Source organism: Bradyrhizobium sp. Ses1 (assembly GCF_059512365.1).
Genome location: NZ_JCAMOQ010000005.1, coordinates 1 through 56,345, shown reverse-complemented (window position 1 = coordinate 56,345; position 56,345 = coordinate 1). Strand labels below are relative to the sequence as shown.

At 63.3% G+C, this 56,345-nt stretch carries 52 protein-coding genes and 2 pseudogenes (1 of these 54 running past the window's edge); 27 read left to right on the top strand and 27 right to left on the bottom strand.

The features are described 5' to 3' along the window. From AC5ZG5_RS08580 to AC5ZG5_RS08570, 3 genes and pseudogenes are all read right to left on the bottom strand, one after another. Positions 1–382, bottom strand: the 5' portion of a protein-coding gene (locus AC5ZG5_RS08580; protein WP_456642322.1) for a tetratricopeptide repeat protein. The gene continues 719 nt to the left of window position 1, outside the view; the window shows 382 of its 1,101 coding nt (coding positions 1–382); the start codon lies at positions 380–382; the stop codon falls past the left edge of the window. Between the two features lie 35 nt (positions 383–417). Next, complete coding sequence (locus AC5ZG5_RS08575) at positions 418–714, bottom strand: hypothetical protein (RefSeq protein ID WP_456642321.1); 297 nt, start codon at positions 712–714, stop codon at positions 418–420. Positions 715–1,049: 335 nt separating this feature from the next. Further along, a pseudogene (locus AC5ZG5_RS08570) lies at positions 1,050–1,617 on the bottom strand (class I SAM-dependent methyltransferase). A 252-nt stretch (positions 1,618–1,869) separates the two neighbouring features. On the opposite strand from AC5ZG5_RS08570, the gene AC5ZG5_RS08565 reads away from it, so the two are divergent. After that, on the top strand, positions 1,870–3,081 hold the full coding sequence (locus AC5ZG5_RS08565) for an ABC transporter substrate-binding protein (RefSeq protein WP_456642320.1): 1,212 nt from the start codon (positions 1,870–1,872) through the stop codon (positions 3,079–3,081). A 121-nt stretch (positions 3,082–3,202) separates the two neighbouring features. Here the strand turns inward: AC5ZG5_RS08565 and AC5ZG5_RS08560 are convergent, their stop codons facing one another. Next, positions 3,203–3,913 carry a TetR/AcrR family transcriptional regulator gene (locus AC5ZG5_RS08560; protein ID WP_207231053.1) on the bottom strand — a complete coding sequence of 237 codons (711 nt, stop codon included), beginning with the start codon at positions 3,911–3,913 and terminating at the stop codon, positions 3,203–3,205. Between the two features lie 217 nt (positions 3,914–4,130). Between AC5ZG5_RS08560 and AC5ZG5_RS08555 the strand changes: the two genes are divergently transcribed. Together AC5ZG5_RS08555 and AC5ZG5_RS08550 are read left to right on the top strand one after the other, a co-directional pair. After that, entirely contained in the window at positions 4,131–5,372 is a 1,242-nt protein-coding gene (locus AC5ZG5_RS08555) for an efflux RND transporter periplasmic adaptor subunit (protein ID WP_456642319.1), read from the top strand. 57 nt (positions 5,373–5,429) lie between these two features. Further along, positions 5,430–8,636 (top strand): efflux RND transporter permease subunit, encoded by a 3,207-nt coding sequence (locus AC5ZG5_RS08550; RefSeq protein ID WP_456642318.1) that lies wholly within the window; start codon positions 5,430–5,432, stop codon positions 8,634–8,636. Positions 8,637–9,530: 894 nt separating this feature from the next. Here AC5ZG5_RS08550 and AC5ZG5_RS08545 read toward each other — a convergent pair. After that, a complete protein-coding gene (locus tag AC5ZG5_RS08545) occupies positions 9,531–10,304 on the bottom strand; it encodes a gamma-glutamyl-gamma-aminobutyrate hydrolase family protein (RefSeq protein ID WP_456642317.1) in 774 nt (257 codons plus the stop codon). Positions 10,305–10,574: 270 nt separating this feature from the next. On the opposite strand from AC5ZG5_RS08545, the gene AC5ZG5_RS08540 reads away from it, so the two are divergent. Continuing rightward, positions 10,575–11,714 (top strand): AI-2E family transporter, encoded by a 1,140-nt coding sequence (locus AC5ZG5_RS08540; protein WP_456642316.1) that lies wholly within the window; start codon positions 10,575–10,577, stop codon positions 11,712–11,714. A gap of 6 nt (positions 11,715–11,720) precedes the next feature. Here AC5ZG5_RS08540 and AC5ZG5_RS08535 read toward each other — a convergent pair whose 3' ends face one another. From AC5ZG5_RS08535 to AC5ZG5_RS08510, 6 genes are all read right to left on the bottom strand, one after another. Beyond that, on the bottom strand, positions 11,721–12,017 hold the full coding sequence (locus AC5ZG5_RS08535) for an antibiotic biosynthesis monooxygenase family protein (protein ID WP_028162832.1): 297 nt from the start codon (positions 12,015–12,017) through the stop codon (positions 11,721–11,723). A gap of 97 nt (positions 12,018–12,114) precedes the next feature. Continuing rightward, entirely contained in the window at positions 12,115–12,351 is a 237-nt protein-coding gene (locus AC5ZG5_RS08530) for a hypothetical protein (protein ID WP_028162833.1), read from the bottom strand. A gap of 60 nt (positions 12,352–12,411) precedes the next feature. After that, the gene (locus tag AC5ZG5_RS08525; protein WP_456642315.1) at positions 12,412–13,629 is read right to left on the bottom strand and encodes a GGDEF domain-containing protein; all 1,218 of its coding nucleotides are present in this window, start codon (positions 13,627–13,629) and stop codon (positions 12,412–12,414) included. 233 nt (positions 13,630–13,862) lie between these two features. Then, the gene (rpsI, locus tag AC5ZG5_RS08520; RefSeq protein ID WP_028162835.1) at positions 13,863–14,339 is read right to left on the bottom strand and encodes a 30S ribosomal protein S9; all 477 of its coding nucleotides are present in this window, start codon (positions 14,337–14,339) and stop codon (positions 13,863–13,865) included. Between the two features lies 1 nt (position 14,340). Further along, positions 14,341–14,805 carry a 50S ribosomal protein L13 gene (gene rplM, locus AC5ZG5_RS08515; protein ID WP_028162836.1) on the bottom strand — a complete coding sequence of 155 codons (465 nt, stop codon included), beginning with the start codon at positions 14,803–14,805 and terminating at the stop codon, positions 14,341–14,343. A gap of 158 nt (positions 14,806–14,963) precedes the next feature. Next, positions 14,964–15,392, bottom strand: coding sequence for a PaaI family thioesterase (locus tag AC5ZG5_RS08510; RefSeq protein WP_130228815.1), 429 nt, complete (start codon positions 15,390–15,392; stop codon positions 14,964–14,966). Between the two features lie 87 nt (positions 15,393–15,479). Between AC5ZG5_RS08510 and AC5ZG5_RS08505 the strand changes: the two genes are divergently transcribed. The 8 genes from AC5ZG5_RS08505 to nadC all read left to right on the top strand — a co-directional run bounded on the left by AC5ZG5_RS08505 (position 15,480) and on the right by nadC (position 23,464). After that, complete coding sequence (locus tag AC5ZG5_RS08505) at positions 15,480–16,301, top strand: enoyl-CoA hydratase (protein WP_456642314.1); 822 nt, start codon at positions 15,480–15,482, stop codon at positions 16,299–16,301. Positions 16,302–16,411: 110 nt separating this feature from the next. Then, positions 16,412–16,996: a CoA-binding protein gene (locus tag AC5ZG5_RS08500; RefSeq protein WP_028162839.1), complete on the top strand. Its 585-nt coding sequence runs from the start codon at positions 16,412–16,414 to the stop codon at positions 16,994–16,996. A 150-nt stretch (positions 16,997–17,146) separates the two neighbouring features. Further along, positions 17,147–18,427, top strand: a complete 1,281-nt coding sequence (locus tag AC5ZG5_RS08495; RefSeq protein WP_028162840.1) for an O-acetylhomoserine aminocarboxypropyltransferase — start codon at positions 17,147–17,149, stop codon at positions 18,425–18,427. Positions 18,428–18,639: 212 nt separating this feature from the next. After that, positions 18,640–19,062, top strand: coding sequence for a hypothetical protein (locus AC5ZG5_RS08490; RefSeq protein WP_456642313.1), 423 nt, complete (start codon positions 18,640–18,642; stop codon positions 19,060–19,062). Between the two features lie 18 nt (positions 19,063–19,080). After that, a complete protein-coding gene (locus AC5ZG5_RS08485) occupies positions 19,081–20,031 on the top strand; it encodes an NUDIX hydrolase (protein ID WP_130228810.1) in 951 nt (316 codons plus the stop codon). Positions 20,032–20,085: 54 nt separating this feature from the next. Beyond that, the gene (gene nadA, locus AC5ZG5_RS08480; protein WP_456642312.1) at positions 20,086–21,072 is read left to right on the top strand and encodes a quinolinate synthase NadA; all 987 of its coding nucleotides are present in this window, start codon (positions 20,086–20,088) and stop codon (positions 21,070–21,072) included. Then, entirely contained in the window at positions 21,069–22,619 is a 1,551-nt protein-coding gene (locus AC5ZG5_RS08475) for an L-aspartate oxidase (protein ID WP_456642311.1), read from the top strand. The genes nadA and AC5ZG5_RS08475 overlap by 4 nt, the downstream gene beginning before the upstream one ends. Next, positions 22,616–23,464, top strand: a complete 849-nt coding sequence (gene nadC, locus AC5ZG5_RS08470) for a carboxylating nicotinate-nucleotide diphosphorylase (protein ID WP_456642310.1) — start codon at positions 22,616–22,618, stop codon at positions 23,462–23,464. The genes AC5ZG5_RS08475 and nadC overlap by 4 nt, the downstream gene beginning before the upstream one ends. 31 nt (positions 23,465–23,495) lie before the next feature. On the opposite strand, the gene AC5ZG5_RS08465 is transcribed toward nadC, so the two are convergent. The 3 genes from AC5ZG5_RS08465 to AC5ZG5_RS08455 form a co-directional block, all read right to left on the bottom strand. Further along, complete coding sequence (locus tag AC5ZG5_RS08465) at positions 23,496–25,364, bottom strand: DMP19 family protein (RefSeq protein ID WP_456642309.1); 1,869 nt, start codon at positions 25,362–25,364, stop codon at positions 23,496–23,498. A 194-nt stretch (positions 25,365–25,558) separates the two neighbouring features. Further along, a complete protein-coding gene (locus AC5ZG5_RS08460; protein WP_456642308.1) occupies positions 25,559–26,374 on the bottom strand; it encodes an FTR1 family iron permease in 816 nt (271 codons plus the stop codon). A 149-nt stretch (positions 26,375–26,523) separates the two neighbouring features. Continuing rightward, on the bottom strand, positions 26,524–27,618 hold the full coding sequence (locus tag AC5ZG5_RS08455; RefSeq protein ID WP_456642307.1) for a COX15/CtaA family protein: 1,095 nt from the start codon (positions 27,616–27,618) through the stop codon (positions 26,524–26,526). A 94-nt stretch (positions 27,619–27,712) separates the two neighbouring features. On the opposite strand from AC5ZG5_RS08455, the gene AC5ZG5_RS08450 reads away from it, so the two are divergent. After that, positions 27,713–27,922 (top strand): DUF2842 domain-containing protein, encoded by a 210-nt coding sequence (locus tag AC5ZG5_RS08450; RefSeq protein WP_028162849.1) that lies wholly within the window; start codon positions 27,713–27,715, stop codon positions 27,920–27,922. 87 nt (positions 27,923–28,009) lie between these two features. On the opposite strand, the gene AC5ZG5_RS08445 is transcribed toward AC5ZG5_RS08450, so the two are convergent. Continuing rightward, positions 28,010–29,050 carry a polysaccharide deacetylase family protein gene (locus AC5ZG5_RS08445; protein ID WP_456642306.1) on the bottom strand — a complete coding sequence of 347 codons (1,041 nt, stop codon included), beginning with the start codon at positions 29,048–29,050 and terminating at the stop codon, positions 28,010–28,012. 125 nt (positions 29,051–29,175) lie between these two features. On the opposite strand from AC5ZG5_RS08445, the gene AC5ZG5_RS08440 reads away from it, so the two are divergent. Then, positions 29,176–30,360: a GNAT family N-acetyltransferase gene (locus tag AC5ZG5_RS08440; protein WP_456642305.1), complete on the top strand. Its 1,185-nt coding sequence runs from the start codon at positions 29,176–29,178 to the stop codon at positions 30,358–30,360. Between the two features lie 130 nt (positions 30,361–30,490). Here the strand turns inward: AC5ZG5_RS08440 and AC5ZG5_RS08435 are convergent, their stop codons facing one another. Further along, on the bottom strand, positions 30,491–31,453 hold the full coding sequence (locus AC5ZG5_RS08435; RefSeq protein ID WP_456642304.1) for a LysR family transcriptional regulator: 963 nt from the start codon (positions 31,451–31,453) through the stop codon (positions 30,491–30,493). A gap of 108 nt (positions 31,454–31,561) precedes the next feature. On the opposite strand from AC5ZG5_RS08435, the gene AC5ZG5_RS08430 reads away from it, so the two are divergent. Beyond that, a complete protein-coding gene (locus AC5ZG5_RS08430; protein ID WP_456642303.1) occupies positions 31,562–32,554 on the top strand; it encodes a Bug family tripartite tricarboxylate transporter substrate binding protein in 993 nt (330 codons plus the stop codon). 272 nt (positions 32,555–32,826) lie between these two features. Here the strand turns inward: AC5ZG5_RS08430 and AC5ZG5_RS08425 are convergent, their stop codons facing one another. Next, the gene (locus AC5ZG5_RS08425; RefSeq protein ID WP_456642302.1) at positions 32,827–35,058 is read right to left on the bottom strand and encodes a GumC family protein; all 2,232 of its coding nucleotides are present in this window, start codon (positions 35,056–35,058) and stop codon (positions 32,827–32,829) included. A 281-nt stretch (positions 35,059–35,339) separates the two neighbouring features. Here AC5ZG5_RS08425 and AC5ZG5_RS08420 point away from each other — a divergent pair, with 281 nt between their 5' ends. From AC5ZG5_RS08420 to AC5ZG5_RS08410, 3 genes are all read left to right on the top strand, one after another. Beyond that, complete coding sequence (locus AC5ZG5_RS08420; protein WP_456642301.1) at positions 35,340–36,470, top strand: glycosyltransferase family 4 protein; 1,131 nt, start codon at positions 35,340–35,342, stop codon at positions 36,468–36,470. Between the two features lie 167 nt (positions 36,471–36,637). After that, complete coding sequence (locus AC5ZG5_RS08415) at positions 36,638–38,176, top strand: undecaprenyl-phosphate glucose phosphotransferase (protein ID WP_456642300.1); 1,539 nt, start codon at positions 36,638–36,640, stop codon at positions 38,174–38,176. A 30-nt stretch (positions 38,177–38,206) separates the two neighbouring features. Beyond that, positions 38,207–39,475, top strand: coding sequence for an O-antigen ligase family protein (locus tag AC5ZG5_RS08410; RefSeq protein WP_130228421.1), 1,269 nt, complete (start codon positions 38,207–38,209; stop codon positions 39,473–39,475). Here AC5ZG5_RS08410 and AC5ZG5_RS08405 read toward each other — a convergent pair. Continuing rightward, positions 39,444–39,935, bottom strand: a complete 492-nt coding sequence (locus AC5ZG5_RS08405) for a MarR family winged helix-turn-helix transcriptional regulator (protein WP_456642379.1) — start codon at positions 39,933–39,935, stop codon at positions 39,444–39,446. The two genes, AC5ZG5_RS08410 and AC5ZG5_RS08405, sit on opposite strands and share 32 nt — an antisense overlap. 123 nt (positions 39,936–40,058) lie before the next feature. Between AC5ZG5_RS08405 and AC5ZG5_RS08400 the strand changes: the two genes are divergently transcribed. Next, complete coding sequence (locus AC5ZG5_RS08400; RefSeq protein WP_496165439.1) at positions 40,059–41,255, top strand: FAD-dependent oxidoreductase; 1,197 nt, start codon at positions 40,059–40,061, stop codon at positions 41,253–41,255. Between the two features lie 130 nt (positions 41,256–41,385). Here AC5ZG5_RS08400 and AC5ZG5_RS08395 read toward each other — a convergent pair whose 3' ends face one another. The 3 genes from AC5ZG5_RS08395 to AC5ZG5_RS08385 all read right to left on the bottom strand — a co-directional run bounded on the left by AC5ZG5_RS08395 (position 41,386) and on the right by AC5ZG5_RS08385 (position 44,088). Continuing rightward, positions 41,386–42,558 carry a saccharopine dehydrogenase family protein gene (locus AC5ZG5_RS08395; protein ID WP_456642298.1) on the bottom strand — a complete coding sequence of 391 codons (1,173 nt, stop codon included), beginning with the start codon at positions 42,556–42,558 and terminating at the stop codon, positions 41,386–41,388. A 132-nt stretch (positions 42,559–42,690) separates the two neighbouring features. Beyond that, positions 42,691–43,476: a DUF169 domain-containing protein gene (locus AC5ZG5_RS08390; protein WP_130228417.1), complete on the bottom strand. Its 786-nt coding sequence runs from the start codon at positions 43,474–43,476 to the stop codon at positions 42,691–42,693. Between the two features lie 72 nt (positions 43,477–43,548). Next, positions 43,549–44,088: a DUF488 domain-containing protein gene (locus AC5ZG5_RS08385; protein WP_456642297.1), complete on the bottom strand. Its 540-nt coding sequence runs from the start codon at positions 44,086–44,088 to the stop codon at positions 43,549–43,551. 103 nt (positions 44,089–44,191) lie between these two features. Here AC5ZG5_RS08385 and AC5ZG5_RS08380 point away from each other — a divergent pair, with 103 nt between their 5' ends. Further along, positions 44,192–44,407, top strand: coding sequence for a hypervirulence associated TUDOR domain-containing protein (locus AC5ZG5_RS08380; RefSeq protein WP_130228416.1), 216 nt, complete (start codon positions 44,192–44,194; stop codon positions 44,405–44,407). A 12-nt stretch (positions 44,408–44,419) separates the two neighbouring features. Here the strand turns inward: AC5ZG5_RS08380 and AC5ZG5_RS08375 are convergent. Beyond that, positions 44,420–44,625 (bottom strand): annotated as a pseudogene (locus tag AC5ZG5_RS08375) (transposase); the annotation flags it as partial. Positions 44,626–45,332: 707 nt separating this feature from the next. Here AC5ZG5_RS08375 and AC5ZG5_RS08370 point away from each other — a divergent pair. After that, complete coding sequence (locus AC5ZG5_RS08370) at positions 45,333–45,821, top strand: phasin family protein (RefSeq protein ID WP_456642296.1); 489 nt, start codon at positions 45,333–45,335, stop codon at positions 45,819–45,821. Positions 45,822–47,123: 1,302 nt separating this feature from the next. Here the strand turns inward: AC5ZG5_RS08370 and AC5ZG5_RS08365 are convergent. Then, positions 47,124–47,924, bottom strand: coding sequence for a YdcF family protein (locus tag AC5ZG5_RS08365; protein WP_456642295.1), 801 nt, complete (start codon positions 47,922–47,924; stop codon positions 47,124–47,126). 221 nt (positions 47,925–48,145) lie between these two features. Between AC5ZG5_RS08365 and AC5ZG5_RS08360 the strand changes: the two genes are divergently transcribed. Both AC5ZG5_RS08360 and AC5ZG5_RS08355 read left to right on the top strand, forming a co-directional pair. After that, on the top strand, positions 48,146–49,087 hold the full coding sequence (locus tag AC5ZG5_RS08360) for an acetamidase/formamidase family protein (protein ID WP_456642294.1): 942 nt from the start codon (positions 48,146–48,148) through the stop codon (positions 49,085–49,087). Between the two features lie 202 nt (positions 49,088–49,289). Further along, a complete protein-coding gene (locus AC5ZG5_RS08355; protein WP_456642293.1) occupies positions 49,290–51,119 on the top strand; it encodes an AMP-binding protein in 1,830 nt (609 codons plus the stop codon). Positions 51,120–51,223: 104 nt separating this feature from the next. On the opposite strand, the gene AC5ZG5_RS08350 is transcribed toward AC5ZG5_RS08355, so the two are convergent. Beyond that, the gene (locus tag AC5ZG5_RS08350; protein WP_245287224.1) at positions 51,224–51,628 is read right to left on the bottom strand and encodes a GrlR family regulatory protein; all 405 of its coding nucleotides are present in this window, start codon (positions 51,626–51,628) and stop codon (positions 51,224–51,226) included. 220 nt (positions 51,629–51,848) lie between these two features. Here AC5ZG5_RS08350 and AC5ZG5_RS08345 point away from each other — a divergent pair, with 220 nt between their 5' ends. Both AC5ZG5_RS08345 and AC5ZG5_RS08340 read left to right on the top strand, forming a co-directional pair. After that, on the top strand, positions 51,849–52,046 hold the full coding sequence (locus AC5ZG5_RS08345; protein WP_027580595.1) for a hypothetical protein: 198 nt from the start codon (positions 51,849–51,851) through the stop codon (positions 52,044–52,046). A 76-nt stretch (positions 52,047–52,122) separates the two neighbouring features. Beyond that, a complete protein-coding gene (locus AC5ZG5_RS08340) occupies positions 52,123–52,593 on the top strand; it encodes a GcrA family cell cycle regulator (RefSeq protein WP_456642292.1) in 471 nt (156 codons plus the stop codon). Here the strand turns inward: AC5ZG5_RS08340 and AC5ZG5_RS08335 are convergent. The 3 genes from AC5ZG5_RS08335 to AC5ZG5_RS08325 form a co-directional block, all read right to left on the bottom strand. Then, entirely contained in the window at positions 52,590–53,558 is a 969-nt protein-coding gene (locus AC5ZG5_RS08335; RefSeq protein ID WP_456642291.1) for an SDR family oxidoreductase, read from the bottom strand. The two genes, AC5ZG5_RS08340 and AC5ZG5_RS08335, sit on opposite strands and share 4 nt — an antisense overlap. A 140-nt stretch (positions 53,559–53,698) precedes the next feature. Further along, positions 53,699–53,905, bottom strand: coding sequence for a hypothetical protein (locus AC5ZG5_RS08330; RefSeq protein WP_456642290.1), 207 nt, complete (start codon positions 53,903–53,905; stop codon positions 53,699–53,701). 77 nt (positions 53,906–53,982) lie between these two features. Continuing rightward, on the bottom strand, positions 53,983–54,114 hold the full coding sequence (locus tag AC5ZG5_RS08325; protein WP_456642289.1) for a hypothetical protein: 132 nt from the start codon (positions 54,112–54,114) through the stop codon (positions 53,983–53,985). 94 nt (positions 54,115–54,208) lie between these two features. Here AC5ZG5_RS08325 and AC5ZG5_RS08320 point away from each other — a divergent pair, with 94 nt between their 5' ends. Both AC5ZG5_RS08320 and AC5ZG5_RS08315 read left to right on the top strand, forming a co-directional pair. Then, positions 54,209–55,429 (top strand): helix-turn-helix domain-containing protein, encoded by a 1,221-nt coding sequence (locus tag AC5ZG5_RS08320; protein WP_456642288.1) that lies wholly within the window; start codon positions 54,209–54,211, stop codon positions 55,427–55,429. Positions 55,430–55,462: 33 nt separating this feature from the next. Continuing rightward, positions 55,463–56,107: a Vgb family protein gene (locus AC5ZG5_RS08315; protein ID WP_028162871.1), complete on the top strand. Its 645-nt coding sequence runs from the start codon at positions 55,463–55,465 to the stop codon at positions 56,105–56,107. Positions 56,108–56,345: the final 238 nt, after the last annotated feature.

Sequence of the window (56,345 nt, the reverse complement as noted above, 5' to 3'; positions counted from 1 at the left end):
ACGCCCGGTTCACGTCCGCTATCGCCCGATCGTAGTCTTGCCGCTGGTTGTAGATGCGCGACCTGTTGAGCAGTGAGCCGGCGGCTTTCGGTTCGAGCCGGATCGCCTCGTTGTAGTCGTTCAAAGCGCGGTCGACGCGATCGGCGACGCTTGTCCACGACCAGGAATAGCCACGCGCATGATACAAGCTGGACAGATCTTGGTCATCGTAGTCGCCGCTTTCGATCGCGCGGGTACAGGCGGCGATGGTCGTTTCAGCGGTTTCCTTCGATCCGTGCAAGCAGTCCTGTCGATCGTCCGCTGCCGCGGGCCGGATGACGGCAGCGGTCGTTGCGAGTGTCAACGCAACCAGCCAGAGATGCGCGGAAATCGCCAAGCGCATATCGTTCCTCCCCACGATGCGCCAGCGTTCGAGCTCTAACCCGCAGACTGCTTTTCGAGAGCCGCCGCGATCCTCTCCAGCAATGCGTTCGTGCGTTGGGTTTCTACAACCTGCTGTTCGAAGAGATCGACCCAACTCGCTCCGGATGATGCACGCCCATTCCTGCGCGAAAACCACAGCCAAACGCCGATCAGCGCCAGGAACGGCAACCAGGACACGATCAGACTCACCGGCGTACCGCCGCGTGCTGTGAGCGTAAACCAGGCGAAGAAAGCTCCAACGAGAACGATCCACACAGCGGCGGGCAGAAACCAAGAGCGAAGCTTGGTCATTCCAGGCACGGCAGTTCCCTTTGGTTGATCTAGGGATACAGACGCTATCATTGGTTGATTGACCTTTCCATGCCTCCCCTCTGCAGCCGTCGCAATGTGGTTAGCCGTTTCTTTGCGAAGTGCCCTCAGCCACCATGAAAAGCTCGGCGCAAGCTAGCCCATGGCAGCGCACGTCGCTGGCTTGTCGGGCGCCCTCAAGTTTCGTCTACCGGACGTGAGGTCTCCTTGTGGCCCAACTCGGACCTCTGGTGAGATCCGCTATCGCGCCGCTATCAGGCGTACAACGGACATCATACGCACCCTGATCTTCGGAGCCGGATTTATGAGTACGTGCCCTAAGGAACGACACCTCGGCAGGCCCACGCGACGTTCGCAAACGATCTCGGACCGTCGGGCCGGCCGGCCTCGTAGGCATCGTGCACGGCGGCGCTGGTGCGGCCGCGCTCGGCAGCGTCGAGCGTTGCCATGTATTTGCCGAGCGGCCCTTCGCCTGGGCAATCGGCGCCCAGTAGTCGTCGAAGCTGAGGTAATCCATGCGGATCATCAGCTGCCGGCTTCGGGAACGAAGTGAAGCACGAGCAGCGCCAAGGCGCGGTCGAACGTGTCGCTTTCGAAGGGCAGCGCGCAGGCATCGGCTTGCCGGATATCTATCCGCGAATCGGTGTTGCGGCGGATGGCATCCTCGACAAAGACCGGCGAATAGTCGATCGCGGCAATCTCGCTGAGGCCGGCGGCCCTGGCGAGCGCGAAAGTCAGGCTACCAGTCCCGCAGCCGACGTCGAGGATCTTTTCGCCGTCGGCGACCCCCGCGAAACCAATGAATAGGGGCGCGAGCCTTTGGCTCCAACGGCCCATGAGCTGTTCATAGTCAGCGGCGTTGCCGACGTTGAATTCTGAGGCCATCGAAACCTCCTCGGCAAATGCAAATCCCCGAGCGGATGGTTGCCAAGGCGCCAAAGCACCGCACTGCAGGAACAGCCGCTCGCGACACGCTTCATTCAATCCCCCTCACTTGTGTTGCTCAGCGGATCGGTCGCATCAAACAGCGGGACTGATGGCGCTTGTGTGGATTGCTCCCGCTTTCCCTTGACGGATGACTTGCAGAACTGCGAGTGACAACGCAAACTGCAGCAAAATAAAAAAGGGAGTGAAAAGATGAAACGGCGCACATTTCTCGCTGGCCTTGGTGCCACGGTCTTCTCGCCGGCGATTGTCCGCGCCGCCGGAGATACGCCGTTAAAGTTCGGTGTCCTGACGGACATGAATGGACTGTTCGCAGATAATAGCGGTAAGGGATCGGTGGCGGCCGCCCAATTGGCGATCGAGGAGTGTGGCGGCAGCGTCCTGGGCAAACCCATCGAGCTGATTTCGGCCGATCACCAGAACAAGCCCGACCTCGGCGGAAATATTGCGCGCCAATGGTACGATCAGGATGGCGTCGACGTCATCCTCGACGTGCCGGTGTCATCAGTCTGCATTGCGGTCCAGAACTTCGCCAAGGATCGAAACAAGATGTTCATCACATCCGCGGGCGGCTCCGCGGATCTGAGTGGAAAGCTATGTTCTCCTAATTTCATCCAATGGACATACAATACCTACGCACTCGCGAACGTAGCCGGGAAAGCGTTGCTGAAGCGTGGAGCCGACACGTGGTTCTTTGTTGTTGCTGACTACACTTTCGGCCATGCGCTCGAGCGCGATGTTACGGAAGTCGTGACCAAGGGCGGCGGGAAGTCACTGGGGCATGCGCCGCATCCGATCAATACGGCGGATTTCAGTTCGGTCCTTCTGACGGCCAAGTCTTCGGGCGCGAAAGTCATCGCACTCGCGAACGCCGGCGCGGACACTCAGAACGGCATCAAGCAGGCGGAAGAATTCGGCCTCACCAGTGGCGGCCAGCGGATGATCGCCCTCTTGATTGACGTCAATGACATCCAAAGCATTGGCCTGAAGAGCGCGCAGGGCCTGCTTGCGACCATCGGCTTCTATTGGAACATGGATGACCGGACGCGCGAATTCGCAAAGCGCTATGCCGCCAAGATGGGAAAGCCGCCGAGCATGATGCAGGCGGGCGTGTATTCGTCCGCGTTGAACTACATCAAATCGGTCCAGGCCGCGAACACCAAGGATCCTGCCGCCGTGGTCAAGGATTTGCAGGGCCGCACCTTCAATGATGCCTTCGCGCGAAACGGCAAGCTTCGCGCCGACAACCTGATGGTGCACGACATGTACCTCGCCGAGGTCAAGAAGGCGAGCGAGGTGTCCGACCCGTCCGATGTCTTCAGGATACTCGCGACCGTCGAAGGCAAGGACGCATTTCCGCCGCTCTCGAGCAGCGCTTGCCCGATGGTAACGGCGCAGAAGTAATTCGGGCAGCCGCGCAAGCTGTGCTGCAGAATCGTCAAGGTCTACCGCAATCTTTCGCGGTGGACCTTGTTCGTATGGATTACGTTCCGCGGCCCGCCGCAATCTGATCGTGGGCGATAGATCAGGCCTCGCGCGACCGATCAGCGGCGAGCGCGGCCGAGCTGTGATCGTCACTCTTTGTCATCGGCCACGCACGCATGGCCAGCCGGCCAATTTCAGACAATTTCGTCCGCGTAGCCCCATCGCGCGCTTGCACCGCAAGCCCGCGTGCGACCGCGCTGTAGTAGGCGGCCAGCATTTCGCAATCGACATCTCGGGCTACGTCGCCATCCATCACGCCTTTTCGGATGCGTGCAGCCATCGCGCCTTCAGAAAAAGCGCGATGCTCGGCCATCATGTCGCGAATGTTCTTCATTCCCGGTGCGCAATGCGTGCCCGCAAGCGAGATCATGCAGCCGAGCGGATGATCGCCGCGGGTGAACTCTTCTGCGGTCGCCTCGAACAGGCGAGCGAACGCGGTCCTGGTGTCGATTGAAGGATCGTTGAGAATGGAAAAGAACCATTGGCCGGACCATTCGAGAAAGGAATGCGTGGCTTCGCAATAGAGATCTTCCTTGCTGCCGAACGAGTTGTAGAAGCTCGACGCACTGATCCCCATCGCGGCGATGAGGTCGTTGAACGACGTGCCCTCATAGCCGCGCTCCCAGAACAGCTTCATCGCCTCCTGCAGCGCGGCGTCACGGTCGAATACGGCCGGCCGGCCCCGGCCGCGCTTCTCGTCCTGAGCGTTCTTTGCCTGAATTTTCTTCCCTTGATTTATTTTTGGTGTCATCACTCCAAAAATCCTTAAACAGCGCCTCCCCAAGTTTATATCTCGCGAAGCATATTGGAGTTCCCCCTCCAAATTTCAACCCCGAACACAACTTATCCGCTTCCGAAATAACTGCCTGGCGAGACCTCCTCCCGAAACCTGGACTGGCCGGTGTGATTCGGCAGGCCGGCAGAGCTTCGGCCGAACTGCCGGCATGGCAAGGACTGATGGTAGCCTCATGGATCAGATCAGCGATCATTCGAACATTGAACGAGAACCGCTGAAGCCGCCGGCTCCGCGCCGGCGGACATGGAGAACGGCCGCAATCGCTGCAATAGCGGTGCTTGCCGCGCTCCTTGTTTACCTGGGCTTCGCGCCTCGCAACGCAGACCAGGCGGCCGCGTCAGCGCCTCCCCTGCCGGTGACGGTGAGCCAGCCCTTGCAGCGTGAGGTCGATACCAGGGTCGGTTTCCTCGGACAGTTCTCCGCTATCGACCGCGTTGAATTGCGAGCCCAGGTGGGTGGCACCCTGACCGAGATTCATTTCAAGGATGGCCAGATCGTCCACAAGGGCGACCTGCTGTTCGTGATCGACCCGCGGCCCTACGAGATCAGGTTGGCGCAGGCGCAAGCCGCGCTTGAGACCGCAATGGCCCGCGTGGCGCTTGCCAGCAACCAGCTTTCGCGCGCGCAATCGCTCAAGCGCAACGAGTTCGCAACGCAGGAGACGGTCGACCAGCGCACCAACGACCAGGATGCGTCGCGGGCCGCGGTCGAAGACGCCAAGGCGCGGGTGCGGGATGCGCAACTCGACCTTGAATACTGCCGCGTACGGGCGCCGTTCACCGGGCGCATCGGCGCGCGCCAGGTTTCGATCGGAAGCCTGGTCGCGGGCAGCCGTGCCGCAACCAGTCCGACCACGCTGCTCACGACGCTGGTCTCGCTCGATCCTCTTTATCTCGATTTCGACATGAGCGAATCGGATTTCCTGACGTTCTCGCGCGAGCGCGCCCGCGTTGGCGGTCCGCTCGCCAACAAGGTCGCGATCAGCCTCAGCGACGAGAACAGTTTCATCCGCGAGGGCACGCTGGACTTCATCGACAATGCGCTCGATCGCTCCAGCGGCACCATCCATGCCCGCGCCACCGTACCGAACCCGGATCTGTTCCTGGCGCCGGGCCAGTTCGCACGGCTGCGGGTTGCGATCGCTCCGCCGACGCAGGTTTATCTGTTGCCGGACGCCGCTGTCATGCTCGACCAGTCGCAGCGGCTGGTCATGACCGTCGGTCCTGATGCGACCGTGAAACCAAAGATCGTAACCACCGGCGATCTTCGCGGCGGATTGCGCGTGATCCGGTCGGGCCTCGAAGCGAGCGACCGCGTCGTCATCGACGGCCTGGTACGCGCCATTCCCGGCACCAAGGTGGCGCCGCAGGACGGCGTCATCCACTACGACGCTGCCGCCGACGGCCAAGGTTGACGGCCAAGGTTAACGGCAAAGGCTAAAAACCAGGACCGAGAAGACAGGAGCTTCCCCGTGACCCACAGCTTCATCGACCGGCCGATTTTTGCGACTGTCCTCTCCGTCTTCCTGACGCTGATCGGCCTCGGCGCGCTCGCCATCCTGCCGATTGCGCAATATCCGGAGATCGTGCCGCCGACGGTCCAGATCACCACCACTTATCCCGGCGCATCTGCCGAGACGGTATCGCGCACAGTGGCGACGCCGCTCGAGCAGCAGATCAACGGCGTCGAGAACATGATCTACATGAGCAGTCAGTCCACTGGCGACGGCAAGCTCACCGTCACCGTGACGTTTCGCATCGGGACCGACCTCAACGTCGCGCAGATGCTCACGCAGAACCGCGTCCAGGATGCGCTTCCCCGGCTGCCGGAGGACGTCCAGCGGCTCGGCGTTCAGGTGCGCAAGTCGACGCCAAACATCCTGCTCGCGGTGCATCTTTATTCGCCCGACTCGTCGCGGGACCTGCTCTACACATCGAACTACGCGACCTTGCACGTAAAGGACGTGCTGGCGCGGCTGCCGGGCGTCGGCGACGTGCAGATGCAAGGTGGACGCGAATACGCCATGCGCATCTGGCTCGATCCCGACAAGGTCGCCGCGCACGACATGAACGCGAGCGAGGTGCTCGCCGCGCTGCGCGCCCAGAATGTCCAGGTTTCGGCGGGCGTGCTGAACCAGCCGCCGGTCGCCTCCAAGCAGGCCTATCAGATCAACGTGCAGACGCTTGGGCGGCTCTCGACACCAGAACAGTTCGCCGCCATCGTCCTGAAGTCGGATAACGAGGGCCGCGTGACGCGGCTGCGCGATGTGGGCCGCGTCGAGATCGGCGCTTCCGATTATGGATCGTCCGCCTACATGGATCGCGAGCCGGGCCTGCCGCTCCTGATCTTCGCCCAGCCGGGCGCCAATTCCCTCGCCGTCGAGCACGAAGTGCTCGATGCGATGGAAAAGCTGGGCAAGGACTTCCCGCCCGGCCTCCAGTACAAGATCATTTACGACCCCACCATTTTCGTTGGCAAATCGGTCGACGAGGTGATCAAGACCATCTTCATCGCGATCCTCCTGGTGGTTGGCGTCGTGTTCCTGTTCCTGCAGAGCTGGCGCGCTGCGATCATTCCGGTGATCGCAATCCCGGTGTCGCTGGTCGGCACTTTCACCTTCCTCTACGCGCTCGGAATATCGCTGAACAACCTGTCGCTGTTCGGCCTCGTGCTCGCGGTCGGCATTGTCGTCGATGACGCCATTGTCGTGGTCGAGAATGTCGAACGCAATCTCGAACGCGGCATGACGCCCGCCCAAGCCGCCCATGTCACAATGGACGAGGTCGGCGGAGCGCTGATCTCGATTGCGCTGACGCTATGCGCGGTGTTCGTGCCCTCCGCCTTCCTGTCGGGTATTACCGGGCAGTTCTTTCGCCAGTTCGCGGTCACGATCGCCGTCTCCACCCTGATCTCGTGCTTTGTCTCGCTGACCCTGAGCCCTGCCCTGTGCGCGGTGTTGTTCAAGGCTCACGAGCACGGCCAGAAGCCGCGCGGCCCATGGATCGCCCGGCTGGTGCAAGCTGGATTTGCGCGGTTCAATCTCGGCTTCGAGTGGCTGTCGACGAGCTACGGACGGCTGACGCGGCGGCTGGTGCAGATCACCGGCGTCGTGCTTGTGGTCTACGCCGGGCTGATCGGCGTGGCCGGCTTTCAATTCGCCCGCGCTCCTACCGGCTTTATTCCGGAGCAAGATCAGGGCTATCTCATCACCGTCGTGCAACTGCCGCCCGGCGCTTCGCTCGAGCGCACGGAGGCGGTGGTCAAGAAGGCGATCGAGATCATCATGACCACGCCCGGTGTCGAGCATGTCGCGCCGTTTGCAGGACTGGATGCAACCACCTTCACCATCGCCTCCAACGCCGGCACGATCTTTTCCGGCCTGCCATCGCTCTATAACCATGATGTGCCTGGCCTGACCGCACCGAGCGTGCTCGCCGATCTGCGCAAGCGCCTCTCGGTGATCCAGGAAGCCTATGTGCTGACGATCCCGCCGCCGCCGGTGCAGGGCATCGGCAATGCTGGCGGCTTCAAGATGATGCTGCAGGATCGCGCCGGTCTCGGCTCGGAGGCGCTGTCGAAAGCGGCACAGGCACTGGTCGCAGCCGCCAACAAGGATCCGAGCTTCTCGGGCGTCTTTACTCTGTTCGGTACGCGCTCGCCTTCGGTTTATGCCGATATCGATCGGGAGAAAGCCGAGAAGGTCGGGCTGACGCCCACCGACGTCTTCAACACCCTGCAAGTCTATCTCGGCTCGCAATATGTCAACGACTTCAACTATCTCGGCCGAACCTACCAAGTCATCGCGCAGGCCGACGGCTCGTTCCGCCAGGATCCGCACGACATCGCGCGGCTGAAGGCGCGCAACGCCTCCGGCGAGATGGTGCCGGTCGGCACGGTGGCGCGGTTGAAATCCGAGAACGCACCCTATCGCGTGCCTCGTTACGATCTATTCCCCGCTGCTGAAGTGATGGGCGTCGCGGCGCCAGGCGTCGCGACCGGCACCGCGTTGCACCGCATGGAGGAACTGGCGCACGAGGTGCTGCCGCCAGGCATCGGCTTTGAATGGACCGAGCTTGCTTTCCAGCAGCAACAGCCGGGGACCTCGTCCTTGCTGGTGTTCGGCGCAGCCGCCTTGTTCGTCTTCCTGGTGCTCGCTGCGCAATATGAGAGCTGGAACCTGCCACTCGCGGTGGTGATGATCGTTCCAATGTGCCTGCTCGCCTCCGTGACAGGACTTTTGATGCGCGGCATGGCGATCGACGTGCTGGCGCAGATCGGCTTCGTCGTGTTGGTCGGACTCGCTGCAAAGAACGCGATCCTGATCGTGGAATTCGCACGGCAAACCGAGGAAGCCGGCGCCACGCCCGGCGAGGCCGCCGTTAGCGCGGCGCGCACGCGGCTGCGGCCGATCTTGATGACGTCGCTGGCGTTCATCTTCGGTGTTGCACCTCTCGTGGTCGCAACCGGGGCGGGTTCGGAAATGCGTCAATCGCTCGGCACGGCGGTCTTCGCGGGAATGCTGGGAGTGACCGCCTTCGGCCTCTTGTTTACGCCAGCCTTTTATACAGTCGTCCGGAAGCTCGGGCGCAAAAAGGCGCTCGCTGCAGCGGAAACAGTTCGGCAAGTCGACGCTGATCGCAACGACCGGGCAAAGGACGTGCCGGCAGCTCGAGCTTAGCTGCTGCAATGCGTCACAACCCGACGGGGCAAATCACCAAAAGTCTGTCCAGTCTTGCTGCGAAAAATATTCCGCTTTCGCCGTCGGGCAAATCAGTGATTTAACTCCGCGTGTCTCACGGCGGATGAGGGGCGGCTCGCGATCGTCACGAACGTTGCGGTGAGATGCGGTGGACGCGGGTGTTGCGACTGACGAGCGTGACATCAGCGGACGGCGAAGTCGTGTGGTCCTGGCGCCCCGACGCTGGCGCTAAGCTCGCGAGCAGCAAGAACTGCTGCGGGCGACGGTGGCAAGAAAGCCCGGTCACCGGGGAGAGCTCGAAGGAAGCCGTAAAACCATCGCGCAGGGAAAGCCGGAGTGTTTTCGGTTGAACCTGTGGTCCTACCCCCGTGCTTTTTGTTGCACGGGACCCACGGGTGCAACCAGCACCCGGCTTTCCCTGCGCCCTCTACGATCTGAGAGGTGGAAAGTGAAGCAAAGCTCGGACGCAAAGCGCCGCGAGAATGCGGACTCACATCCTCACGCTATTTGAAATTTGAATCAGAACCCCACCCCACGTCGTCCGGGCTTGCGCGCCGCGGCGAAGCCTCTTGGCGTAGCCGGGATCCGGGACCCATAACCCCAGGCCGTTGTCGTGTGCTCCGCTGTAACCGCTTGCTCGCGCCACAACACTTTCCTGTGGTTATGGGTCCCCGATCCCGGGCGCAATTGCGCCCTAGGCGGGGACGACAGCGGTGCGAGGTTCATCGGGATCGTAGGATGGGTAGAGCGAAGCGAAACCCATCATCGCGCAACTTGCTCCATCGCGATGGGTTTCGCTTCGCTCTACCCTCCTACGCAATCGCTGTTTGACAATGAATCAGAACCCAATCGCCCTCATGGCGAGCAACGCAGCTACGCCGCCGCGCGCTGCCGTTCGCGCAACGCTGCCCCGAAAGCCTCGAACAACTTCTTGTTGATCGGGTTGCGCTGCGGGTCGTACTCCGCGTGCCACTGCACGCCGAGCGCAAAGGCCGCCGCGTCGGCGATGCGGATTGCCTCGATGGTGCCGTCCTCGGCGACGCCTTCGATCACGACGCGTTCGCCGGGCTCAAGGATGCCCTGCCCGTGCAGCGAATTGACACGGATGGTCTCGCAGCCCAGGAGCTTCGCGAACACGCCGCCCGGTGTGAGCGTCACGTCATGCCGGTCAGCGAACACGACCAGCGGATCCGGATGGATCTCGCCATTCTCCAGCCGCGGCATGCGATGATTGATGCGTCCGGGCAGTTCGCGGATCTCGGGATGCAGCGAGCCGCCAAAGGCGACGTTCATCTCCTGCAGGCCGCGACAGATGCCGAACAGCGGAATGCCGCGCGCGACGCAGGCTTCCGACAACGCCAGCGCAACCTCGTCACGATGGATGTCGTAAGGCTCGTGACTGATATGCGGCTCGCACTTGAAGCGGGTCGGGTGCACATTGGCCCGCGCTCCGGTCAGGACCACGCCGTCGACCACGTCGAGCAAGGCGCCGACGTCGGTAATCTCGGGCGAACCGGCGAACATCAGCGGAACAGCGCCGGCGACATCGGTGATCGCGCGCAGGTTGCGCTCCCCAACCATCTGAACCGTGAAACGATCTTCGATGCGATGGGCGTTTCCGATCACGCCGACCACGGGCCGTCTCATTGCTCAGTATCTCGCGTAGGAATGATCTTCTATGTTTGTCATGGTTCCAGAGAGATAATGCCCCCGACTGGATCATGGATCAACATATTATGCTGGCGGAGCACATTGGCACGAGACGCAGGCGCGGCGGGGTCAAGGGACGAACGCGGCCCCGCAGGCTGGCCCGGGCGGCCTGCCCCTATCCCGTGGGAAGGCCTGCCCGACGGGCAGCGGCAAACCGGCACACGGCTTGATCCCGACGGGATTTTGGCGACAAGGTGAGATCAATCGATGCGCGAAGGAATCAACGTGAGGCTACCCGGCGGCGACCACCTGCAGGCCCGCAACGATCTGGCGTGGGCGATCAGCGTCGGCGGCATCGGCATCGTGCTGTTCGCGGCGCTCTTGGCGCTCGCCTGGCATTACGCGGCGACGCTGTTCCTGATCTTCGCCGGGGTCCTGCTCGGCGTCGCGCTCAACGCCCTCACCAACCTGCTCGGCCACGGAGTTAAGCTGCCCCATGCGCTTCGGCTGACCATCGTCTGCCTGGCGCTGGCGGCGCTATTGTCGGGCGTCGTCTTTCTCGGCGGAGCGACTATCGCCGAGCAGGCCTCCGCGCTCAGCGACACCATCAAGTCGCAACTGGTCAACGTGAAGTCCTTCCTCGAGAGCCACGGCATCGACACCAGCTATCTCGACTTCAGCAACCAAGCCTCCGCACCGACGGACTCGTCGACGCCGACGACCCCGGGCGCCGCGGCGACCCATAGTCTTCCGAGCGCCGGCGCGCTCGCCTCCAGCGGCGGCGCGATTATCAGCCAGACCTTGAAGGTGCTGCTCGGCACTGTCAGCGCGGTCGGCAACTTCTTCATCGTGCTGTTTCTCGGGCTTGCCTTCGCCGCCCAGCCCAGCATCTACCGCGCCGGGCTATTGTTCGTGATGCCGGCCCGGCACCGCGAGCAGGCCACCATCATCGTCGACCGTATCGGGGACACACTGGAGCGCTGGCTGATCGCCCAGATCATCACCATGGGCGCGGTGTTCTTCGTTACCTGGATCGGGCTCTCGATCGTCGGCATCCAGAGCTCGTTCATCCTGGGTATCCAGGCCGGCCTGCTCGCTTTCATTCCGACGGTGGGCGCGATCCTCGCGGGATTGATCGTGGTGCTCGCGAGCCTTGCCTCGGGCTGGATCGCGGCGCTCTCCGCCTTCCTGCTGTTCCTTGGCGTGCACGCCATGGAGAGCTACGTGCTGACCCCGATCATCCAGCGGCAGGCGCTCGATATTCCGCCTGCCACGCTGTTTGCGTTCCAGATCCTGCTCGGGGTGGTGTTCGGCGTCTGGGGGCTCGCGCTTGCGCTCCCCCTGATGGCTATCGCCAAGGTGGTGCTCGACCACTTCAAGGCCGAGGAGCCGCCTGCGGCGGCGTGAGGAGCCTCAGGCCGTCACGACGATCTCGGTATGCTCGACCTCCGGCGGCGCGGCAAAGAACGGCCCGACCAGCGCCCGCCAGGCGGCGAAGTCTTCCGAGCCGCGGAAATCGACGGTGTGGTTCTCCAGCGTCTCCCACTTCGCAACCAGCCGGTAGCGCGAGGGCTTCTCGATCGACTTGTGCAATTCGAACCCCTTGCCGCCCTTGGCGCGCAGAAACAGCGGCCGCGCCTTCTCCACCGCAGCTTCGAAATCCTTCTCGCTGCCGGGCTTGACGTCGATGAGTGCAATTTCGGTGACCATTGGGCTTCTCCCTGGAAAGGGCCCGTCTCTAGCCCAGCTTGTGGAAAAGAAAAAGGCGCCTCGCGGCGCCCTCACCGATACGGGATGTTCCCGTTACCTAATTGAACACGAGCACCGTGCCGAGGACCATCAACGTGATGCCCAGAAACATCAGCATCGGCCAAGGGCTGCGCGGGCGGCCGTAGCGGCCTTGGGCGCGCCGCTCGGCGATCAGCGCGGTCTCGTATTCAGCCGAGCTCGAGAACAGACAGGCGAACCCGCCGCGGGCGGTGGTGGCGGCGGCTTCGAGCGACAGCAGGGCGGATTGGGCATTGTGAAGGCGGGTCGATTCCATGGCCCGGATCATAGGAATCGAATGGTAAATGGAATCCTACCAACATCGCTCAAATCGCTCTCACGCCGCGATCGGCGTCTCGCGCGCCTGCGGTGCGAGACCGGCGGTCTTGCGCCGCCAGTTCTCCAGCGACAGCGGCAACTCTTCCGCGGCCTCGACGCGGTTACGGCCGCCGCGCTTGGCTTGGTAGAGCGCGGTATCGGCGGCCGCCAGCAGCACCTCGAGCTCGGTGCCTGCCGGTCCACCCGCAACGCCGATGCTGACGGTGGTGTCGACCGCCCCCTCGTCGCAGACGATGCCGGAGGCCTGGAAGCACTCGCGCACGCGCTCGGCGGCGAGCACGCCCTCCTCCAGCGAGCACGGCAGCAGCGCCGCGAATTCTTCGCCGCCAATGCGGCCGGAGAGATCGCTGATGCGGAGGTTGTTGACGACGACGGCCGAGAACAATTTCAGGATCTCGTCGCCGGCGGGATGGCCGAAACGGTCGTTGATCGATTTGAAGTGGTCGATGTCGAAGATCATCACCGTCACCGGCCGGCCGGCGCTTGCCTCGCGTTCGATTACCCGCGTGCAGGCCTCGGCAAAGCCACGGCGGTTGAACATGCCGGTCAGAGGATCCATCGAGGCCGCCGTCTTGTGCGCGGTCACCTTGCGGTCCGATACCAGCATGAAGATCACGAAGACGGTGCCGATCGCATAGAGGATGAGTTCGACAGCGAATACCGTCACCCAGGTGCTGTCGCCGAACGCCGCATCATGCGGGCGCAGGAAATTGCCGACCAGGATCGGCAGCAGCAGCACGCAGCCGTGCAGCACGGGCACCGCGAGTGCGGGCCATCGCCTTTGGGTCGCGCGCCGCCGCTCGCTCCACAATTCGGCTGCCGTGAGGCATGCGTAGATCGCGATGATCGCGGCGCCGATGGTCAGCTTCAGCGTGGGCAGCTCAGGCGGCAAGGTCAGCGCGGCGCCGACCCAGGCGATCGCGCCGAGCCCGAGACCGGCGACATTCGGCTTGCGGCCATGAAACACGCGTGCCGCGTTCCACACCATGCCGCAGGCGATGAAGCCCACCGCATTCAGCGCCAGCGAAGCAATTTCGCCCAGCATCGAGCCCGCGATGGTCGATGCCGCGACCGCAGCAGCACCGAGCAGATACGCGCTGCCCCACCACTTCAACGCCGGAATCTTCTCTTGATTGCCGAAGAACAACAACATGGCGCCGAGCATTCCGGCCACCATGGTGGCAAACAGATAAAGCGTCGAAGTATCGAACGACATGAGCCCTGCCTGGTGCGTGCGATGAAAGCGTGTGATGCCACGATCTCAAGGGCGCGATCCGAAAAGGATTGCGCGCCGTTAATGCTGCTCAGGCTATGCGTGGCGCGTTGGCAATCCGTTTGCGTGCACACAAAAGTTTTCGGGAAAAACTGCGACAATTGATGCGCAAAGGCGCAGCAAAAAGGGCGCCTCGCGGCGCCCCTTCGCAATTGGTGCAAATTGCAGTGAAGCGGTTAGCGCTTCGAGAACTGGAACGACTTGCGCGCCTTGGCGCGGCCGTACTTCTTGCGCTCGACCGTGCGCGAGTCGCGGGTCAGGAAGCCGCCCTTCTTCAGGACGCCGCGCAATTCCGGCTCGAAATTGGTCAGCGCCTTGGAGAGACCGTGGCGCACCGCACCGGCCTGGCCGGACAGGCCGCCGCCGGTGACCGTGCAGATCACGTCATACTGGCCGGCGCGGGCGGCGGCGACCAGCGGCTGCTGGATCATCATCCGCAGCACCGGACGGGCGAAATAGACTTCGACGTCTCGGGTGTTGACGGAGATCTTGCCGGAGCCCGGCTTGACCCAGACGCGGGCAACCGCGTCCTTGCGCTTGCCGGTGGCATAAGCGCGGCCGTACTTGTCGATCTTCTTCACATATTTCGGCGCATCGGGAGCCGCCGGCTTCAGCTGCGCAAGCTGATCGAGAGACTGCATGGTATCGGACATCTTATGCGGCCCTCATGTTCTTGCGGTTCTGCGAGGCGAAATCGATTTTCTCGGGGTTTTGCGCTTCATGCGGATGCTCGGCGCCGGGATAGACGCGCAGATTGCCCATCTGCATGCGGCCGAGCGGACCGCGCGGGATCATGCGCTCAATGGCCTTCTCGACCACGCGCTCCGGGAAGCGACCCTCGAGGATCTGCTTCGCGCTGCGCTCCTTGATGCCACCGATATAGCCGGTGTGTTTGTAGTAGACCTTCTGGTCGCGCTTGCGACCGGTCAGCACCACGTGAGCGGCGTTGATGATGATGACGTTGTCGCCGCAATCGACATGCGGCGTGTAGGTGGGCAGGTGCTTGCCGCGCAGGCGCATCGCGACCATGGTGGCGAGCCGGCCGACCACCACACCCTTGGCGTCGATCACGACCCACTTCTTCTGCACCTCGGCGGGCTTGGCCGAAAAGGTTTTCATGTGAGCTGTCCGTGGAAAGGAGTTTTCGGCGCAAGACTGCCGCGCCGGACTGGCGGCTTTCTAGAGAAGCGAACGAAATTCGTCAACGCCAATTGGCGCGATTTATCTTAGTCAAAACAATGGCTTATAAATAAGGTGTAATAATACCTTCAGAAACTCTATTTATTTGGAATGGAATAGGTCGCCGTCACATGCGCAATCGGATCCGCCGAATCGCCCGAAAGCAGGTTGACCTCCCCGACCGCCAGCCGCTTGCCCAGCTTCAGCAGCCTCGCCGCCGCCAGCACGTCCCGCCCCGGCTGCCCCTTGCGGAGGAAATTGATGTTGAGATTGGTGGTGACCGCCAGACCCACCGGGCCGATCGCCGACAGCAGCACCACATACATCGCGAAATCGGCCAGCGCCATCAGCGTCGGGCCCGACACGGTGCCGCCCGGCCGCAGCATCCGCTCGCTGTAGCGCTGGCGCAAGAGACAGGTCTCGCCGTCGGCGCTCTCGATGATGATGTCGTTCCCGCTGAACGCCTGCGGAAACTCCTCGCGGAGGAACCTCTCCACTTCAGCCACGCTCATTTTCGCCAGCGCCATGCCGTCCCCACCCTCGATTCAGTCAGCGTGTTACATTAAGTTGTAGCCAAGCCTTAATTGACAAAAAGCCTTAGTGGAAATCTGGAGATGCCCCAAGCAGCCCGTGCCGTCGCGCCGCAATCGCCGATCCTCCTGCGCGAGCAGGTCGGCAGCATCGCCGTGCTGACGCTCAACCGTCCCGCCGCGCGCAACAGCCTCTCCGAAGGCCTGATCGCCGAGCTGCATGGCGCGCTGAAGGCAATTCATGACGATCCAGTCGTGCGCGGCGTGGTCATTGCCGCCAACGGCCCCGCCTTCTCGGCCGGCCATGACATGAAGGAACTCACCGCGCGCCGCAGCGATGCCGATCGGGGCCGCGCCTATTTCGCAGAGATCATGAATGCCTGCAGCGCGATGATGCAGGCGGTCGTGCGCCTGCCGAAGCCTGTGGTCGCTTCCGTCCAGGGGATTGCGACCGCCGCCGGCTGCCAGCTTGTCGCAAGCTGCGATCTAGCGGTCGCCTCTGAGACTGCGACCTTCGCGACGCCCGGCGTCGATATCGGCCTGTTCTGCTCAACGCCGATGGTGGCGCTGTCGCGCAACGTTCCGCGCAAGCAGGCCATGGAGATGCTGCTGACCGGCGAGCCGATCTCGGCCGCGACCGCGCAGACCATCGGCCTCATCAACCGCGTCGTGCCTGCCGGCACCGAACGCGAGGCCGCGATTGCGCTGGCGCAAAAAGTGGCGCTGAAATCCGCCTACACTGTCAAGCTCGGCAAGGAGGCATTCTACCGCCAGGCCGAGATGACACTCGCGGACGCCTATCGCTACGCCGCCGAGGTGATGACCGAAAACATGATGGCGCGCGACGCCGAGGAAGGTATCGGTGCCTTCATCGAGAAGCGCGAACCGAAATGGCAGGATAGATAGTTTCCCGTCATTGCGAGCGAAGCGAAGCAATCCATCCATCCGCTTGCTGAAGCATGGATTGCTTCGTCGCTTCGCTCCTCGCAATGACGCAGCTGACATAAAGACTAGAGATGAACCACGACAGCTACCCCGATAACTACATCCGCGGCATTCTCAACAGCGTGAAGTCGATTGCGATGGTCGGCGCTTCGCCGGTCAATGTGCGGCCGAGCTATTTCGCCTTTAAATATCTGGCGGAGCGCGGCTACGACATGATCCCGGTCAATCCCGGCCATGTCGGCAAGAGCCTGCTCGGCAAGCCCTTCGTCGCGTCGCTCGCCGACATCGGACGCCCGATCGACATGGTCGACATCTTTCGCAACTCCAGCCACATCATGCCGGTTGTCGAGGAGGCGCTCAGGCTGTCGCCCTTGCCGAAGGTGATCTGGATGCAGCTCGGCGCACGCGACGATGCGGCCGCCGCAAAGGCCGAAGCTGTCGGCATCAAGGTCGTCATGAACCGCTGCCCGAAAATCGAATATGGCCGCCTGTCATCAGAGATTTCCTGGATGGGCGTCAATTCGCGGACGCTCAGCTCCAAGCGTGCGCCGATGCCGACGCAGGGCATGCGGCTGTCGCTGAATCGGATGAGCGTCGGCGGCGGCGAAACCGCCGCATCCGATCGTGCCGCAAAGAACAAGACCGAGACGACGTGACGCAACGGCGAAACAAATGTTTCGACATCGCGTCATAACGAAGCACGCTGTTCCCAACGCGCATACGGCTCGCAACTCGCCTTGACGGCCGTCGTTGCTGCCATCAGCATGCCGCGCATTTCATTTCCGATCCAACACAGGACACTCAGAATGACCGATCGCCTTCCGGGATTTTCGACCCTCGCCGTGCATGCCGGTGCGCAGCCCGATCCCACCACCGGCGCGCGGGCGACGCCGATCTATCAGACGACGTCATTCGTGTTCAACGACGCCGACCATGCGGCCTCATTGTTCGGCCTGCAGTCGTTCGGCAACATCTATACCCGCATCGGCAACCCGACCAATGCGGTGCTGGAGGAGCGCGTCGCCGCACTCGAAGGCGGCACTGCCGCACTCGCGGTCGCATCGGGACACGCCGCGCAGGTCGTGGTGCTGCAGCAGTTGATGAAGCCGGGCGACGAGATCATCGCCGCGCGAAAACTCTATGGCGGCTCGATCAACCAGTTCACCCATGCCTTCAAGAGCTTCGGCTGGAACGTCGCCTGGGCCGATCCGGACGAGATCGAAAGCTTCGAGCGCGCGGTGACGCCGCACACCAAGGCGATCTTCATCGAATCGATCGCAAATCCCTCCGGCAGCATCACCGATATCGAGGCGATCGCCGCGGTGGCGCGCAAGGCCGGCGTGCCGCTGATCGTCGACAACACGCTGGCAACGCCGTATCTGATCAAGCCGATCGACCACGGCGCCGACATCGTCGTGCACTCGCTGACCAAGTTCCTGGGCGGCCACGGCAACTCGCTCGGCGGCATCATCGTCGATGCCGGCACCTTCGACTGGTCGAAGGACAACAAATATCCGATGCTGAGCGAGCCGCGTCCGGAGTATCACGGCATCAAGATCCAGGAGACCTTTGGCAATTTCGCCTTCGCGATCGCCTGCCGCGTGCTCGGCTTGCGCGATCTCGGCCCGGCGCTGTCACCGTTCAACGCCTTCATGATCCTGACCGGCATCGAGACGCTGCCGCTCCGCATGCAGAAGCATTGCGACAACGCCAAAGCGATCGCGGAATTCCTGGCCGGCCATCCCGCGGTGGCGTCGGTGAATTACGCCGGGCTCTCCGGCGACAAGTACAACAATCTCGCGCGCAAATATGCGCCGAAGGGCGCGGGCGCCGTGTTCACCTTCAGCCTCAAGGGCGGCTATGACGCCGGCGTCAATTTGGTGTCGAACCTCAGGTTGTTCTCGCACCTCGCCAATGTCGGCGACACCCGCTCGCTGGTGATCCACCCGGCCTCCACCACCCACAGCCAGCTCGACGACGCCGCGAAGATCAAGTCCGGCGCCGCCCCCGACGTGGTCCGGCTCTCTATCGGCATCGAGGACAAGGACGACCTGATCGCCGACCTCGACCAGGCGCTGCGGGCTTAAGGTCCCCGTGCGGAACGCGCCAAGTTCTCTTCGTCATGCCCGGGCTCGTCCCGGGCATCCACGTTCTTGGAAGTGGCGAACAAGAGGACGTGGATGGCCGGGTCAAGCCTGGCCATGACGGTGAAGGCGCTGGTCTGATGTCGCGAGCCTCTCATTAACGGTCATTCCGCTATAAGATGGCATTCTGTCGCCCTCTCGATTCGGAGACGACGATGCTACGCTCGATATTGTTCTCTTCGATCGCCCTGCTTGCGATTGATGCCGCCGTTGCCGCCGACGGCCCGGTTGCAACCAAGCGCGCGGCCTACCGCGCCGCCCGCCAACTGCCGCCCGGCCTGCCGCGCGCGCACTACAAATACCGAACGTCAGTGACATCAGCCCCCTATATCCGCCGTGGCCGCCAGATCGTCGTAGTCGAACAGGATCCGGACGTGCTGTTCATGCCTGCGGCCGTGATCCCTTACGTGCCATTCGTCAGTGGCGAGCCGATCCTGCCGGGTTCGTCGACCCTGCCCGGCTATTACGGCAATCACTTCTCCTACAGCTATGACGGTCCGTATTATGGGGGCCCCTATCACGGCGGTCCCTACTGGAACCGCCTGCCGTACGCCTGCGGCGTTTACGGCTATTGCTAGCCGCGACAGGACGCCCGCGTGGCAAAGGCATCGCGAAAAGCCGAAACATCGATCGACGCGATCGCCGCCGACCTCGTCGCCGTCCTGGTCGCGGTGACCGAGAGCGAGCCGAAGATCATGACGATCGCGAATGCGACCGCGCTGCCGAGCGGTCCGTTCCAGTTCGGGCACCGCTCGCTGCAGACCGGCCTGCGGGCCTGGGTCGAGGCGCAGACCGGACACCCGCTCGGCTATGTCGAGCAGCTCTATACCTTCGCCGATCACGGACGCACCGGCGACGCCAGAGCGCCGCATCGCATCTCGATCAGCTATCTCGGCCTGACCCGCGAGGACCAAGTCAGAGAAGGCTCGGAGGGCCACTGGTCCGGCTGGTATGAATACTTCCCGTGGGAAGACCATCGCGCCGGCACCCCGCCCCTGATTGCAAAGATCGTGGCGCCGAAGCTGCGGGCCTGGGCCAAATCGGCGGAGAGTACCTCCGTGCAGAAAGCGCGCTGGCAGCGCGCCGCCATCACCTTCGGCCTCGACGACCGCACCTGGAACGAGGAACTGGTGCTGCAGCGCTATGAGCTGCTCTATGAGGCCTCCCTGATCCCCGAAGCAGTTCGTGCCAAGGGCACCGGGGATGCCGTCGTACCCGGCCGCGCCATGATCTCGGATCATCGCCGCATTCTGGCCACCGGCATCGCGCGGCTGCGTGCCAAGATCAAATACCGGCCGGTCGTCTTCGAGCTGATGCCGGCCGAATTCACCCTGCTACAACTGCAACGCAGTGTTGAGGCCCTTGCAGGCCGCACTGTGCACAAACAGAATTTTCGGCGCCTGATCGAGCAGCAGGAACTCGTTGAAGAGACAGGCGCAATGGCCGCCGAGACGGTCGGCCGCCCCGCCAAGCTATTCCGCTTCCGTCACGGCATTGTGGCCGAACGGGCCGTCGCCGGCACCAAGCTCCCGCTCTCACGCTCTTGACTTCCATTATGCTCAGGATAAGTATAATGTGAAATATACTCAAGGGGAGCATAAATGGCTGCAATCTCATCCGGTGCGCTCGCGCGCACCGCGCCGCTCTATGACCGCGTCAAACGGGTGATCCCGGAATTCGAATGGGCGACCTTCGCCGATGATGTCGACGCCATCCTAGAACTCAAGCGCACGCGCAATGCGGTGGTGCTGGCGCACAATTATCAGACGCCGGAAATCTTCCATGGCGTCGCCGACATCGTCGGCGACAGCCTCGCGCTCGCGCGCGAGGCGACCAAGGTCGATGCCGACGTCATCGTGCTCGCCGGCGTGCACTTCATGGCGGAGACGGCAAAGCTGCTCAATCCCGAGAAGACGGTGCTGATCCCCGACCTCAAGGCCGGCTGTTCGCTCGCGGAGTCCATCACGGCGGCCGATGTACGGCTGATGCGCGAGCGCTATCCGGGCGCCCCCATCGTCACCTATGTCAACACCTCGGCCGCGGTGAAGGCGGAGTCCGACATCTGCTGCACCTCAGGCAATGCACTCGCTGTGGTGCAATTGCTCGGCGTCGAGCATGTCATCATGCTGCCGGACGAATATCTGGCGCAGAACATCGCCGCGCAGACCAAGGTGAAGATCACGGCCTGGAAGGGTCATTGCGAAGTGCACGAGCTCTTCAATGCCGAGGATGTGCGGCAGCTTCGCGAGAATCATCCCGGCGTCACCATCCTGGCGCATCCGGAATGTCCGCCCGAGGTGGTGGCTGAGGCCGATTTCTCGGGCTCCACCGCAGCCATGTCCGGCTTTGTCGGCAAGGAGCATCCGGCACGCGTGGTGCTGCTGACGGAATGCTCGATGAGCGACAACGTCGCGGTGCTCCATCCCGACGTCGAGTTCATCCGCCCCTGCAATCTCTGCCCGCACATGAAGCGGATCACGCTGAAGAACATCCGCCACGCGCTCGAGACCAACGAGCACGAGGTCACGATCGATCCTGAGATCGCTGAGCACGCGCGGCGCTCCGTCGAAAGGATGCTGGCGCTATGAGCTTGGATGTTTCGGCCTTGGCCGGGCAACCGGTGATCATTGGCGGCGGCGCCGCTGGATTGATGACGGCCCTGCAGCTTGCGCCCGCACCGGTCGTGCTGCTGTCGAAATCGCCGCTCGGGGCGGAGGCCTCCAGCATGTGGGCGCAAGGCGGGCTCGCAGCGGCGGTCGGTGACGACGACACCCCTGCCCTGCATCTGCAGGACACCATCGCCGCCGGCGCCGACCTTTGCGACGAAGAAGCCGCTAGCCGCATCGTGGATGCCGCGCCCGCTGCCGTCGAGCGTCTCGCGCGGCTCGGCGTCGGCTTTGATCGCAGGCCAGACGGGAGCTGGCAGCTTGGACTCGAAGCCGCGCACAGCCGCAAGCGGATCGTTCACGCCACCGGCGACGGCACCGGGCGCGAGATCATGCGCGCACTGATCGCCGCCGTGCGGCGCTGCCCGTCGATTACGCTGATCGAGGGTTTTGAGGCGCGCCAACTCATCGTCGGGGACAACGCAGTCGAGGGCGTGCTTGCTGCAAACGAGCGTGGCTCGCTCGTCATCCCGACTAACCGCGTCGTGCTGGCGACCGGGGGCATCGGCGGCCTGTTCCAGGACAGCACCAATCCGATGGGCTGTTTCGGCCAGGGGCTGGCGCTCGCCGGCCGTGCCGGCGCCGTCCTCTCCGATCTCGAATTCATCCAGTTTCACCCCACCGCTTTCGACGGGCCGTCGCGACCGATGCCACTGCTGACCGAAGCGATCCGCGGCGATGGCGCGATCCTGATCGACGAGACCGGGCAGCGTTTCATGGCGAACGAACCGGGCGCCGAGCTCGCGCCGCGCGACATCGTGGCGCGCGCGGTCTGGCGCCGCCGCGCCGAGGGACACCGCGTCTTCCTCGATGCACGGCAGCATCCAGGCAAGAATTTCGCGCAGCGCTATCCCGTCATCAGCGCGTTCTGCAAGATGGCCGGTATCGATCCGGCCGACGATCCGATCCCGGTCCGTCCGGCGGCGCATTATCACATGGGCGGCATTGCCGTTGATGGCGAAGGCCGCAGCACGGTGACGGGCTTGTGGGCCTGCGGCGAGGTCAGCCGCACCGGCCTGCACGGCGCCAATCGGCTCGCTAGCAATTCGCTGATGGAAGCCATCGTCTCTGCGCAATGGGTCGCCGAGAGCGTCAATGGCGTGGCTAGCGGTGCCGCTCCTCTGCGCACGCCGACCGCGCTCCCGCCTGCATCAGATCCATCGACGGTGCGGCCGTTCGTCTCGCAGGCCCTCGGCGTGCTTCGTGATCGGCCCTCGATCGAGCGCGCCATTCGCAATCTCTATCCGATGGCCAGGGGGAGCGGCTCCGCCGCCGATCCGGCGCTGGTCGGATTGATGATCGCCGTCGCAGCGTCAAGGCGCGAGGAAAGCCGCGGCGGCCACTACCGCACCGACTTTCCGGACACGTTGCCCAAGGGCGTGCCCTCCACTTTCACCCTCGCAGGTGCACTCAGTATCGCCGGCGAGATCATCGAATCCGAACTGCCGATCAGGAGCGCTCAGTCGTGACACTCAATCCCCTTCTGCCCCTGATGTACGAACCCCTGGTGCGAACCGCGCTGCTTGAGGATCTCGGCCGTGCCGGCGACATCACGGCGGACGCGATCGTGGCCGCCGACCAGCGCGCTTCGCTCGCGTTGCGGGCACGCCAGCCGGGCGTCGTCGCCGGCCTCGATGTGGCGCGCTGCGCCTTTCAAACGATATCACCAGCGATCCGAATCGAGATCGAACGGCCCGATGGCAGCGTCGTCGCGCCCGGCGACACGATCGCGACCATCAACGGCCCGGCGCGCGCGCTGCTGACGGGCGAGCGGACCGCACTCAATTTCCTTTGCCACCTCAGCGGCGTCGCAACGGCAACGGCGTCGCTGGTTACTGCCGTGAAAGGCACGCGCGCGCAGATCGTCTGCACTCGCAAGACCACGCCCGGCCTGCGCGCATTGGAAAAATACGCGGTGCGCGCCGGCGGCGGTAGCAATCACCGCTTCGGCCTCGACGATGCCGTGCTGATCAAGGACAACCACATCGCGCTTGCCGGCAACATCCGCACCGCGATCGAGCGTGCCAAGGCGCATGTCGGCCATCTCGTCAAAGTCGAGGTCGAAGTCGACACGCTGGCGCAGCTCGAAGAAGCTCTGGCGCTCGCGATCGACGCGGTCCTGCTCGACAACATGACGATCGACGATCTCAGGCAGGCCGTGACGATGACGCGCGGCAAGGTTATCACGGAAGCATCGGGCCGCATCACGGCCACCACTGCGCCCGCGATCGCGGCGACCGGCGTCGACCTCATTTCCGTCGGCTGGGTCACGCACTCCTCGGCCGCCCTCGATATCGGGCTGGATTATCTCTAGCGGGTGATGAGGCTGCGTTTCGGGCACTCTGTCAAAGAGCTGCCCGCGCGCCTTCCTTGCGATAGTAGAAAACCTGCCGCGCCCTGACCTCGTTCTCAACAACCCCGATCAGACCGACCAGCTTTTCGGAGGTGCGAACCTGCACAATGTCGGGCGTAACCACGAATACCGTCGCCTCATCGTAGGGATTGGCGCTCATAATCATATGGCGCGTTTCAGCGACGACGTTTGCCCATGCCTTGGCGTGGCGCTCGGACCTCGCGAAATATGAGGTGCATGTCTTGAGCGCCAGATCATAGGTCGCTTCCATGGACGGAATTGCCATCGACGGATATTCCCGATCGAAATAGACCAGCGCTTCGGTCAAATCTGATGTCACCGAGGGGCGGAGCGCTTCCGCGAGCGCCTGCGCGTGGTTGAAGCAGACGTTGTTGAACATCCACGACCGCTGCGCAAAACTTGTTTCTGCGAACGCGGCTGCCGCCTTGGGCACGAAACTGAACCACCAGCGCGCGATCTCGAGTAGCTGGAATCGGACGTTGTATTGCTCCCGCTCGAAATCGCCGGGCGCAAGTACGGCAAGCGCCGCGATGCGATCCGTATCGAGCACGCGCAGGCTGGTCGCCGCAACCGTGGCGGCGGCTCCGAGATTGATCAACAGGGCCGCGGCGCGATCGGGCTCCTCAAGCATCGAATCGTTGAAGGAATCGGCAGCCAGGAACGAATCCCACAGCGCATTGGCCATAATGAGCCGGATCAGGGAATGCTCCTCGGTAGCCGCCAGCAGCGGAGACGAGGCGCGCGGAACGTAGCTCACGAGAGAGGGATTGTGCCCGACATAGGGACAGGTGATCGCCGTGTTGATCCGCTTCGATCCGGCCGTGAAGCTGCCCCAGAAGGCATTGAATGCAGGTGACAAAAAGTTCGCCAATATCGTCTCACGGGACTGCGCTGGCGATGCCGATGTCCTCTCGCCCGCAGCCGATCTCATCCGCTCGCGAATATCACGCGACGTTGCATCGATCAGCGCCCGGCGCATTTCGCCGTCCCCGACGGGTGCAGGATAGGTATCGCGCGTTTCGAAGAAATACTGGCCGCGCAGCGACCCGTTGTCCCGCAGCACGGCGATGCCATGTCCCATCACAAGCATGCGCGAGCCGGCCGACGTACTCAGGGTCCAGGCGATCTGACCATCGCCCACCGGTAGGCCCGCATTCACGCCTTCGAAGGCGATGCGCTCCTGCGCGCAGGTCGCACGCGCTGCCACCTGGATCGGGTCAGAGGCGCTGAAACGCGCTTTGGTCCGCCGCAGATAGTCCTGGCGGGCAACAAGCAGGGAATTGCGCACAATGACCGCTTCGCGCTCGGCCGTGAGCCGATCGTTTGGCAGCGATCGCAGGGCCGGCAGCGTGCGCAGCCAGGCTGCGTTGAGCTTGGTCATGTCGCCGAGCGCAAAAAAGCGTTTGTCGAGCAGTTCGATCGCGGGATCGATTTTCCCAAAACCGCTGCCATCCTGTATGGCTTTTGCCCGACGCGGATCGCCCTCCATGATGGCCATGAACTCGTCGAAGATCGCGACGTAATCCTTTGCGCCCATCGCGACGAGCCCGCGGCGACAATTGTCGAGCGTCTGCTCGCTCATTCCACCGTTATGGGCAAACTGGCCATGGCCGCCGTTGTTGACCTGGGCCAGATAATAGTCGGCGTGATAGCTCCAGAATGCCTCCGCGACGATCTCGCCGGAGACCAGGTGGGCCGGGCCAATCGCCCAATTCACGAAATCGACGACGGTGGCGACCAAATCGCCGTCCTCTGCCACATCGGCGTCGGGGATAAGGATTTCACGTGCAATCACCCCCTGAGGCTCAAGCGCGCGCCGAGCCTCCTCGTTCTCAGTCATCTGCATGCACCGCCCCAAGATGCCCCTCTTCTACAGACACTTCAGCGACGCGGAATCCGCAATACAAACGAGAAAAAAATGTCACATGGTGTTTTGATACCGCGAAAGGTCGGAGCGGCCCCCTTTCGCGGCCATTCGCAGCGCGGCGGAACCGGCGGCGCGCGATCTTCGGGCTGGATCGATGGCGTGTGAGATTATTCAGCTGCTGCGCTGGTCGACGCCTTGCTCTGGCGCGTCAGGCGACTGTTGCGCTGGAACACCGAATAGGTCCCGAGCGCGAACAGGATCACGAGGAGCTGCAGCGACAGCGCTTCCAGCGTCGGGTTCAGGCCGAGATCGGCGATCCAGGACAGGCTCTTCAGTTCCGTGAACGGCAGCAGAGCCTGCTCCTGGAATTCCTGCACGGCCTCGCCGATGAACTTGATCGCCATCACGAACAGGAAAGCCGAGGTCAGGATGAACAACGGCCGCAGCGGAATCTTCTGGGCGATCAGGTTGATGAAATAGAACAGCACCGCAAGCGCAATGGTGGCGGCGCCGAGGCCGGCAAACAGGCCTGCGCTCCAGCCGCCTTCCGTAGTGGCCAGCGCGTTGATGAACAGCACGGTCTCGGCGCCCTCGCGGAACACCGCGAGGAAAGCGAGCGCGCCGACCGCCCACACCGTGTCCTGCGCCAGCGCCGTGTCGGCCTTGTGCGCGAGATATTCTTTCCAGCCCTGCGGGTCCTGCTTCACCATCAGCCAGCCGCTGACATAGAGCATGAGGCTCGCGGCAAAGAGGATGATGACGCCCTCGAGGATGTCGCTGTGCTCGCCCGAATTCAGCACCGCGAACAGCCAGGCCGCGATGATGCTGGCGCCGACCGCAGCCAGCGCGCCGCCATAGAGCGCCCGGATGCGATGACCGGCGCCAACCTTCGACAGGTAGCCGGCGAGCGCGGCGATCACCAGCATCGCCTCTAATCCTTCGCGCAGCAGAATGACGGCGGCCTGAATGAATGCAGACGACATGAGCGAACCCATTCTTCGCTCGTTCTATCGCCAGGGATTATCAAGTAAAGCGATGTCGGGCCGCACGATTTCGTCAACGGCCGGGCTACGCAAAAAACCCGCGCAAAACGGGCACTTCTTGCAGCGCTGATAGATTAGAATAGTTCAACTCAACCGGGTTGACTGACCGGCACGGCAAGCTTTGGCCGTCCCACTTCGCGGCGTCGCGGCAGCAGCCGCTCGACCTGCAGGACCGCCAGCGTGAGCACCACGATCGCCACGGCCTGGTGCATGAGCGCGAGATCGATCGGCACCTGGTTCAAGAGCGTCAGGATCCCGAGCGTCGCCTGTAGCGTGATCGCCGCCACCAGCCACCAGGCGCCGGCGATAGTCTCGCCGCTTGCGCGCGAACGGATAGTGTCGATCGCATGCAGGATCGCCAGCGCCAGTAGCGCGTAAGCAGTCATGCGGTGCTCGAACTGCACCGTCAGCGTATTGTCGAACAGGTTGCGCCACCAGGGCTGCTCGAAGAACAGACGCCCCGCGGATGGAATGAAAGCGCCATCGATCTCTGGCCAGGTGTTGTAGACCTTTCCCGCGCGCAGGCCCGCGACCAGCGCGCCGAAATAGAGCTGCAGGAAGGTCAGCGCCAGCAGCAGCAAAGCGGTGATCTTCAGCCGGAGCGGCGCCGGCTTTGGCGGCCGGGCGGAATGCCGCCGCAGCGTCCAGACGATCGCCGAATAGATCAGCAGCGCCAGTATCAGATGGACAGCGAGGCGATATTGCGAGACCTCGACCTTCTCGGAGAGGCCTGAAGCGACCATCCACCAGCCCACCGCCCCCTGCAACGCGCCGAGCCCGAAGATCAGCCAGAGCCGCCGCTTCAATTCGCCGTCGGTGACGGCGCCGCGCCACAGGAAATAGAGGAACGGCAGCAGATAGGCGATCCCGATCACGCGCCCGAGCAGGCGATGGCTCCATTCCCACCAGTAGATCGTCTCGAACTCAGCGAGCGTCATCCCGGCATTGAGCTCGCGATATTGCGGGATCTTCTTGTAGCCCTCGAAGGCTTCCGCCCATTGCGCCTCGGTCAGCGGCGGCAGCGTGCCGGTGACCGGCTTCCATTCCACGATCGAAAGCCCGGATTCGGTGAGCCGGGTGGCCCCGCCGACCAGCACCATGATCGCGATCAGGGCTGCGACCGAAAGCAGCCACCAGCGAAGGTGAGCATTTTGGGAGGGCTCGGGGGCGGAACGTGCGGTCATCGGTCCTGCTTGATCGGATTGGCGCGCCCCTTATAGTCCGCCTCCTCGCAGGCGCAAGGCGCGCTTTGCCTCACGAGTTATCGATCAACCGGCCATGAATATACGCACCCGCAAGCTGCTTGGAACCATCTTCCTGCTGATGCTGGTGGTGGTGTGGTCGCTGCTCGGCATGACGGTCGCGCAGACGCCTTGGCTCGCCAATTCGGGCTTGCTGCAGGCGATTTTCTATGTCGTGGCCGGGCTCGGCTGGGTGCTGCCGGCGATGCCGATCGTGGCCTGGATGTCGCGGCCCGACCGCGCCTAGAGCTTCGGTTCTGAGAACCGCAGCTCTAGATTCTTGTTTGGCGCGTTTTCTTCACGCGAACCGGTATCCACTTCGCCCGAAGACGCTCTAGATCTGCACGCGCGGCCTCGGAAACATTACGCCTGACAGCAACACCCGCAACATGCGCAGCGAGCGCCGCCGTCCGTCCCAGGACACCCGCGGCAACGCGTGCAGGTTGGTGCGCGCCTGCGCTTCCACGATTCCTCCGATGCTCGACACCGCGCTGTCAAAACCGGCCTCGCCCGCCACCAGCACGTGCTGACGGCGAAAGCTCTCGCGGTCTCCGAACGGATAGGCAAAATGCCTGACCTCGCGGCGGATGCCGGCCTCGAGCACCGCCTTGCCCATCGCCGTCTCGCGCTTTGCATCGACATCGCGCAGGTTCGACAGCGCCGGATAGTTCACGGTCGCGCTGCCGATCGTGACATTGGGATCGGAGGCGAGCATCGTGAGATCGCTCCAGTCCATGGAGGCGCCGCGCGAAAGCGCAGCCAGATCGACGCCGTAGCGCTTGCAGAGATCGTTGATTGCGACGGAGAGATCCGGCAGCGCCAGCGTCCGCATCCATTTCGCCAGGAAGTCGTAGAGCTCGTATTTCTCGGCGACATCGGAAACCGAAAAATGCAATTCCTTGCGCTCGATCACGAGGCTGATGCGGCTCTCCCGCGCGATGATCTTCTTGAGCGCCAGCCACCACGCCTCCCCCAGCCCATCCGGAAACGCACTCGGCAGGTAGATGGCGAAGGGCACGCCATACTTCGACAGCACCGGATAGGCGTTCGTCGCCAGATCCTTGTAGCCGCCGTCGAACGTCAGGCAGGCAAAGCGGCGCGGCAGCGGCAAGGTGACGGCACGGCGGCAGGCTTCGTCGATCGAAACGATATCGTAGTTCCAGCGCCTCAGCGCCCGGATCGTGCGATCCAGGAACCGAGGGGTGATCTCGCGCGAGGCCAGCGGCTGAAACCGGTCCCGACGGCGCGCACGCACGCGCTCGAAGCGCAGGATGGCGCCGGCCCCGCCGGCCTGCCGTTGCCGCAACCGCGCATAGCCAGAGAAGTAAGCGAGCTCCATCTGTGCCCGCTTCAAGAAAGTGATTTCCGACACCACGTCCCGCCCCCCGATCCGGCGGTTCCCAGGCGCCGTCTAATGATTGTTATTACTCTTTGTTGACATTTCCCTGCGAAGGTCGCCCGAGCGGAATTGTAAACAATCGATTAATACCGGACTCGGCAATGACCATGGCTGCCGCGATCGAAGCACGAACGGCGGAGTTGGAAGCGTGGTCGAAAACAAGCCGCGTCGCCGGTGTCGAGATCATTCGCGATCTCGAAGCCGCCGAACCGACATGGCGTGCCTTCGAAAAGCAATTCTGCACGCCGTACCAGCGCTTTGATTTTCTCGCCGCCTGGCAGCGGCAGGTCGGCGCACGCGAGGGCGTCGCCCCATTCATCGTGATCGGCCATGATGACGAACGCCGGCCGTTGTTCGTGCTGCCGCTGACGCTCGAAAGCGCGCTCGGCGTGCGCTGTGCTAAATTCATGGGCGGCAAGCATGCGACCTTCAACATGGCGCTGTGGGACCGCGACTTCGCCGCGGGCGCCACGGCCGCCGATCTCAGGACCATGGTGTCGGCGATCGCGGCACGCGGCGCGGCCGACGTGCTCGCCTTGCAGCAGCAGCCGCTCAACTGGCGCGATCTGCCCAACCCGCTGGCCCTGCTGCGGCACCAATCCTCGGTCAACGACTGTCCCGTGCTCGCCATCGAGCCCGGCGCCGACCGCACCACCCTCATCAGCAATTCGTTCCGGCGGCGATTGAAGGGCAAGGAACGCAAGCTGCAGCAGCTAGCCGGCTATCGCTATCAGATCGCCGCCACGGACGCCGATGTCACACGAGTCCTGAACTGGTTCTTCCGCGTCAAGCCGCAGCGCATGGCCGAACAAAAGCTGCCCAACGTCTTTGCCGAGCCGGGCGTCGAGGATTTCATCCGCTCCGCCTGCCTCACCGGGCTTCCCGGCGGCGGCCGCGTCATCGACATCCACGCGCTCGAATGCGACGACGAGGTGATCGCGATCTTCGCCGGCGTCGCCGACGGCCATCGCTTCTCGATGATGTTCAACACCTACACGATGTCTGCCAGCGCCAAGTTCAGCCCCGGCCTCATCCTGATGCGCAACATCATCGATCACTATGCCGCGCTGAACTACCGCGCCATCGACCTCGGCATCGGCTCGGATGAATACAAGCGGCTGTTCTGCAAGAGCGACGAGCTAATCTTCGACAGCTTCATTCCGCTCTCCTGGCGCGGCAGGCCAGCTGCAAGCGCCATGTCCGGCGTCGTCAGCGCCAAGCGGCTGGTCAAGCGTAATCGCGCGCTGTTCGATCTCGCGCAAAACCTGCGCGGCATGTTCCGCTAGAGCGCGTTTTTGAGCGAAGTGGACACCGGTTCGCGTGAAGAAAACGCGTCAAGACCAGAATCTAGGGCAACGGTTCTGATCCAGTCGGAACCGATGCTCTAGAGCTTCATCTATTACACCGACGTGCAGCTCATTGCGTGTGGGCCGTCGATTTGCCTGCCATCGACTTCGCGACATCGCGAACGCACGCGACGAATATCTCGGCAGCCGGGCTCAACGTGCGGTTCTTCAGCGTTACAATGGCCGCCGACACAGCCGATGCTCGCGGCAGCTTGACCGGAAGTCTCTTCAGCGACAGATCGCGGCCGCTGAACTGCACAATCGAGCTTGGAAGCAAGGTGACGAAGTTCCCGGTCGCAGCGAGCCTGCAGCAAAGGTGAAGCGACAGCGTCGTGACGGGCGTGCGAGGCATGCTCAATCCGCTTTCGCGAAACAGATCAGCCGTGGCGGAGCCTGGAAACGTGTCCGGCGGCGGCAGGATCCAGGCTTCATCGGCAAGATCGGCCAGGCTGACCTTGGAACATCGCGTCCATTTGCTTCGCTGCCCCACAACCACAACCCGTGGGTCAATCAGCACGGGCTCCACCGCCAGATCTTCCTCGGCGAACGGCGTCGGGATCCAACCCAGCAACAGATCGATACTCCGCTCGCGCAGTTCGCTGTAATGCGTCGTGCCAAGCACCATCTGCGCGACATTCAGGCGGATGCCTGGATGGCGCCGCGTGAAGCGATCGATGACTGCTGGAAGCAGGCCAGCCGCAACGCTTTCCGAACTACCGATGCGGAGCTGTCCGATGGTTGGATCGGCAAGAAATTCGAGTTCTTCCAGCCCTTGCATCAGCTCGTCGAAAATCGCTGTGCCGCGCTTGACGAGGGCGCGCCCATACGGCGTGGGCTCGATGCCGTTGCGGCCGCGGTCGAGAAGCCGAAGCCCGAGTGCATGCTCCATGTCCGCGATCGCTCTCGAGACCGCAGGCTGAGAAATCGCCAATTCTGCCGCGGCCTTTGCCATGCTGCCCCGTTGCGCCACGACGAGCAGGATATGGAGATCGCGCAGCTTGATGCGGCGCCGGGCTCGCTCAATGGATTGCATGTCCGATCCTTATCAAAACAGTTATGAAACCCTCACATACTAGCATTGGACGGATATGCCCGCCTCAAGCATCCTCTTGACCCAGTCGTTTCAGACGCGGAGGATCCGATGGCCTGGATAGTGATGACGCGCCGCGAAATGCTGGCAATGTCAGGCGCCGGCATTGCTTTCTCCGCCGCCGGTCTCGTGCCGCACAGCATCGCCGAGCCGAGCCTGAAGACCGCGCATATACTGACAGGCTTTACGCCCGGGCTTCCCGATGCCGTGGCGAGGCTCGTTGCCGATCAGATGAAGGATTATGCGGCGTCGATCGTGGTCGAGACCCGGCCAGGTGCGAGCGGGCGCGTCGCGGTGGAGGCCGTGAAGGCGGCCGCTCCCGATGGATCCGTCCTTCTGCTGGCGCCGCTTGGCTTCTTGACGCTGTTTCCTCACGTCTACAAGACGCTCAGATACGAGCCGCGTGATTTTATTCCGGTCTCGACCGTCGCCTCATTCCCGACATTGCTGACGGTGGGTCCGAAGGTGCCGCGCGAGGTAAAGACGCTGGCTGAATTCATCACATGGTGCCGCGCCAATCCGACGCAGGCGACCTACGGCACGGCGGGTGCTGGATCGACGCTGCACTTCATCGGGGCGATGCTGGGCCGCACTGCGCGGTTCGAGTATCTCCACGTGCCCTATCAAGGCAGGGCCGCGATACAGGATCTCGTGAAAGGCGAGATCGCCTCGGCCATCATGCCGCTCGGCAGTTCCGTTGGCCTGGTCCAGTCCGGAGAGCTTCGTGCGCTGGCGACCACCGGTCCACGCCGCAGCGCGTTTCTTCCCGATGTGCCCACGATGGCCGAAGCCGGTTATCCCTCGCTTCAGGACCTTACATGGTTTGGGTTTTTCGTGCCGGCAAAGACCCCGGCGGTAACAGTCGAAAGGCTCAATGGCTCGATCCAGGCGGCCTTGCGCACCGACGAGGTCAAAGCCGGCATGGCAAAACAGTTCGTCGAGATCGACGCAATTCCCCTCGCCGACTTCGCCCGGCTCATCACATCCGAATCCGAGCGCTGGAAAGCGATCGTGCAGGCAACCGAGTTCACGCCGACCGATTGAAGGTCTCAGCTACCCTCGGGCGTCGTCAGGGCTATCGCATATAACTGTTTGGAGGCTGTGGACGATGCGGGCCTCATGGTTCTCCGAGCGATGCGCAGCATCGTCTCGAGACGCGCCGCAAGCGGCGCTCCTCACCATGAGGGTCTAAGATTCCACCGCGAAATCAGACCTCATCCTGAGGAGCCGCGCAGCGGCGTCTCGAAGGATGGGCTGCGAAGGGATCGCCCACCAAGTTCTATTTCATATGCCACAGCCCTGCGGGCGCCGCTGGTCTACGCTGCGACCACGCGCGGGCCCGGCTCGACGGCGTCCGATGGCTCGCACGGCTTCGTCAGCATCGTCACTTCCGAGAAGCCAACCGCGGCAAGCTGCTCGCGCATCAGGCGGCGGGCATCGTCGGCCATCGAGGCGTCCGGCACCACGACGGCGCGGGCGTGCGCCGTCAACAGATCGGCCGGCAGGTCGGAAGCCGTGCCGGCATCGAGCAGCACGTGGTCGTAGACGCTGAGCAGCGCGTCGATCGCGAGCGTCAGCCGCGGCGACTGCAGTTGCGCGCGATCGAATCCGGGGCGGCCGGCACTGACCAGATTGACCCGCGACAGCCGGTCGCGCGTGATGATCTCCGAAAAGGTCGCCTGTCCCTGCATCAATTCGGCAAGCCCTGGCGCGCCGGGATCGGTCGAGACCGCCGCTATCGTCGGCGACGCCGCGGCAAGGTCGACGACGGCGACCTTGGCTTCGCGCGCCATCAGCCGCGCCAGCGTCAGCGTGGTCAGCGCGATGCTCTCGCTCGAGGCCGTCCCCAGCACCGTAATCTTGCGTGCGTCGGCGCCAGCCCGGCGCAGCTTCTCGGCGAGCTCTTCGATTTCTCCGATGGCAGTGGCGGCTTCAGGCTGCGGCGCGATGGATGCGGCCTCGACCTCGGGCTCGGGCTCCGCTGCCCGCTCCAGCTCCGGTTCCTGCTCGTCGTCGCTCTCGACGGCGGCAGCGCGAACCGGCGCCCGCGCCGTCATCGGCGGCACGACCGGTGCTGCGGCGGCGCGCGGCGCGGTCATGCGCAAGAGCTCGCCGGTCACGACCAGGCCCGAAGAAAGCAACAGCGTCGCCAACGTCGCGATCAGCACGATAGGCAGCTTCTTCGGATAGGCCGGCGTATTGGAGACGGACGCGCGCGAGATGATGCGGCCATCGGACGGTCCTGCGTCAATGTTCTCGCGCGTATTGGCTTCGCGATATTTCGCCAGATAGGACTCAAGCAGGTCGCGCTGCGCCTTGGCTTCGCGCTCCAGCGCGCGGAGCTGGACGTCCTGGCCGTTATAGGACGATGCCTGCTTCTTCAATTGATCGAGGCTCGCGCTCAGCGCCTCGACGCGGCCACCGGCAACGCGCGCGTCATTGTCGAGCGTGCGCGAGATCTTGCCCGCCTCCTCGCGCAACTGCCGATCGAGATCGGCGAGCTGCGCCTTCAATTCCTTGATGCGCGGATGATTGTCGAGCAGCGTCGACGATTGCTCGGCGAGCTGCGCGCGCAGCGTCACCCGCTGCTCGCTCAGGCGGCGGATCAGTTCGGAATTGAGCACTTCGGAAGCTTCGATCGGCTTGCCGCTCTGCAACATCTCGCGGATCAGCCGCGCCTTGGTCTCAGCGTCGGCCTTCAGTGCACGCGCATTATTGAGCTGCGTGTTGAGCTCGCCCATCTGCTGGTTGGACAGCGAGGTATTGTTGGTGCCGACGAACAGGCTCGACTTGGAACGGAAATCCTCGACGCGGGATTCGGCGTCGGCGACTTTCTTCCGCAAATTCTCGATCTCGCCGGCCAGCCACTGGCTCGCCGTTCTCGCCTGCTCCTGCCGCGCATTCTGCTGCAGCACCAGATAGCCTTCGGCGATCGAGTTGGCGACCCGCGCGGCAAGCTCGGGATCGCGCGACTGGAATTCGACGACGACGACGCGCGACTTGTCGACCGCATAAGCCTGCAGCCGGTCATAATAGGCTTCCAGCACGCGCTCTTCCGGCGTCAGCGAGAACGGGTCGCGCCCAATGCCGAACAGCGCCAGCAGCGATTTCAGCGGCGAGAAGCCCTGCAGCACCGGATCGAATTCCGGCCGCTCGGCAAGCTTGTTCTTCTTGATGATCTCGCGCGCGAGGTCCCGCGACAGCAGGAGCTGCACCTGACTGGTGACGGCCTCCGGATCGACGACGTTGCGCTCTTCGTTGCGCTCGCCGCTCGGCCGCAGGAACACGTTCTCGCGCCCGTCGATCAGGATGCGCGCTTCCGACTTGTAGCGCGGCGTCACCATATTGACCGCGGCAAGCGACAGCGTGAACGCCAGCACCGTCGGCACGATGATCCAGCTCCGCTTGCGCATCAGCGCCCGACCGAGCGCAGGCAGGTCGAGATCGCCTACGGGCGACGCGGCAACGGTCGCAGCCGACGCGGGCTTTGCAAGCGCGCGCTGGACCACGGCCCTGTCCTTTCCTGCACGCCAGAACGCAAAACGCATTGTTCACTCCCGCGGGGACGCCACTCAATCTGCTTCGGCCGGCGCGATTACACTCCATTAAGGTTGCCGCTGGGTTAATCGGCCCGCTTGACGAACAGCATGACGCACACGCCCGCGCGTCACGCTTTGTTAACCATGGGCGTCCTTAATCGGCCGCGATATTTTGTCGGGATTCCCAGAATGCGCCGCCTGCGCGCCGCTGTCTTTCGCCTGCTTTCGATGCTTGCGCGCGGCGCCTCAGCCGGCGATCGCATATTCATTAGCGGGCGTGGGCTGTGACCATGGATTCCGACCAGCCGCTCCGCATCCTGCATGTCGTGCGCGCCCCTGTCGGCGGGATCTTTCGTCATATCCTCGACGTCGCCAACGGACAGATCGAGCGTGGCCATCACGTCGGCATCGTCACGGACAGCATCACCGGCGGCGAGCGCGCCGCCACCGCGCTTGCGGAAATCGAGCCGCGCCTGAAACTCGGCGTCCGCCGTGTGGCCATTCGCCGCGAGCCGCGGTTTGCCGATGCGATGGTCTGGGCGCAGATCGCCGGCCTGATATGGAAATGGAAGCCGGACGTGCTGCATGGCCACGGCGCCAAGGCCGGCGCTTACGTCCGCCTGCGGCCGCACTCCAAGCAGACGATTCGCGTCTACACGCCGCATGGCGGCTCGCTGCACTACCCGCTCGATACGCTGAAAGGCAATTTCTACAGCCGGCTCGAGCGCGCGCTGATGAACAGCACCGACCTGTTCCTGTTCGAAAGCGCCTTCGCACGCGACACCTATCAACGCACGGTCGGCACGCCGACCAGCGGCGTGGTGCGCTGCGTGTTCAACGGCGTGACCGCGGAAGAGTTCGATGCGATCGATCGCACTGATGATGCCACCGACATCGTCTATGTCGGCGAGTTCAGGCACATCAAGGGGGCGGACCTCTTGATCGACGCCGTGGCGAAACTGCGCGCCGAAGGCAAGCCGGTGACGCTGACACTGGCCGGCGACGGCGAGGAGTCGGAGAAGCTGAAGGCACAGGTCAAACAGCTTGCGCTTGGCGATGCCGCGCGCTTCATCGGCCATGTCAAAGCGCGCTACGGGTTCTCGAAAGGCAAGCTGCTGGTCGTTCCCTCTCGCGGCGACTCCATGCCCTATGTCGTGATCGAGGCTGCGGCCGCGGGGATCCCGATGGTAGCCGCCAATGTCGGCGGCATCCCCGAGATCTTCGGCCCGCACACGGATGCGCTGTTTGCACCGAGCAATGCTGCTGCCATGGCGGAAGCGATCAGCCGCGCGCTCGACGACCTTGCCGCGACATTGGCGCGCGCAACGGCGCTGCGCGAGCGCATCTTTGCGCATTTCTCGCAGAAGGCGATGGTCGAGGGCGTGCTCGCCGGCTATCGCGACGCGTTTGCCAATCGTTAACCACAAGTTACCCACGTAACCGTTTGTTCCGATTTCTCCCCTAATCCCTGACGCGGGGCAATTCCGCAGCGGCCTTTGCACCCCTATCTGCGGCCGCAAGAGCATGATCCGGAAAAGTGGGCACCGGTTTTCCGAAAAGATCATGCTCAAACAACGGACGTAACGACGTGGAACCGATTAACGCACGCTCGATGCTGGACGCGGCAGCGACCGCCGGTGGCGGCCGTCCGCCGGTCGAACGGCGCCGCCGGCTATCGCCCGCCGCGCTCACCATCACCAATGAAAGGGTCCGCGGCGCCTATTCGCCGGTTGTCATCACCGGCATCGTTCGCCTCGTCGATTTCATCCTGCTGAGCCTGGTCGGCGTCGCGCTTTACCTCTGGTATGTGATGCCGCTCTCCGGCTTCCGCTGGGAATATGTCGCGGCGATCCTTGCCATGACGATATCGGCGGTGGTCTGCTTCCAGGCTGCCGATATCTACGAAATCCAGATGTTCCGCGGACAGTTGCGGCAGACGACGCGCATGATCTCGTCCTGGGCGATCGTGTTCCTGCTGTTCATCGGCGTGTCGTTCCTGGTCAAGCTCGGCGGCGAGATCTCGCGGGTATGGCTGACGGCATTCTTCTTCGCGGGTCTTGCCGCCCTGATCGCCGAGCGGCTGATCCTGCGCGGCCTGGTGCGGCGCTGGGCGCGCGACGGCCGGCTCGACCGCCGCACCGTGATCGTCGGCGCCGACGAGAACGGCGAGCAGCTCGTCGAAGCGCTCAAGGCACAGTCTGACACCGACATCCGCGTGCTCGGCGTATTCGACGACCGCAACGATGATCGCGCGATGGATAGCTGCGCCGGCAGCCCGAAGCTCGGCAAGGTCGACGACATCGTCGAGTTTGCCCGCCGCACCCGCGTCGACCTCGTGCTGTTCGCGCTGCCGATCTCGGCCGAGACCCGCATCCTGCAAATGTTGAAGAAGCTCTGGGTGCTGCCGGTCGATATCCGCCTGTCGACGCACACCAACAAACTGCGTTTCCGTCCCCGCTCCTATTCCTATCTTGGGAAGGTGCCGACGCTCGACGTGTTCGAGGCCCCGATCACCGACTGGGACCTGGTGATGAAATGGCTGTTCGACCGCATCGTCGGCAGCCTGATCCTGCTCGCCGCGCTGCCGGTGATGGGGCTGGTGGCGCTCGCGGTGAAGCTTGACAGTCCGGGCCCGGTGCTGTTCCGCCAGAAGCGCTTCGGCTTCAACAACGAGCGGATCGACGTCTACAAGTTCCGCTCGCTCTATCATCATCAGGCCGATCCCACCGCCTCGAAGGTCGTCACCAAGGACGATCCGCGCGTCACCCGCGTCGGCCGCTTCATCCGCAAGAGCAGCCTCGACGAATTGCCGCAGCTCTTCAACGTCGTGCTGAAAGGTAATCTCTCCCTGGTCGGCCCGCGCCCGCATGCGGTGCAGGGCAAATTGCAGAACCGCCTGTTCGATGAAGCCGTCGACGGTTATTTCGCCCGCCACCGCGTCAAGCCCGGCATCACCGGCTGGGCTCAGATCAACGGCTGGCGCGGTGAGGTCGACACCGACGAGAAGATCCAGAAGCGCGTCGAGTTCGACCTTTATTACATCGAGAACTGGTCGGTTCTGTTCGACCTCTACATCCTCCTGAAGACGCCGTTCTCGCTGCTGACCAAGAACGAGAACGCGTATTGAGGGCCGTCGGTTTGGTTGCGTGAGTTCGCAATGGCGTATGCGACGACAGCCGAGAGTTCATTTCCGCAAGCCGCGCCCGGCGTGCTGGCGCTGCAGCGCGCGATGGTGTGGCTGGCGGGCGCCTCCGGCGCGATCGTCTTCATCGAGCCGAGCCCCTACGAATTGGTCACGCTGACGGCGGTCATCATCTTCTTCGCCACCGGCCTGCGAATGCGGCTTGCCATCATGCCGCTGCTCATGATGCTCGTCGCGCTCAATGTCGGCTACAGCATCGGCGCCATCCCGGTCCTCGACAGGCCGGAGATCGCGACCTGGATCGCGACATCCTGGTACATGGCGGTCACCGTGGTGTTCTTCGCCATGGTTACTTCCGAAGATACCGAGGCGCGCCTCGATATGCTCCGGCGCGGCCTGGTCGTCGGCGGGATGATCGCGTCGCTCGCGGCGATCGGCGGCTATTTCCACCTCGTGCCCGGCGGCTACGACCTCCTGACCCTGTATGAGCGCGCGCGCGGCACCTTCAAGGACCCGAACGTGCTCGGCGCCTTCCTGATCCTGCCGGCGCTGTTCTCATTGCAAAGCGTCGTCTCCGCCCCTCCCGCCAAGGCTTTCCGCAACACCATCGCCTTCGGCATCATGTCGCTCGCGATCCTGCTCGCGTTCTCGCGCGCGGCCTGGGGCGGCCTCGTCATCACCGCGGCCTTCATGCTGGCGTCGATGGTCTTGACCAGCCGCTCGCAGACGGAACGCTCGCGCATCATCGTGATGGCGCTCGTGGCCATCGTCCTCGCGGTCGCGCTGGTCGCGATCCTGTTGTCGTTCGACTCGACCGCGCAGATGTTCAAGCAGCGCGCGAGCTTCGACCAGAGCTATGACGAAGGACGCTTCGGCCGGTTCGGGCGCCACATCCTTGGTGCCGAGATGGCGCTCGATCTGCCCTTCGGCATCGGGCCGCTGCAGTTCCGCAACTACTTCCCCGAAGACACCCACAATTCCTACCTGAACGCGTTCATGTCAGGCGGCTGGATCTCCGGCCTCGTCTATCCGGCGCTGGTCTTCGTTACCGTGATGACGGGCTTCCGCTATGTCTTCCTGCCCGTACCCTGGCAGCGGACTTATCTGGCAATCTTCTCGGCTTTCCTCGGCACCGTCGGCGAGAGCTTCATCATCGACACCGATCACTGGCGGCACTTCTGGATGATGCTTGGGGCGATGTGGGGCATGTATGTCGCTGCGGCGCACTACCGTCCCGCTATCGAGCCGGCACTCACCGCCGAGGCGGACGCCCGCGCTTCTTAGCCGGCTTCTCCTCGGGCGTATCGAGCAGCCCCTTGAGCTTCTCGGTCGCTTCCAGCACGGACTTGTAGCCCTCGTTGGCGAAGCGCAGCAGCAATTGCAGTTCAGCTTCCGAATAGGTGCTCCAGAGCCGGTGCATCGCCTCCTGCATCGGCAGGTAGTAGCGCCCAATCCTGGCAGCGTTCTCGGGCACAGTCACGATATAGACCTTGCGGCGGTCGGTCTCATCACGCTCACGGCGCACGAAGCCGGCCTTCTCCAGGCGGTCGACCACGCCGGTGATGGCGCCGGTGGTGAGCCCGGTGACCTCCGCAAGCCGGCCCGCCGTTACGCGGCCTTCGAGATTGAGGAAGTCGAGGCATTCGAGGTCGGAACCGGAAATTCCCGCCACATTGGCAACGGCTTGCCCGTACAGCACGCCCTGTGCGGAGGACCGCCGCATTGCCTCCTCCAGTTCCTGCATCAACGCCGCGCGCGGCTTCAACCTTGACAAGGCTTCTCCCATCTCTTAGTAAACATATATCTTACAAATTAAGATAATTAATTACTCACATTTCCTAACGCACGCAACCGAACGGAGCAAGCCATGCCGCGCCGTCCCCGCAAGGCCCTGATCATTGGCGGCGGCATCGCCGGCCCCGTCGCTGCGATCTTCCTCAAGCGTGCCGGCTATGACGTCGAAGTCTACGAGGGCTGGCCACATTCGAGCGGCATCGGCGGCGGCCTGCAGATCGCGCCGAACGGCATGCAGGTGATGGCCGAACTCGGCCTCGCCGACGAACTGATCCGTCAGGGCTCGATCGCCGAATCCTTCGATTTTTATTCGCAATCGGGCCGGAAGCTCGGCTCGATCAACCGCGACATGGAGAAGCGCTTCGGGCAGCCGGCGGTGAATCTGCGTCGCGCCACACTGCAGGCGATCCTCTTCAACAAGGCCTGGTGCTCGAACGCCGAGCTCTATTTCGAGAAGCGCCTGGTCAAGATCATCGACCGCCCCGACCAGCCGATCGTCGCCTATTTCGCCGATGGCACGACCGCCGAGGGCGATTTCCTGATCGGTGCCGACGGCGTGCACTCGAAGGTGCGGCGCCATGTGGTGCCGGATGGTCCAGAACCCTTCGACACTGGGCTGATCGGCTTCGGCGGCTTCGTGCCCCACGCCGTGCTCGAAGGCAGATCGATCGGCGGGCGCGTCGAGACCACGTTCGGCCAAAGCGGCTTCTTCGGTTACGGCTTCTGCAGCGCCGATCCCGCCGACGGCGTGATGTGGTGGAGCACGCAGCCCTCGCACGGTGTCGACGCCGCCACGTTCCGTGCCATGGATCAGGCGGCGTTGAAGCAGCATTTAAGCGACTTCCATCAAGGGTGGCACGATCCGATCCCGCGCATCATCGAGGCCGCCGACAACATGGTGGTGACCGACACGCTCGATGTCGCAAGCTTGCCAACCTGGTGGCGCAAGCGCTCGCTCCTCATCGGCGACGCCGCTCATGCCACCAGCCCGCATGCCGGCCAGGGTGCTTCGCTGGCGCTGGAAGACGCGATGCGGCTCGGCAAGCTCATGCTGGCCGGACAGGAACTCGGCATGACCTTCCAGAATTTCGAGCACGAGCGCCGCCCGCGCGCGGAAAAAATCGTCGCGATCGCCCGCCGCAACGGCAACAGCAAGCGCGAATTCAGCGCCGCGGGCGCATGGGTTCGTGATCAAGTGCTCAGCCTGCTGCTGCCGGTGACCTCGCGATGCATGGATTTCATGTACGTCTATGATCCGCGCGCGGCGTAGCTCGTAGGGTGTGGGCAAAGCGAAGCGTGCCACTTTTCTTGCACCGATCGTAGATGGTGGGCACGCTTCCGCCTTCGCTCGTTGAGCTACGGCGGACAAGTCGCTTTGCCCACCCTACGATTCGCGGCTTCTACTTCTCCACCGCGAACGTCAGGCCGGCGTGATCGACCAGCCGCTTGATGAGCTTGTCCTTCATCGCAGCGCCCGGCGTCCAGATCCCGGCGGGAGCATCCGGCGCATCGCGCAGCAGGCAGATCGCGCATTCCGAGATCATCTTCGCTGTCGATCCATAGCCGGGATCGCGGTCGCCCTTCACCGACGCGCGCACCTGACGCCCATCCGGCGCAATCGCGACATAGAGGAGATCGTAGCGGCCGTTCTCGCGTTCTTCCTGCGAAGGCCCCTCACCCGGCTTTGGCGCGTTCGGACCGGTCTTCTCGGCGTTCGCGGCCATCACCAGCTTGGCGTTGGCTTCGCCTTTCTCACCGGCACCGGTCAGCACCATCTCGTCGTAGATGAATTCCTTGCCGTAGGGGAAACCCATCAGCATGTTCGAGCGATGGACGTTGCGCGTGTTGATCAGCGCCATCATGAACGGCGCCGCCCATGACTGCAGGTCTTCCTCGTAGGCCGGCCTGTTGCCTTGCGGTTGTTTGGGGCCTTTGAATCCGGGCGTCAGCGCAAAGGGATCCTTCAGAATGGCCACGAGGCTAAGATCCTTGGCAACAGCATCGAAGGTCGCCTTGGCGCTTGCCGCGGTGCCGCCCGAGAGCGTGCCGCTAAGGTCGCGCACGCGGCCCTTGACGCGCGATGCCGGCGTGCCGAACACGCGTTTCGCCTCCTCCTGTACGAAGAACGCGCCGAGCTCGAACGGCACGGAATCAAAGCCGCAGGAAAACACGATGCGCGCACCGCTCGCCTTCGCCGCAGCCTCGTACTTGTCGATGATCTGCCGCATCCAGATCGGCTCACCGCAGAGATCGAAATAATCGACACCCGCCTCCACGCAAGCGGCGACTAGGTCGTTGCCATAGAGCTGATACGGGCCGACCGTGCTGATCACGGATTTGGTCTGACCAACCATGGCTTTCAGCGACGCGACGTCGCTTGAATCGGCGACGATCAGCGGCGTGTCCGCAGGCGCGCCAATGGCGTCGCGCACCGCAGCGAGCTTGTCCTTGCTGCGCCCGGACATCGCCCATTTCAGGCTGTCGCCCTTGTAATGCTCAGCGAGATATTCGGCGACGAGCTGGCCGGTGAAGCCGGTTGCGCCATAAACGACGATGTCGAACTTCGACGACATAGGATGACTTTCCCTGAAACGAACGATTGCCCCTTCTTGTCATTGCGAGCCAAGCGAAGCAATCCATTTCACCGCTTGTGGGGACATGGATGGCTTCGTCGCTGGCGTTCCTCGCAATGACGGCAGGAGTTCCTATTTCTTCGCATACGACACGCCCATGCCGGCACGCACGTCGGCCTGGATGCCGTAGGGCGCGATCGGATAGCGCAGGCCGTTCTTGGCGAGCTGTTTCATGCCGGCAATCGCCTTGGCGAGATCGGCCGGCGGCAGCGCCATCAGCATCTCCTCATCAGGCACGCCGCCATAGCGCCGCTCGGCAAAGCAAGGCAGCGACAGCGACGGCTCGCGCGTCTTCAGCGCCCGCCCCCAGGAATCCGCACAGGCGGTTTCGCCAACCACGCCCCATTCGAACTTCTTGTAGCCAGTATATTGCAGGCCGTTGATCAGAATGATCATCTGCCCCGGCGTCGCATAAACGAGGCAGATGTCAGGCGGATTGAGCCGGCCGCTCGCGAGCGGGCTTGCCACGAACGCCTTGTACTGGCCATAGGGCACAACATCCAGCGCCTCCTGGCGCCTGCGCGCATCTTCCGCCGTGCCGTGCCAGACGCCGACATAGGATTCGCCCGCCAGCCATTTCTCGTCCTGTGGCGCCAGCCCGATCACGGCGCGGCATTGCGCGCCGACGAGATCGTCGGCAGTGACGCCGACCGTCCAGCCGAGCCGCGAGGCCATGCTCACGATCTGGTCCGTGGTATGGACCGCGGTCGGGCGCCGGATCTTCGGGATCGCCATCATGTCCTCGACCCGCTCGAACAGCTTCAGGCCGATCACGGTCGTCTTCAGCCTGAGCAGGCTGTTGAGATCGGCCACCATCGTGGCCGGATCGAATTGTTCGGGCGGTGTCTGCTGTTGCATGGCGTAGCTCCCGGCTTGTTTTGCCCGATCTTAGCCCGAACGACAGCCGGTTGCGACCCACGTTCCAGGGCGTCACGACGGCGGATAGACCAGTGATGCGCCGTCCTCGCGCGCCGCGGCGGTCATTCTGGCAATTTCAGCGCGCGCCGGTCCCATCAAGTGGAAGACATCTCGTCCATGGTGGAGAAGGTAATCGGCGACGAACCGTCGATGGCAACGCCACCAGACGGCTTCCGAACACATGATCGCGCACCTCCGCTCCAAACTCAATTGCTCCAGTTGCGACAACCCCTTGCGAAACTCGTCAGAGAGCGCGTAGTCCGCATAGTTGTGGAAGCTCTGGTTGATCCAGAAGCCATTGACTTCGGGTGGCACCGCTTTCGATTTTGGTCGTCGGCCGCCGAGTTCCTCGATCCAAATATAGCCGATCTGCCAAACCGAAAGCGCCTCAGGCAGCTTGTCGATATTGAACTGCGGGTTGGCTCGTGACCGCGGGAAGCTACGGATGTCCACGACCATCCCGACTGAACCGACTTTCAGGAGCTCGACGAATTCGACGATGCTGCGCGTCGCGTGACCGACCGTGTAGATGGGATTGACTTCGACCTGCATCATGCAAATGGAGATCGCTCGGCGTTGCTTCACACGATGAAGATAGACCGTTAAAATGCGTTTGGTAGTGGCCTGCACTATTCGCTAAACAAGGAGGCTGCGGATGGCTGAACGATTCAAGGTCGGCGATCGAGTCCGGTGGAACTCGGAAGCCGGGCATGTCAGCGGCACGATCATCCGGGTTCACATCAAGGATTTCAACTACAAAGGCCATACGCATCACGCGAGCCCGGAATCACCGCAGTACGAGATCAAGAGCAGCAAGACAGACCATATTGCCGCTCATAAGGGAGAGGCCCTTACCAAGCTGTCTGAGTAGGCGGCTTAGCCTTGCGCTTATAATCTTGGCCCAGACGCCCGCTCGTCGGAAGCGAACGAAGCGATCGTAACAAGTGGTGTAAGGACCGAAGTCATCCGGCAGGTCGCGCCGCGGCGCCCCGGATCGCAAGACCCAGAAGATAGCATTGAGGACACGACGTCGTTCACCCCTGGCACGCCGCGTGGCTTGTTCGGCGGCAGCGGCTTGAGTCTATTCATGGCCTAATTTGACATGTGTGCACTTGTGGACATACGCGAGACTTAAGCAGTAGTACGCCTTTAGCCATCACCGCACGGTCCTGTGGCATTTATCGGTGATGAGAACGCCGGTTGCGCTCCCGCCCTCCCGGAACCGAGGAGCCGCCATGCAGCAGCGACGCCGTTTCAAACAAACTACATCTTTAGATCAGCGCTTGATCGACGAGGCTCAGCGCTTGCGAAAAGAGGCGCGAGGCACCCCGCACGGCGTCCAGCGCGAACGGCTTATCCGAAGAGCTCGTCAGGCCGAAACCGCCGCGCACATAAACGAGTGGCTCCGGTCACCCGGACTGAGGGCACCCACATAACCCATCCAGTCAGCTGTACGCCTGCACCATCGAGGACGAAAACCACATCCGGATCGTTGAGATCATCTGCGATGATGACGACGCGGCCAAACCTCATGCGAAGCAGTTAGTGAGTGGACGCTATAGAGCTATGGCAGGAGGCGCACAACGAGTGGGCTGACTGTTGTCACCTGGACGTGCGGATCGGCACCGTTTTTGATCTCTGGGCGCGCTAGCTCAACGTTCGTTGGTCGGCGTTGCTACTAGATCTAAGTTCATGCGGGAAAATCCCTTAGTCGCGTTAGGAACGCTACACCGCAAGGCCTGTTGTTGTCTTTTCAGAAATGACCGTTGTGGTCGACCATTCTCTTGGAGCGTCAGATGAGTAACCGTAAACGAGCGATAGCGTCAAAGCCCGCCCGCGGCCCTAGAAAAGCCGCACGGGCCCAACGGAAAAAGCAGGCTATTGTTAGAAGCCCGAAAGACAACCTTCTGCACTCTGATGCCGCAGGCTCGACTGAACCGCCCAAGCTTCATGACGATTCAAAACAAAAGGCTCTCACCGTTGAGAATCGGGTGGCTACCTTACAAGATGCCTTCCATCAGACGATTAGGGACAAGAATCCAAAGGAAGGATTTGATCTTTCTTTAGTGACGGCAAACCTGCAGGCTTATCAAGCGAAGCTTCTGGAAATGGCACAAGCCAACATGCAATTTGCTTTTGAATTCGGCCAGAGGCTTGTGACGATCAGGTCACCATTCGAATTTTTCGCCGTCATTGCAGAATTTACAAGCAAGCAAATCGACATATTCCGGAAGTATTCGAAGGAGATGGCTGCGTATCCATTTTTGGGGCACGCGACCCCTTAGTGGTCGTGCGCACCGGCCGTGAGTCGTAGGGCGGGAGCGAATCCGTCAGGTCCCGGTTGTTCCGCCGATTCGAAGTACCCCGCCAGCGCGGACCATCGAAGGGTTGACCCGATGTCCAACGGAGACCGTGCTGCTGATCGTTTTGGCCGGACCTGTCGTTCTGATCCTCGGCAACATCGCGTTTAAGCAGACCGGCCGTACTCTCTTCTTCCGACACCAATCTCGCAGCTTGAGTGGACGAAGTCGGCTGCGCGTTCCGCTGGTTTACCGGCCGACTTCTTCCATAACGAACTGCGGCAGACGCCTGCTCTGCACTGCACCCGCAGCGATAATAGCGGCCCAGTAGGGCTCCCTTGGAATGAACACGCGAAAAGTTCCTGCGCCGGGGGTAGGATAATCAGGTTGCTGGGGAGAAACTATTTCAGCGTTCCCGACTTTGCTTCGCAGAGGTCGCGAATCCTTAGACCGGTTACTTACGTGTTGGCCGCCCTGTATTTCCTGATGGATGCGGCATTTATGGCCCTCGCTAAGCCGATCTCAAACTGGATCGCTAACCACGTTGCGTTGAGACAATTGCGGATCTGGATCAGATCGTTACCGCCTTACCCATCGCTTGCACTCTTTTCAGTTCCTGTGATTCTTCTCGAACCCGTTAACCTCTCGCCGCTTATCTAGCCGCGACGGGCCAGTTTCTGAGCAGCGCTTTAACATTGATCACGGGCGAGCTGTTAAAGCTCGTGCTGGTAGAGCGTCTATTCAGTCTCACCCGAGACAAGTTAATGAAGATCCCGGCATTTGCCTGGGCCTATGCGAGGTTCCAGCAAGCCAAAGCGTGGTTAGAAGCCACGGAGGCTTGGCGAACCATACGGTCGTTGAGCAGGGCGGCCCGCAAGTACGCTGCACGTATGAAAGCAACGATGTGGTGCCACTTCGCCACTTTTGAGAGCGATAGAAATCGGAGCTGAATCCCTGGGCCCAGCTCCACGACTTGTCCGCCTAATCCGCAGTTTTGGACCGGAGCTCGCGCGGACGATCACAGCCGGGCGATCACGTCCCTTGTGATCGTCGCGTGGTGGTTCTGATCGCCCTCGCACTTCTCTCAGCACCGTAAGGCTGCCCTGGTCGGTGGCCTTTTTCACATGTACGGCACCAGTTAACGTCTCCTATTGTGAAGGGTTTCGGATGCCGGCCGCTTGAGAGAGAGCGCCGCGTATTCGGCGGCCGGCGTCCGAAACCCGTCACACAAGCGGACGTCAAACAACCGTACTCCGGGGGTACTCAGTTTATGAGTACACGACCTAGCTAGCGGACTGGCCCCGGCAGCAACGTGTCGGTTCGGCCGACCGCGCGATAGGCGATCAGGCCCATCCATTCGCGCACCGCAAGATCGGTCCGTGACAATCCATCGAGTGCGGTGTTGGTGAACCAGAAGACGTCGTTGCCGGTCCCGACCCGCCAGTCGACGGGATAGGGCTCGACCGGAAATCCCACTTTCCGAAACAGCCCAATCGATCGCGGCATGTGAAATGCTGAAGTGACCAGTAGCCAGCGCTCGCCCGGTTTCGGCGCCACCAGCGCCTTGGAGAATTTGGCGTTCTCCCACGTGTTGCGCGATTGCCGTTCCATGGTCAGCCGCGATTTCGCGATGCCGAGGCCTTCGAATATCTCCGCCACGTAATCAGCTTCCTTGGCGTCATTGGAAATCAGGTTGGCGTTGCCGCCGGAAAACACGACACGGGCATTCGGATATTTTCGCGCGAGCGCGGCCGTGGCGATGATGCGATCGGCCGCGTTACGCACAATCGGCGTATTATGTGACGCCGAAACGTCGGAATCGACCGGGCCGCCAAGCACGATGATGCCATCGGGCGCGCCCTCCGCGGGATTCCACGGCGGAAAGCGCGCCTCGAGCGGATAGAGCAACAGGTTTCCAAGCGGCGAGAACCCGGCCACGACAAGCAGCACCATCACCGCGACCAAAAGCTTGCGGCCAAGCGCGGCAAACCGCGTCGCGAGCAGGATGGCCCCGAGCACGCCGATGCCAATCAGGAAATTGCCCGGCAGCAGCATGACGCCGAGCGTCTTCGACAGCACAAAAAACACCCGCGGTGGCCTCCGATCCGATCAACGGACAGCGCCATAGCACAAACCGACCGGCATTCCATCTCGCGTGGATACGCATGGTGCTGATCCGCTTCATGGCCGCGGCATCGGCTCATACAATAATTTCCGCCGGAAGTGATCCGGCAACGATTGATCTGACTGCAAAAGCCCATTCTAAATGCGATGCGCGTCACACGTTACATGCTCGCCCGAGAAATCCCATGACTCACCATCATCTCCCTGCGAGCCCCGAGACCTGCCACTGGGGCTTCTTCGAAGCAAAACTCAAGCCGGTGCTCGCGATCAAGAGCGGCGACGAGGTCACCGTCGACACCGTCAGCGGCGGCCCCGACGTGGTGCCCGACCGGACCAAATTTCACATCCCGCCGGAGCTTGCGGACATCCATGCGAGGTCCGAGCGGATGCTGCCGGGCCACATCCTCACCGGCCCGATCGCGGTCGAGGGCGCCGAGCCCGGCGATGTGCTGGAGGTCGATATCCTTGACGTCGGGCTGCGGCAGGATTGGGGCTACAACCTGATCAAGCCTCTCTCCGGCACCCTGCCCGATGATTTCCACGAGCCGCGCATCCTCAACATCCCGCTTGACCGCGAGCGCATGGTCGGCCGCCTGCCCTGGGGATTGGAGCTGCCGCTGAAACCGTTCTTCGGCGTGATGGGCGTGGCGCCGCCGCCGGCCTGGGGCCGCATCACCTCGCTGATCCCGCGCGCGATGGGCGGCAATCTCGACAACAAGGAGCTCGGACCGGGCGCCAAGCTCTATTTGCCGGTGTTCGTGCCCGGCGCGCTGTTCTCGTGCGGCGACGGCCATGGTGTACAGGGCGACGGCGAGGTCTGCGTCACGGCGATCGAGACCGCGCTGCAGGGCCGCTTCAAATTGACGCTGCGCAAGGACCTGCGGCTCAACTATCCCCGCGCCGAGACCGCCGATCACTACATGACGATGGCGATGGACCCCGACCTCGACCAATGCGTGGTGCGCGCGCTGCGCGACATGATCGCGCTGCTCGGAGAGAAGCGGAATCTGTCGCGCGAGGATGCGTACACGCTGTGCAGCCTCGCCGCCGATCTGCGGGTCACGCAGACCGTCAACGGTGCCAAAGGTATCCACTGCATGATCGCAAAGGCGATCGCGCACGGTTGACCTGCCGCGCTCATTCCGGGGCGCACGAAAGTGCGAGCCCGGAATCGCCGGCGTGCTCTGTTTCGTGACCGCGAGATCTCCGGGTTCGATGCTAGGCTTCGCCCGGGAATGACCGATTGCCGCACTTGTGCTTCGCAAGCTGCGCTCGATACAATCGACCCGATACAATCAAATAACGAAAACAAAAACGACAGGGAGACACATGCTGAAAGAGAGGCTATCGCGGGCCGAAGAAGCCGCCCGCGAACAGGAAATGCGGCAGGAGCTTGCCGCCTGCCCGCGCATCCTCGATCTGATCGCCCGTGGCCCGCTCGGCGATCCCAATGCGGAGTGCGTCATCTATCTGCGCTCACCGCTCGATCCCAATCCGGTCACCCTCTCGAACGATCAGCTCATGGGCTCGGTCAAGGCGGCGGAAAACTTCTTCCGTCGTGAGGGTATCGGCAAGGAGGATGCGGTCGCGATCCTGCTGCCGAGTTGCCCGGCCGCGATCGCCGCGATCTGGGGCGCGGCCGCCTGCGGCATCGCCGAGCCGCTCAATCTCCTGTTCACACGCGAGGCCATCATCGCCCAGCTCAATGCCATCAAGGCAAAACTGCTGCTGGCGCCGCCACCGGGCATACCGGGCGGGCTCTACGAGAAGATCGAGGGCCTGCAGGGCGACGTGCCGTCGCTGAAGCGCATCGTGATCGCGCCGCTCGACGGCACCATCTCGTTCGATGGGGAGGTGCTCAAGCCCGATCCGGCGTGGCGTGACGATTACGGCCAGTCGAAGGATTTTTCCGAAGCCGAGCGCGTCGCCGTGATGCTGCCGACCGGCGGCACCACCGGTCATCCCAAGGTGGCGCGGCTCACCAACCGCGCGATGGTTGCTTCCACGGTCTCGTCGCGCATGGCGCTCGACTTCCGAAAGGGCGAGCGCTGCACGGTCACGCTGCCGCTGTTCCATGTCGGCGGCCTGTTCTGCACGGTTGCCAACAGCCTGTCGGCCGGCGCGACCATGTTCATCCCCGGCCCCGCCGGCGCGCGCGATCCGGCGCTGATCACGAATTTCTGGAAGATCGTCGAGAAGTACCGCGTCAACGTCAACGGCAATGTCCCGACCGCGCTTGGCGCCATCGCAGGCGTCCCGGTCGGCGACGCCGACATCTCGTCCCTGCGGGTGACCGCCACCGGCGCCTCGATCTGCCCGCTGGAGATCGAGCGCCGCTATCTTGCGGCCTGGGGCGGCCCCTGCATCCAGCAGCTCTACGGCATGACCGAGCTTGCCGGCGCCATCACCCATGACGTCCACGGCATCAAGCCGCGGCCCGAAGCCGTCGGCACTCGCAATCCGCTGGTCGAGCTTGCGATCCTCGCGGGCGGCAAGCTGCACACCGGCCCGTGGCCTTCGCCGGTCGGCGAACTCTTGACGCGCGGGCCGCAAGTGTTCGCGGGCTATGTCGACAAGAAGCAGACCGAAGACGCTTTCCACGATGGCTGGCTGCGTACCGGAGACATCTGCCGGATCGACGCCGACGGCTTCGTCTACATCATGGGCCGCGCGAAGGACGTGATCATCCGCGGCGGCCACAACATCGATCCGCGCTCGATCGAGGACGCGGCGCTGCAGTTTCCGGGCGTCGCCCTCGCCGCGGCGGTCGGCCGCCCCGACGCTTACGCGGGCGAGGTGCCGATGCTGTTCGTGTCGACCCAGCCCGGCGTCCAGGTCGATCCGCAGGCGCTTGCCGCGTTCGTCCAGGAGAACATCCCCGAGCCGCCGGCGCGGCCGCGCGCGGTCTCGGTGATCTCGGAAATGCCGGTGACGCCGGTCGGCAAAATCTTCAAGCCGAAGCTGCGCGAGATCGCCGCCGGAGACGCCGCGCGCGAATTGCTTGCCGCGGAAGGCCTCGCCAAGGAGGTGAACGTGGAAGCGATCACCGATCCGTCGCGCGGGCTTTATCTGCGCGTCAGCGCCGCGCCCGACAAGGCGGAGACGGCCGGCCGGTTGCTGCAGAAATTTCCCGTGAAAGTCGAGGTCGAGGCGTCCTAGAGCACGATCCGGAAAAGTGGAAACCGGTTTTCCGAAAAGGTCATGCTCAAACAAAGAGAGGAGATCATGATCCGATTCCGTCTAATCGGATCATGATCTACGCCTCATAGCTTCGATCGCAGCATCAGCCTGGCAACGAACATGACGCTGGTCTTTCCGACCAGCGCCGTTCCACTCACCTGCGCGGTGTCAGCCGAATAGAGACCGGTGAAGCCGCAGGTCACATCGCGCCCGCCGAACAACGGCAGGACGCCGGCAGACTTGGTGTGCTCGCTGGTGGTCAGCTCGCCGCGCCACTTGCCGTGATCGGCGCTGTAGGAGCCCGAGTAGTAGAAATACGAATCTCCGCCCGCGATCCTGCCGTCGTGCAGCACGATGACGCCGTTGGCGCGGCCCTGCCCGCCCTCGGTCATCTCGATCTGAATGGTGTAGAGCCCGTTCGTTACTGTCATTGCGCCCGAATTTCCGACCGCATCATCGTCGGCCTGGGTGACAGGAAGCAATCCCATAAATCGTGAAATCCTCGCGCGTTTCGCCGCGCCCTCGCCGCTTGGCTCTGGGCGCTGTACACGGGGCGCGCACGTTATCCCCAGAACACAATGTAATTTTCTCATTATTTCACAATAGGATAGCGCGCGAAAAGCGAATCAGTTTGACTCACCGGTGTAAAACTAAATAGAGTCTGAATAGATACTTTTCTGTACAGGCGTAAAAGGCTAGCGTTTTGCCATGGCCACGGAGAAAGCCGAGACCGATCGCATTCCCGTCACTTTGGCGCTCTCGACCATCGCTTACATGGAGAAGCTGGTGAGACAGGGCACCCATGGCACCAGCGTCCCGGGAGTCGCCCGGACCTTGATCGAGGAAGGCATCCGCCTTGCGATCAAGGATGGGCTGTTGTCGATCCGCGACAACGGCAAGCCGTGAAGCGAGGCGTCAGACGGTCCGGCTGAAGGGTGGTCAAGCCAACCCGGAAACTTTCCGGCAACCTGGGACCATCGCCATGACCGCCATCCTATCGATCTGGACCACCGAACGCGTCGAACAGCTCAAGCGCTGCTTCGATGCCGGACTGACCTGCCGCGAGATCGCTGTCGACATCGGCGTCAGCCGCAACGCCGTGATCGGCAAGCTCTCCCGCCTCAATTTGACACGGGAGCCGCGCGACGACGACGCCGCGCGGCCGGCGCGTAAAGCCTCGCCCCGTGCGCCGCGCGCGAGGACAGTGCGGCATCAGATCCGGATGCTGCAGGCCGAATACGGCGAGGCGCCGCCGGAGGAGCCGATCGCGAACGGCCATTGCTGTTCGCTGCTCGAACTGGATGAGCAGCGCTGCCGCTGGCCGGTCGAAACACCTGATGCCAGCGATTTCCGCTTCTGCGGCAACCGACCGGTCGACGGCCTGCCCTATTGCGCCGGCCACGCCCGGCTCGCCTATCAGCCCAGCCCTCGTGCGCGAGTTGCGCGCGGCTAACCCAGCCGCCAGCCGACGTCCGCCTTGATGCGCTCGAGGAATTCCGGCGTGTAGGCCTGTTCCGGCGTCTGGCGGACGCGCTCGTCCAGCACATGGGCGTCCTCGCCGACCAGGATGCGCCAGCGATCGGCCTTGACGCCGTCGAGGATGATTTTGGCCGCGGCGGCCGCCGTGGTCGGCGCATCATCATGAAAGGTCCGCGCGCGATCGAGCGCGGCCTGCTGGATCTCCTGGTCCGACATCGCATCGACATCGATCCCTGCGCCCTTCATCCGCTGGCGCGCCTGCAGGATTTCCTGCTCGGTGAGCTGGTCGGATTCCGTGCCGATCTGCACTTTCCGCGAATTGGAGACGATCGAGGTGCCGATATGGCCGGGCATCACCACCGAGCACTTGATATGCGGCGCATTCAGCCTGAGGTCGTTCATCAGCGCCTCGGAGAATCCCTTCACCGCGAACTTCGCCGCGCTGTAGGCAGTGTGCGCCACGCCCATGCCGACGCTCGCCCAGAACCCGTTGACGCTGGAAGTGTTGACGATATGCCCCTCGTCCGCCTTCACCAGGAGCGGCAGGAAGGTGCGGACACCGAGATAGACGCCGCCCCAGCAGATGTTGAAGGTGCGCTCCCACTGCTCGCGCGTATTGGTGAACAGGCTGCCACCGCCGCCGATGCCGGCATTATTGAACAGCAAGTGGATCTTGTCGGTCGCCTGCTGCTCGATCACCTCGTCGCGAAAGCGCTTGAGATGATCCTCGATCGAGACGTCGGCAATATGAGTCGTGACGCGCAATCCCTGCGGCAGCTTCTCGGTTTCGCAGAGCCGCTTCGTCTCCGCCATCGCCTCCGCTGAGACGTCGCACATCGCGACATTGCAGCCCTCCGCCACGAGCTGACGCGCGAGCTCGCGTCCCATGCCCGTGCCGCCGCCCGTGATCACGGCAATCATCCCTGCAAATTCCTTCATTGGAGACGCTTCCCCTGCTTCTTGTTGTTGGTTGATGCGTCCCATTCCACAAGGCGGGAAATCGACGCCCAGCGTTTGTTGTGCCGGTGACAGCGAGACTAGCGAATGTCGAAGCCGCGATCCAGTTGTGGCGCGCTCAGCTAGCCGCTACATCGCCTCGCGATCAGCCTCAGCCACGGCCCCGAGTGGAAGGCGCTCATCAGCACGTACATCGTGACCATTCCCGCGAACGGCGACGTGACTTGCGAGCAGAGCATATCGGGCGCGCCGCCGACGACGGCGGTGAGCAACGCCATGACCGCGAAGGTCGGCGCGGCCGCAAGCGATAACCAATCGGCTGCCGACATCTTCGTTCTGACGCTCGAACGTTGCGACGGCGAAGCCTCGTTCGCCGCCTCAACGTCGAGCTTTGGGCAATGCGCCGTCATCGTCGTTCCCTGTTCTCGATATCGCTGGTCGCGTGGCCCGGGCCGACGGTCAGCACTGTGACGACGGCCTCCGCCCACTCCACCGTGGCGGTGAGGAATGTTGGGGAAAGGATCGTCCAGTCGACCATGAGCCGATCTCCTCGCTGCGTACTGGTCTGTCACGGTGAGGTAGACTACGACCGGGCCTGAACGGGTGAGAGTGACAAGTGTGACGGGATTCCGATGGACTCGCTGATCACGGCCGCCGCGCGTGCGCTCGCGATGGGCGATCCCCTCGGCGCATTGAACCGCGTTGCGCTGCGCGAGGACGCGCCGGCGCTGGCGCTTCGCGGCATCGCGATGGCGCAGCTCGGCGATTTCGTCCGCGCCAAGGCTCTGCTGCGCGGCGCCGCGCGCGCCTTCGGCCCGAAGGAGGCGATCGCGCGCGCCAGATGCGTCGTCGCGGAGGCCGAGGTCGCGCTCGCCTCCCGCGACCTCGGATTCCCCGCCAAGGCGCTCGACGCCGCGCGGGCGACACTCGAAGCGCACGGCGATTTCGTCAACGCCGCGCATGCGCGCTATCTCGAGATCCGCCGTCTGCTCCTGATCGGACGCCTCGATGACGCCGAGCGCAGGCTCGCCGATCTTGATCCAGCGCCCTTCCCGCCGACCTCAAGGGCCGCGCACGAATTGGTCGTTGCCGGCATCGCGATGCGCCGCCTCCGCACCAAGCCGGCTCGCGCCGCACTCGCGCGGGCCGAGGCCGCAGCGCGGCAGGCACGGATTCCTGCGCTGACGGCAGAGGTCGAAAGCGCGGCCCTTCTGCTCGGCACACCCGCGGCCCGCCTCGTTGCACGCGGCGAGGAGCGCCCGCTCCTGCTCGATGAGGTCGAGGCGTTGCTGGCGTCGAAGTCGCTGGTCGTGGATGCGTGCCGTTATGTCGTGCGCGAGAGGGACATGACGGTTTCGCTTGCCACACGTCCGGTTCTGTTCGCGCTCGCCCGCGCTCTGGCCGAAGCCTGGCCGGACGACGTGTCCAGGGAGACGTTGGTCGCGCGGGCATTCCGCGGCAAGCATGCCGATGAATCGCATCGCGCGCGGCTGCGGGTCGAGATCGGGCGGCTTCGCAGCATGCTGCGCACGCTCGCCGACGTCAGCGCGACCAAGCAAGGGTTCGCACTCGTGCCGCACCAGGCACGCGACATCGTTGTGCTGGCGCGCCCGGTCGAAGAGGAGCATGCGGAGGTGCTCGCCTTTCTGGCCGACGGCGAGTCATGGTCGAGCTCGGCGCTGGCGCTGGCGCTCGGCGCCAGCCAGCGCACCGTACAGCGGGCGCTCGACGCGCTTGCGGCCAGAGACAAGGTGCAGTCGTTCGGCGGCGGGCGCGCACGCCGCTGGGTGACCCCGCCTTTGCCGGGTTTCGCGACGACCTTGTTACTCACCGCGCCATTGCCGAATGGCTAGGGTGCCTCCAGTTTCGAACAGCGAGGAGGAAGCATGATCACGTCAGCAGCCGAAATCATCCGCGAATATGGCCCATTCCCGGGCGTCGACAGCGTCCATGGGCTGACCTACGACGGCAAGCTCGTCTGGTTCGCGTCCGGCGACCGGATCAGCGCCATGGACCCGGCGAGCGGGGACACGGTGCGCTCGATCGATGTGCCCGCGCATGCCGGAACGGCGTTCGACGGCCAGCATCTGTTTCAGATCGCCGAGGATCGCATCCAGAAGATCGATCCGAAAAGCGGCCGCGTGCTCGCGACGATCCCCTCGCCCGGCGGCGGCGGCGATTCAGGCCTGGCCTGGGCCGAGGGCACGCTCTGGGTCGGACAGTACCGGGAGCGCAAGATCCACCAGATCGATCCCAAAACCGGAGCGATCCTCCGCACCATCCAGTCCAACCGCTTCGTCACCGGCGTCACCTGGATCGACGGCGAGCTCTGGCACGGCACCTGGGAAGGCGACGAAGGCGATCTGACCAGAATTGATCCCAAGACGGGCGAGGCCCTGGAACGCCTGGCGCTGCCGCCCGGCGTCAGCGTGTCGGGGCTCGAGTCCGACGGACGCGATCAGTTCTTCTGCGGCGGCGGCACCAGCGGCAAGGTCCGCGCGGTGCGCAAGCCCAAGCGAAGCGCACGGTAGGGCGTTTTCGAGCGAAGCATGCCCTCGGACTTGATCCGAAGGTGGACACCGATTGGAACGCGGCGCACCTGCGCCGCGTTTCGCGTCTTGAACCTTGAGCCGTCTGCGCCGACCTACGTCCGGGGAGGCAATGGATTGGAGGCCATCATGACCGATTGGCAGTAAGCGGTAAGAGCTCCCACGTCCGCAGTGATCAGCGGGCGCGTGCGTAGCGGATCGGCATCCAGTATTGGCGCAG

Bases quoted from the DNA above. Each gene is read 5' to 3' on its own strand.
- AC5ZG5_RS08575 (WP_456642321.1), bottom strand. From the start codon at position 714: ATGACCAAGCTTCGCTCTTGGTTTCTGCCCGCCGCTGTGTGGATCGTT.
- AC5ZG5_RS08565 (WP_456642320.1), top strand. From the start codon at position 1,870: ATGAAACGGCGCACATTTCTCGCTGGCCTTGGTGCCACGGTCTTCTCG.
- AC5ZG5_RS08560 (WP_207231053.1), bottom strand. From the start codon at position 3,913: ATGACACCAAAAATAAATCAAGGGAAGAAAATTCAGGCAAAGAACGCT.
- AC5ZG5_RS08555 (WP_456642319.1), top strand. From the start codon at position 4,131: ATGGATCAGATCAGCGATCATTCGAACATTGAACGAGAACCGCTGAAG.
- AC5ZG5_RS08545 (WP_456642317.1), bottom strand. From the start codon at position 10,304: ATGAGACGGCCCGTGGTCGGCGTGATCGGAAACGCCCATCGCATCGAA.
- AC5ZG5_RS08540 (WP_456642316.1), top strand. From the start codon at position 10,575: ATGCGCGAAGGAATCAACGTGAGGCTACCCGGCGGCGACCACCTGCAG.
- AC5ZG5_RS08535 (WP_028162832.1), bottom strand. From the start codon at position 12,017: ATGGTCACCGAAATTGCACTCATCGACGTCAAGCCCGGCAGCGAGAAG.
- AC5ZG5_RS08530 (WP_028162833.1), bottom strand. From the start codon at position 12,351: ATGGAATCGACCCGCCTTCACAATGCCCAATCCGCCCTGCTGTCGCTC.
- AC5ZG5_RS08525 (WP_456642315.1), bottom strand. From the start codon at position 13,629: ATGTCGTTCGATACTTCGACGCTTTATCTGTTTGCCACCATGGTGGCC.
- rpsI (WP_028162835.1), bottom strand. From the start codon at position 14,339: ATGTCCGATACCATGCAGTCTCTCGATCAGCTTGCGCAGCTGAAGCCG.
- rplM (WP_028162836.1), bottom strand. From the start codon at position 14,805: ATGAAAACCTTTTCGGCCAAGCCCGCCGAGGTGCAGAAGAAGTGGGTC.
- AC5ZG5_RS08510 (WP_130228815.1), bottom strand. From the start codon at position 15,392: ATGGCGCTGGCGAAAATGAGCGTGGCTGAAGTGGAGAGGTTCCTCCGC.
- AC5ZG5_RS08505 (WP_456642314.1), top strand. From the start codon at position 15,480: ATGCCCCAAGCAGCCCGTGCCGTCGCGCCGCAATCGCCGATCCTCCTG.
- AC5ZG5_RS08500 (WP_028162839.1), top strand. From the start codon at position 16,412: ATGAACCACGACAGCTACCCCGATAACTACATCCGCGGCATTCTCAAC.
- AC5ZG5_RS08495 (WP_028162840.1), top strand. From the start codon at position 17,147: ATGACCGATCGCCTTCCGGGATTTTCGACCCTCGCCGTGCATGCCGGT.
- AC5ZG5_RS08490 (WP_456642313.1), top strand. From the start codon at position 18,640: ATGCTACGCTCGATATTGTTCTCTTCGATCGCCCTGCTTGCGATTGAT.
- nadA (WP_456642312.1), top strand. From the start codon at position 20,086: ATGGCTGCAATCTCATCCGGTGCGCTCGCGCGCACCGCGCCGCTCTAT.
- AC5ZG5_RS08475 (WP_456642311.1), top strand. From the start codon at position 21,069: ATGAGCTTGGATGTTTCGGCCTTGGCCGGGCAACCGGTGATCATTGGC.
- AC5ZG5_RS08465 (WP_456642309.1), bottom strand. From the start codon at position 25,364: ATGACTGAGAACGAGGAGGCTCGGCGCGCGCTTGAGCCTCAGGGGGTG.
- AC5ZG5_RS08460 (WP_456642308.1), bottom strand. From the start codon at position 26,374: ATGTCGTCTGCATTCATTCAGGCCGCCGTCATTCTGCTGCGCGAAGGA.
- AC5ZG5_RS08455 (WP_456642307.1), bottom strand. From the start codon at position 27,618: ATGACCGCACGTTCCGCCCCCGAGCCCTCCCAAAATGCTCACCTTCGC.
- AC5ZG5_RS08450 (WP_028162849.1), top strand. From the start codon at position 27,713: ATGAATATACGCACCCGCAAGCTGCTTGGAACCATCTTCCTGCTGATG.
- AC5ZG5_RS08440 (WP_456642305.1), top strand. From the start codon at position 29,176: ATGACCATGGCTGCCGCGATCGAAGCACGAACGGCGGAGTTGGAAGCG.
- AC5ZG5_RS08435 (WP_456642304.1), bottom strand. From the start codon at position 31,453: ATGCAATCCATTGAGCGAGCCCGGCGCCGCATCAAGCTGCGCGATCTC.
- AC5ZG5_RS08430 (WP_456642303.1), top strand. From the start codon at position 31,562: ATGGCCTGGATAGTGATGACGCGCCGCGAAATGCTGGCAATGTCAGGC.
- AC5ZG5_RS08425 (WP_456642302.1), bottom strand. From the start codon at position 35,058: ATGCGTTTTGCGTTCTGGCGTGCAGGAAAGGACAGGGCCGTGGTCCAG.
- AC5ZG5_RS08420 (WP_456642301.1), top strand. From the start codon at position 35,340: ATGGATTCCGACCAGCCGCTCCGCATCCTGCATGTCGTGCGCGCCCCT.
- AC5ZG5_RS08410 (WP_130228421.1), top strand. From the start codon at position 38,207: ATGGCGTATGCGACGACAGCCGAGAGTTCATTTCCGCAAGCCGCGCCC.
- AC5ZG5_RS08405 (WP_456642379.1), bottom strand. From the start codon at position 39,935: ATGCAGGAACTGGAGGAGGCAATGCGGCGGTCCTCCGCACAGGGCGTG.
- AC5ZG5_RS08400 (WP_496165439.1), top strand. From the start codon at position 40,059: ATGCCGCGCCGTCCCCGCAAGGCCCTGATCATTGGCGGCGGCATCGCC.
- AC5ZG5_RS08395 (WP_456642298.1), bottom strand. From the start codon at position 42,558: ATGTCGTCGAAGTTCGACATCGTCGTTTATGGCGCAACCGGCTTCACC.
- AC5ZG5_RS08390 (WP_130228417.1), bottom strand. From the start codon at position 43,476: ATGCAACAGCAGACACCGCCCGAACAATTCGATCCGGCCACGATGGTG.
- AC5ZG5_RS08385 (WP_456642297.1), bottom strand. From the start codon at position 44,088: ATGCAGGTCGAAGTCAATCCCATCTACACGGTCGGTCACGCGACGCGC.
- AC5ZG5_RS08380 (WP_130228416.1), top strand. From the start codon at position 44,192: ATGGCTGAACGATTCAAGGTCGGCGATCGAGTCCGGTGGAACTCGGAA.
- AC5ZG5_RS08370 (WP_456642296.1), top strand. From the start codon at position 45,333: ATGAGTAACCGTAAACGAGCGATAGCGTCAAAGCCCGCCCGCGGCCCT.
- AC5ZG5_RS08360 (WP_456642294.1), top strand. From the start codon at position 48,146: ATGACTCACCATCATCTCCCTGCGAGCCCCGAGACCTGCCACTGGGGC.
- AC5ZG5_RS08355 (WP_456642293.1), top strand. From the start codon at position 49,290: ATGCTGAAAGAGAGGCTATCGCGGGCCGAAGAAGCCGCCCGCGAACAG.
- AC5ZG5_RS08350 (WP_245287224.1), bottom strand. From the start codon at position 51,628: ATGGGATTGCTTCCTGTCACCCAGGCCGACGATGATGCGGTCGGAAAT.
- AC5ZG5_RS08345 (WP_027580595.1), top strand. From the start codon at position 51,849: ATGGCCACGGAGAAAGCCGAGACCGATCGCATTCCCGTCACTTTGGCG.
- AC5ZG5_RS08340 (WP_456642292.1), top strand. From the start codon at position 52,123: ATGACCGCCATCCTATCGATCTGGACCACCGAACGCGTCGAACAGCTC.
- AC5ZG5_RS08335 (WP_456642291.1), bottom strand. From the start codon at position 53,558: ATGAAGGAATTTGCAGGGATGATTGCCGTGATCACGGGCGGCGGCACG.
- AC5ZG5_RS08330 (WP_456642290.1), bottom strand. From the start codon at position 53,905: ATGTCGGCAGCCGATTGGTTATCGCTTGCGGCCGCGCCGACCTTCGCG.
- AC5ZG5_RS08325 (WP_456642289.1), bottom strand. From the start codon at position 54,114: ATGGTCGACTGGACGATCCTTTCCCCAACATTCCTCACCGCCACGGTG.
- AC5ZG5_RS08320 (WP_456642288.1), top strand. From the start codon at position 54,209: ATGGACTCGCTGATCACGGCCGCCGCGCGTGCGCTCGCGATGGGCGAT.
- AC5ZG5_RS08315 (WP_028162871.1), top strand. From the start codon at position 55,463: ATGATCACGTCAGCAGCCGAAATCATCCGCGAATATGGCCCATTCCCG.